This is a genomic window from Methylomonas albis, from assembly GCF_014850955.1.
GTDB lineage: Bacteria > Pseudomonadota > Gammaproteobacteria > Methylococcales > Methylomonadaceae > Methylomonas > Methylomonas albis.
In genome coordinates this window covers 1,152,313-1,209,983 of the sequence record NZ_JACXSS010000001.1, presented here as the reverse complement: position 1 = coordinate 1,209,983, position 57,671 = coordinate 1,152,313, and the positions used below count along the sequence as shown (strand labels likewise).

At 50.5% G+C, this 57,671-nt stretch carries 55 protein-coding genes and 3 tRNA genes (2 of these 58 only partly in view); 28 read left to right on the top strand and 30 right to left on the bottom strand.

Annotation, left to right across the window (positions count from 1 at the left end):
• The 12 genes from EBA_RS05720 to EBA_RS05665 form a co-directional block, all read right to left on the bottom strand.
• Nucleotides 1–1,018, bottom strand: the 5' portion of a protein-coding gene (locus tag EBA_RS05720) for an ABC transporter permease (RefSeq protein WP_192373755.1). Its footprint begins 59 nt before the window's first position; only the first 1,018 of its 1,077 coding nucleotides appear in the window; it begins with the start codon at nucleotides 1,016–1,018; its stop codon lies beyond the left edge, outside the window.
• Between the two features lie 15 nt (nucleotides 1,019–1,033).
• Nucleotides 1,034–2,887, bottom strand: a complete 1,854-nt coding sequence (locus EBA_RS05715) for a peptide-binding protein (protein ID WP_192373754.1) — start codon at nucleotides 2,885–2,887, stop codon at nucleotides 1,034–1,036.
• A 343-nt stretch (nucleotides 2,888–3,230) separates the two neighbouring features.
• Complete coding sequence (gene fabV, locus EBA_RS05710; protein WP_192373753.1) at nucleotides 3,231–4,421, bottom strand: enoyl-ACP reductase FabV; 1,191 nt, start codon at nucleotides 4,419–4,421, stop codon at nucleotides 3,231–3,233.
• A gap of 343 nt (nucleotides 4,422–4,764) precedes the next feature.
• Complete coding sequence (locus EBA_RS05705) at nucleotides 4,765–6,633, bottom strand: SurA N-terminal domain-containing protein (protein WP_192373752.1); 1,869 nt, start codon at nucleotides 6,631–6,633, stop codon at nucleotides 4,765–4,767.
• A 98-nt stretch (nucleotides 6,634–6,731) separates the two neighbouring features.
• Nucleotides 6,732–6,808: transfer RNA gene (locus EBA_RS05700), tRNA-Asp, on the bottom strand.
• A gap of 6 nt (nucleotides 6,809–6,814) precedes the next feature.
• A tRNA-Val gene (locus tag EBA_RS05695) sits at nucleotides 6,815–6,890 on the bottom strand.
• Between the two features lie 13 nt (nucleotides 6,891–6,903).
• On the bottom strand, nucleotides 6,904–7,176 hold the full coding sequence (locus tag EBA_RS05690; protein ID WP_020482925.1) for an HU family DNA-binding protein: 273 nt from the start codon (nucleotides 7,174–7,176) through the stop codon (nucleotides 6,904–6,906).
• A 207-nt stretch (nucleotides 7,177–7,383) separates the two neighbouring features.
• Entirely contained in the window at nucleotides 7,384–9,801 is a 2,418-nt protein-coding gene (gene lon, locus EBA_RS05685) for an endopeptidase La (RefSeq protein WP_192373751.1), read from the bottom strand.
• A 176-nt stretch (nucleotides 9,802–9,977) separates the two neighbouring features.
• The gene (gene clpX, locus EBA_RS05680; RefSeq protein ID WP_192373750.1) at nucleotides 9,978–11,252 is read right to left on the bottom strand and encodes an ATP-dependent Clp protease ATP-binding subunit ClpX; all 1,275 of its coding nucleotides are present in this window, start codon (nucleotides 11,250–11,252) and stop codon (nucleotides 9,978–9,980) included.
• Between the two features lie 103 nt (nucleotides 11,253–11,355).
• On the bottom strand, nucleotides 11,356–11,973 hold the full coding sequence (clpP, locus tag EBA_RS05675; RefSeq protein ID WP_324615336.1) for an ATP-dependent Clp endopeptidase proteolytic subunit ClpP: 618 nt from the start codon (nucleotides 11,971–11,973) through the stop codon (nucleotides 11,356–11,358).
• A gap of 34 nt (nucleotides 11,974–12,007) precedes the next feature.
• On the bottom strand, nucleotides 12,008–13,303 hold the full coding sequence (gene tig, locus EBA_RS05670; RefSeq protein ID WP_192373749.1) for a trigger factor: 1,296 nt from the start codon (nucleotides 13,301–13,303) through the stop codon (nucleotides 12,008–12,010).
• A 108-nt stretch (nucleotides 13,304–13,411) separates the two neighbouring features.
• Nucleotides 13,412–13,495, bottom strand: a tRNA-Leu gene (locus EBA_RS05665).
• Nucleotides 13,496–13,563: 68 nt separating this feature from the next.
• On the opposite strand from EBA_RS05665, the gene EBA_RS05660 reads away from it, so the two are divergent.
• A complete protein-coding gene (locus EBA_RS05660) occupies nucleotides 13,564–14,022 on the top strand; it encodes a DUF192 domain-containing protein (RefSeq protein WP_192373748.1) in 459 nt (152 codons plus the stop codon).
• Nucleotides 14,023–14,026: 4 nt separating this feature from the next.
• On the opposite strand, the gene topA is transcribed toward EBA_RS05660, so the two are convergent.
• The 4 genes from topA to EBA_RS05640 all read right to left on the bottom strand — a co-directional run bounded on the left by topA (nucleotide 14,027) and on the right by EBA_RS05640 (nucleotide 19,038).
• On the bottom strand, nucleotides 14,027–16,348 hold the full coding sequence (topA, locus tag EBA_RS05655) for a type I DNA topoisomerase (protein ID WP_192373747.1): 2,322 nt from the start codon (nucleotides 16,346–16,348) through the stop codon (nucleotides 14,027–14,029).
• Nucleotides 16,349–16,364: 16 nt separating this feature from the next.
• Entirely contained in the window at nucleotides 16,365–16,832 is a 468-nt protein-coding gene (locus EBA_RS05650) for a DUF494 family protein (protein ID WP_192373746.1), read from the bottom strand.
• An 8-nt stretch (nucleotides 16,833–16,840) separates the two neighbouring features.
• Nucleotides 16,841–17,938: a DNA-processing protein DprA gene (gene dprA / locus EBA_RS05645; RefSeq protein WP_225615945.1), complete on the bottom strand. Its 1,098-nt coding sequence runs from the start codon at nucleotides 17,936–17,938 to the stop codon at nucleotides 16,841–16,843.
• A 68-nt stretch (nucleotides 17,939–18,006) separates the two neighbouring features.
• Complete coding sequence (locus tag EBA_RS05640) at nucleotides 18,007–19,038, bottom strand: LysM peptidoglycan-binding domain-containing protein (protein ID WP_192373745.1); 1,032 nt, start codon at nucleotides 19,036–19,038, stop codon at nucleotides 18,007–18,009.
• Nucleotides 19,039–19,362: 324 nt separating this feature from the next.
• On the opposite strand from EBA_RS05640, the gene def reads away from it, so the two are divergent.
• The 8 genes from def (at nucleotide 19,363) to rpsI (ending at nucleotide 27,041) form a co-directional block, all read left to right on the top strand.
• The gene (def, locus tag EBA_RS05635) at nucleotides 19,363–19,869 is read left to right on the top strand and encodes a peptide deformylase (protein WP_192373744.1); all 507 of its coding nucleotides are present in this window, start codon (nucleotides 19,363–19,365) and stop codon (nucleotides 19,867–19,869) included.
• Nucleotides 19,870–19,878: 9 nt separating this feature from the next.
• Nucleotides 19,879–20,805: a methionyl-tRNA formyltransferase gene (fmt, locus tag EBA_RS05630; RefSeq protein ID WP_192373743.1), complete on the top strand. Its 927-nt coding sequence runs from the start codon at nucleotides 19,879–19,881 to the stop codon at nucleotides 20,803–20,805.
• Nucleotides 20,802–22,097, top strand: a complete 1,296-nt coding sequence (gene rsmB / locus EBA_RS05625) for a 16S rRNA (cytosine(967)-C(5))-methyltransferase RsmB (protein WP_192373742.1) — start codon at nucleotides 20,802–20,804, stop codon at nucleotides 22,095–22,097. Before fmt ends, rsmB begins: the two co-directional genes overlap by 4 nt.
• Before the next feature lie 10 nt (nucleotides 22,098–22,107).
• The gene (locus EBA_RS05620; RefSeq protein ID WP_225615943.1) at nucleotides 22,108–22,638 is read left to right on the top strand and encodes a DUF4390 domain-containing protein; all 531 of its coding nucleotides are present in this window, start codon (nucleotides 22,108–22,110) and stop codon (nucleotides 22,636–22,638) included.
• Complete coding sequence (locus EBA_RS05615; RefSeq protein ID WP_192373740.1) at nucleotides 22,620–24,776, top strand: sensor histidine kinase; 2,157 nt, start codon at nucleotides 22,620–22,622, stop codon at nucleotides 24,774–24,776. The genes EBA_RS05620 and EBA_RS05615 overlap by 19 nt, the downstream gene beginning before the upstream one ends.
• Nucleotides 24,773–26,134 (top strand): sigma-54-dependent transcriptional regulator, encoded by a 1,362-nt coding sequence (locus EBA_RS05610; protein ID WP_192373739.1) that lies wholly within the window; start codon nucleotides 24,773–24,775, stop codon nucleotides 26,132–26,134. Before EBA_RS05615 ends, EBA_RS05610 begins: the two co-directional genes overlap by 4 nt.
• A 73-nt stretch (nucleotides 26,135–26,207) precedes the next feature.
• On the top strand, nucleotides 26,208–26,636 hold the full coding sequence (rplM, locus tag EBA_RS05605) for a 50S ribosomal protein L13 (RefSeq protein ID WP_192373738.1): 429 nt from the start codon (nucleotides 26,208–26,210) through the stop codon (nucleotides 26,634–26,636).
• 15 nt (nucleotides 26,637–26,651) lie between these two features.
• A complete protein-coding gene (gene rpsI, locus EBA_RS05600) occupies nucleotides 26,652–27,041 on the top strand; it encodes a 30S ribosomal protein S9 (protein ID WP_192373737.1) in 390 nt (129 codons plus the stop codon).
• A gap of 76 nt (nucleotides 27,042–27,117) precedes the next feature.
• Here rpsI and ltrA read toward each other — a convergent pair whose 3' ends face one another.
• The 3 genes from ltrA to EBA_RS05585 form a co-directional block, all read right to left on the bottom strand.
• On the bottom strand, nucleotides 27,118–28,407 hold the full coding sequence (ltrA, locus tag EBA_RS05595) for a group II intron reverse transcriptase/maturase (protein ID WP_192373736.1): 1,290 nt from the start codon (nucleotides 28,405–28,407) through the stop codon (nucleotides 27,118–27,120).
• A 532-nt stretch (nucleotides 28,408–28,939) separates the two neighbouring features.
• Entirely contained in the window at nucleotides 28,940–29,449 is a 510-nt protein-coding gene (locus EBA_RS05590; RefSeq protein WP_192373735.1) for a DUF2380 domain-containing protein, read from the bottom strand.
• A complete protein-coding gene (locus tag EBA_RS05585; protein ID WP_192373734.1) occupies nucleotides 29,446–29,877 on the bottom strand; it encodes an SRPBCC family protein in 432 nt (143 codons plus the stop codon). Before EBA_RS05585 ends, EBA_RS05590 begins: the two co-directional genes overlap by 4 nt.
• Nucleotides 29,878–30,071: 194 nt before the next feature.
• Here EBA_RS05585 and EBA_RS05580 point away from each other — a divergent pair, with 194 nt between their 5' ends.
• Both EBA_RS05580 and EBA_RS05575 read left to right on the top strand, forming a co-directional pair.
• Nucleotides 30,072–31,424 carry a sensor histidine kinase gene (locus tag EBA_RS05580; RefSeq protein WP_192373733.1) on the top strand — a complete coding sequence of 451 codons (1,353 nt, stop codon included), beginning with the start codon at nucleotides 30,072–30,074 and terminating at the stop codon, nucleotides 31,422–31,424.
• Nucleotides 31,421–32,089, top strand: coding sequence for a response regulator (locus EBA_RS05575; protein WP_192373732.1), 669 nt, complete (start codon nucleotides 31,421–31,423; stop codon nucleotides 32,087–32,089). The genes EBA_RS05580 and EBA_RS05575 overlap by 4 nt, the downstream gene beginning before the upstream one ends.
• Before the next feature lie 103 nt (nucleotides 32,090–32,192).
• Here EBA_RS05575 and EBA_RS05570 read toward each other — a convergent pair whose 3' ends face one another.
• Together EBA_RS05570 and EBA_RS05565 are read right to left on the bottom strand one after the other, a co-directional pair.
• Nucleotides 32,193–32,609 carry a hypothetical protein gene (locus tag EBA_RS05570; RefSeq protein WP_225615940.1) on the bottom strand — a complete coding sequence of 139 codons (417 nt, stop codon included), beginning with the start codon at nucleotides 32,607–32,609 and terminating at the stop codon, nucleotides 32,193–32,195.
• 293 nt (nucleotides 32,610–32,902) lie between these two features.
• A complete protein-coding gene (locus EBA_RS05565; RefSeq protein WP_192373731.1) occupies nucleotides 32,903–33,592 on the bottom strand; it encodes a 4'-phosphopantetheinyl transferase family protein in 690 nt (229 codons plus the stop codon).
• A gap of 153 nt (nucleotides 33,593–33,745) precedes the next feature.
• On the opposite strand from EBA_RS05565, the gene EBA_RS05560 reads away from it, so the two are divergent.
• From EBA_RS05560 to rimI, 10 genes are all read left to right on the top strand, one after another.
• Nucleotides 33,746–35,482 (top strand): acetolactate synthase 3 large subunit, encoded by a 1,737-nt coding sequence (locus EBA_RS05560; RefSeq protein ID WP_192373730.1) that lies wholly within the window; start codon nucleotides 33,746–33,748, stop codon nucleotides 35,480–35,482.
• Nucleotides 35,482–35,973, top strand: coding sequence for an acetolactate synthase small subunit (gene ilvN / locus EBA_RS05555; protein WP_192373729.1), 492 nt, complete (start codon nucleotides 35,482–35,484; stop codon nucleotides 35,971–35,973). Before EBA_RS05560 ends, ilvN begins: the two co-directional genes overlap by 1 nt.
• Before the next feature lie 32 nt (nucleotides 35,974–36,005).
• Nucleotides 36,006–37,022, top strand: coding sequence for a ketol-acid reductoisomerase (gene ilvC, locus EBA_RS05550; protein WP_192373728.1), 1,017 nt, complete (start codon nucleotides 36,006–36,008; stop codon nucleotides 37,020–37,022).
• 57 nt (nucleotides 37,023–37,079) lie between these two features.
• The gene (locus EBA_RS05545; protein WP_192373727.1) at nucleotides 37,080–37,877 is read left to right on the top strand and encodes an outer membrane protein OmpK; all 798 of its coding nucleotides are present in this window, start codon (nucleotides 37,080–37,082) and stop codon (nucleotides 37,875–37,877) included.
• Between the two features lie 181 nt (nucleotides 37,878–38,058).
• Nucleotides 38,059–38,472 carry a hypothetical protein gene (locus tag EBA_RS05540; protein ID WP_192373726.1) on the top strand — a complete coding sequence of 138 codons (414 nt, stop codon included), beginning with the start codon at nucleotides 38,059–38,061 and terminating at the stop codon, nucleotides 38,470–38,472.
• 275 nt (nucleotides 38,473–38,747) lie between these two features.
• Nucleotides 38,748–39,488, top strand: a complete 741-nt coding sequence (gene pssA, locus EBA_RS05535) for a CDP-diacylglycerol--serine O-phosphatidyltransferase (protein ID WP_192373725.1) — start codon at nucleotides 38,748–38,750, stop codon at nucleotides 39,486–39,488.
• A gap of 3 nt (nucleotides 39,489–39,491) precedes the next feature.
• Nucleotides 39,492–40,412 (top strand): CHAD domain-containing protein, encoded by a 921-nt coding sequence (locus EBA_RS05530; protein WP_192373724.1) that lies wholly within the window; start codon nucleotides 39,492–39,494, stop codon nucleotides 40,410–40,412.
• A gap of 207 nt (nucleotides 40,413–40,619) precedes the next feature.
• A complete protein-coding gene (locus EBA_RS05525; RefSeq protein ID WP_192373723.1) occupies nucleotides 40,620–42,164 on the top strand; it encodes a 2-isopropylmalate synthase in 1,545 nt (514 codons plus the stop codon).
• Nucleotides 42,165–42,177: 13 nt separating this feature from the next.
• A complete protein-coding gene (locus EBA_RS05520) occupies nucleotides 42,178–42,969 on the top strand; it encodes a uracil-DNA glycosylase (RefSeq protein ID WP_192373722.1) in 792 nt (263 codons plus the stop codon).
• 4 nt (nucleotides 42,970–42,973) lie between these two features.
• Nucleotides 42,974–43,528: a ribosomal protein S18-alanine N-acetyltransferase gene (gene rimI, locus EBA_RS05515; RefSeq protein ID WP_192373721.1), complete on the top strand. Its 555-nt coding sequence runs from the start codon at nucleotides 42,974–42,976 to the stop codon at nucleotides 43,526–43,528.
• 77 nt (nucleotides 43,529–43,605) lie between these two features.
• On the opposite strand, the gene EBA_RS05510 is transcribed toward rimI, so the two are convergent.
• The 4 genes from EBA_RS05510 to lnt form a co-directional block, all read right to left on the bottom strand.
• On the bottom strand, nucleotides 43,606–43,773 hold the full coding sequence (locus EBA_RS05510; protein ID WP_192373720.1) for a hypothetical protein: 168 nt from the start codon (nucleotides 43,771–43,773) through the stop codon (nucleotides 43,606–43,608).
• A 1,138-nt stretch (nucleotides 43,774–44,911) separates the two neighbouring features.
• A complete protein-coding gene (locus tag EBA_RS05505) occupies nucleotides 44,912–45,772 on the bottom strand; it encodes an HDOD domain-containing protein (RefSeq protein ID WP_225615937.1) in 861 nt (286 codons plus the stop codon).
• A 208-nt stretch (nucleotides 45,773–45,980) separates the two neighbouring features.
• Nucleotides 45,981–47,489 (bottom strand): alkaline phosphatase, encoded by a 1,509-nt coding sequence (locus EBA_RS05500; protein WP_192373719.1) that lies wholly within the window; start codon nucleotides 47,487–47,489, stop codon nucleotides 45,981–45,983.
• 58 nt (nucleotides 47,490–47,547) lie between these two features.
• On the bottom strand, nucleotides 47,548–49,071 hold the full coding sequence (lnt, locus tag EBA_RS05495; protein ID WP_225615934.1) for an apolipoprotein N-acyltransferase: 1,524 nt from the start codon (nucleotides 49,069–49,071) through the stop codon (nucleotides 47,548–47,550).
• Between the two features lie 135 nt (nucleotides 49,072–49,206).
• On the opposite strand from lnt, the gene EBA_RS05490 reads away from it, so the two are divergent.
• Nucleotides 49,207–50,712: a hypothetical protein gene (locus EBA_RS05490; protein ID WP_192373718.1), complete on the top strand. Its 1,506-nt coding sequence runs from the start codon at nucleotides 49,207–49,209 to the stop codon at nucleotides 50,710–50,712.
• On the opposite strand, the gene EBA_RS05485 is transcribed toward EBA_RS05490, so the two are convergent.
• The 4 genes from EBA_RS05485 to EBA_RS05470 form a co-directional block, all read right to left on the bottom strand.
• Nucleotides 50,690–51,589, bottom strand: coding sequence for a 5'-nucleotidase (locus tag EBA_RS05485; RefSeq protein WP_192373717.1), 900 nt, complete (start codon nucleotides 51,587–51,589; stop codon nucleotides 50,690–50,692). The genes EBA_RS05490 and EBA_RS05485 overlap by 23 nt on opposite strands.
• A 2-nt stretch (nucleotides 51,590–51,591) precedes the next feature.
• Nucleotides 51,592–53,298, bottom strand: a complete 1,707-nt coding sequence (locus tag EBA_RS05480; protein ID WP_192373716.1) for an SPOR domain-containing protein — start codon at nucleotides 53,296–53,298, stop codon at nucleotides 51,592–51,594.
• A 63-nt stretch (nucleotides 53,299–53,361) separates the two neighbouring features.
• Nucleotides 53,362–54,093: a class I SAM-dependent methyltransferase gene (locus tag EBA_RS05475; RefSeq protein ID WP_192373715.1), complete on the bottom strand. Its 732-nt coding sequence runs from the start codon at nucleotides 54,091–54,093 to the stop codon at nucleotides 53,362–53,364.
• On the bottom strand, nucleotides 54,090–54,395 hold the full coding sequence (locus EBA_RS05470) for a DUF1244 domain-containing protein (protein WP_192373714.1): 306 nt from the start codon (nucleotides 54,393–54,395) through the stop codon (nucleotides 54,090–54,092). The genes EBA_RS05475 and EBA_RS05470 overlap by 4 nt, the downstream gene beginning before the upstream one ends.
• Before the next feature lie 113 nt (nucleotides 54,396–54,508).
• Here EBA_RS05470 and EBA_RS05465 point away from each other — a divergent pair, with 113 nt between their 5' ends.
• Genes EBA_RS05465 through EBA_RS05445 form a run of 5 tightly spaced genes read left to right on the top strand, consistent with a single transcriptional unit; the run spans nucleotide 54,509 to nucleotide 56,965 of the window.
• Nucleotides 54,509–54,838 (top strand): hypothetical protein, encoded by a 330-nt coding sequence (locus EBA_RS05465; protein ID WP_192373713.1) that lies wholly within the window; start codon nucleotides 54,509–54,511, stop codon nucleotides 54,836–54,838.
• Between the two features lie 27 nt (nucleotides 54,839–54,865).
• Nucleotides 54,866–55,408: a septation protein A gene (locus tag EBA_RS05460; protein WP_192373712.1), complete on the top strand. Its 543-nt coding sequence runs from the start codon at nucleotides 54,866–54,868 to the stop codon at nucleotides 55,406–55,408.
• On the top strand, nucleotides 55,408–55,710 hold the full coding sequence (locus EBA_RS05455) for a YciI family protein (protein WP_192373711.1): 303 nt from the start codon (nucleotides 55,408–55,410) through the stop codon (nucleotides 55,708–55,710). Before EBA_RS05460 ends, EBA_RS05455 begins: the two co-directional genes overlap by 1 nt.
• Complete coding sequence (locus EBA_RS05450) at nucleotides 55,707–55,970, top strand: BolA family protein (RefSeq protein ID WP_192373710.1); 264 nt, start codon at nucleotides 55,707–55,709, stop codon at nucleotides 55,968–55,970. Before EBA_RS05455 ends, EBA_RS05450 begins: the two co-directional genes overlap by 4 nt.
• 14 nt (nucleotides 55,971–55,984) lie before the next feature.
• On the top strand, nucleotides 55,985–56,965 hold the full coding sequence (locus EBA_RS05445; RefSeq protein WP_192373709.1) for a peptidylprolyl isomerase: 981 nt from the start codon (nucleotides 55,985–55,987) through the stop codon (nucleotides 56,963–56,965).
• Between the two features lie 84 nt (nucleotides 56,966–57,049).
• Here EBA_RS05445 and EBA_RS05440 read toward each other — a convergent pair whose 3' ends face one another.
• Nucleotides 57,050–57,241, bottom strand: a complete 192-nt coding sequence (locus tag EBA_RS05440; protein WP_192373708.1) for a (2Fe-2S)-binding protein — start codon at nucleotides 57,239–57,241, stop codon at nucleotides 57,050–57,052.
• Between the two features lie 237 nt (nucleotides 57,242–57,478).
• Between EBA_RS05440 and EBA_RS05435 the strand changes: the two genes are divergently transcribed.
• Nucleotides 57,479–57,671: the 5' end (the start) of a formate dehydrogenase subunit gamma gene (locus tag EBA_RS05435; protein WP_192373707.1), read on the top strand. 287 nt of this gene lie beyond the right edge of the window; 193 of the gene's 480 nt are visible here — the first part of the coding sequence; the start codon lies at nucleotides 57,479–57,481; its stop codon lies beyond the right edge, outside the window.

Here is a 57,671-nt window from a genome sequence, read left to right as displayed (position 1 = left end):
CGATCAGCGTCAGAAAGCCGCTGATCCAGGTGATCGACAGCACCAACTCGCGGTCGCGGCCTTTCACCGCTTCCACCGCCAACTGGCCCATGCCGTTGATGCTGAAAATATTTTCCACGATCAATGAGCCGGCCAGCAAACTGGGCAATAAACCGGCCGAGACGGTAATCAAGGGTAGCAAGCTATTGCGGAACACATGCTTCCACAACACGTCGTTTTCGGCCAAGCCCTTGGCACGCGCGGTGCGGGCGTAATCGGCGTGCAGGTTTTCCAGAATCGAGGTACGCGTCAACTTGGTTAGCGCCGCAAAGCCGCCGTAGGACAAACAAAATACCGGTAGAACTAAATGCCAGGCTCGATCCAATAAAAATCCGCGCACGAATCCGCCTTGATCCCAATGCGGCAGAAACGACATGTCCTGCGCCTCCCGGCTACTGATGCCGGCGGTGGGGAACCATTGAAAATGTTGGATATTGGCGAAAAACCCCAGTAGCAATACGCCGGCCAACATGGTCGGAATCGACCATAAGGCCAGCATCGACATCCCGGCCCCAATATCAAAAGCCCCGCCGCGCTGGGTGGCGGCTTTCATGCCCACCATGATGGCGATGATGTAGGTAAACGGCAGCGTGACCAGATTGAGTAGCAAGGTAATCGGGATGCGTTCGGCCAGAATGTCCGACACCGGCCGGCCGTATTGAAAGCTGGTGCCCAGATCCATGCCTTTGCTAAAGGAAAATTCGCCGCGCTGACCTTGAGCGTCGGTGACAAAGCCAATGGGCGAGACGTTATTCAGCCAACGCAGATACTGCACCGGTGCCGGCTGGTCCAGGCCGTAGCGTTTGTTGTAATAGTCCAGCAAGGCCTGTTTTTCCTGCGGCTTCATGTCCATGCCGCCGATCAAAGTTTGCGCGCTAATGCCGCCCGGCGACATGGCCATGACGCTGAATACCAGAATGGTGATACCCAACAAGGTGGGAATCATCAGCAGCAAACGCCGCAGTAGATAGGTCAACATCGGCTAATCCTTGGCCTATTGCGTGTATTTTTGCTGTGCCAGCGGCACGTAGGTTTCCAGCGGCAAGGAGCCGAAGTTCAAACCCAGTTTGGTCATTTGCAAGTTATGAATGCGCTTGTCCACGAACAACAGACTTTTGCGGCGCATCAAAAAGGTATAGGGTTGGTCTTCGTAAAGAATGCGCTCGGCCTGCTGCCAGAGCGGCATGCGTTTGGATTCATCGACGGTGCGGCGGGCATCGTCGATTAATTTATCCAAGGCCGAATTTTTGTAACTGACGTAGTTATCGCCCTTGCTGACGGCTTGCGAGCTATGGAAGATTTGGTACAAATCGGTTTCGATACCGCTGGTCCAACCGAGGGTGATGGCATCAAAGTCTTTTTTATCCAGATTTTCCAACATCACCGGCCACTCTTGCGGGGTGGGGGTCAGCTTGACACCGGCTCTGGCGTACAAGTCTTTCAACAGCAACACCATGCGTTTGGTGTCTTCGTTGGCTTGGAAATAAGTCAGTTTAAATTCAAAGGGCGCACCGGCCTTGTCTTCCAATACACCATCGCCATTTTTATCCTGGTAACCGGCTTCTTTCAGCAAGGCTTTGGCTTTATCCAGATCGGTTTGATATGGCTGTAACGCGGCATCGTGCTGTTTACTGGCCTTGCTGAACGGGCTCACAGCAGGCTCGGCGTAATCCAACATAACGTCCTTGATCACCCGGCTGACGTCGGTTAGATAGGTCATGGCCTGGCGCACGCGTTTGTCGGCAAAGCGCGTTGGTTTACCGCCGCGTTCCTGGTTCCAACCGATGTAGCTGTAACCGACCACTGGCGGCATGTATTCGAAGTTTTGGCTCTTGGCCTGGATTTGCGGGTCTTTCTTCAATTCCTGATATTCGACGGGTCTAGCTGAGTAGGAATCGATGTCGCCATTGCGAAACGTGGTCAAGCGCGCGCTATCGTTTTGGATGATTTTCCAGAGAATCCGATGGTAAGAAGGCTGCACGTCGCCCCAGTAGCGCTCGTTACGTACCAGCTCGATGTTGCCTTTGTCCGGCGTCCAGTTTTTCGGATCGTTTAATCGATAAGGACCGCTACCCAATAACAAGCCTTTAGATTCGTTGAATTTTTGTGGCTCTTTTAAGTAGGGTTCGTAAAAATGCTTGGGCAGGATGCCGATGCCACCAGCCAAGGACAGCGCTTCGAAGTACGGCTCTTTGAAGGTAAATACCACTTCGAATTTACCGTTGGCTTTGACGCTTTTGATCTTTTCAAGGTAAGCCCGCTCACGGGGTGCCTGGATGGCGTCGGTCATGATGAAATCAAAACTGAACACCACATCATCGGCGGTCAAGGGCTGACCATCGGAAAAACTGACATCCTCGCGCATTCGGAAACTGATCACCAAGCCGTCTGCGCTGATGCTCCAATCTTTGGCGACCAGGCCCTCCCATTCCAAGGTATCGGGGTTACGAGTGATCAGACTCTCCAGCACATAGCTTTGTACATTGGAGGCATAGGCATCGCTGGATACCAGCGGCGTAATGGTTTTCAGGTTGGTACCAAACGCTTCCACACTCCAATCGCCTTGCGCGTAATCCGGCTGGCGACTGGCTGCATGGGCGCGTTGAAAAGCTTGGGCCACTTCGCCGCTTGTAGTCAAATTTGCTGGGGCGTTTGCGGCAAGCGCACCGGAGGCAATCGCCCCGCGCAATTCGCGCATGTCTTTGGCCTGCTCCGACAGCGCGGCTTGCATCTCACTGAGTTTCAGCCATTGCCGGTCGATCTGAAACATCGCCAACACGATCAGCAAAATGCTCAAACTCAATAGCGAATAGAGAATCCAGTCTCGGGTAGTAGATTGTGTTTGCATGTTTCCAGTGTTTCGTAGAAATTAAACAGAAACTTGAGCAGCGCTTTTGCTTGGTGCCAGAACCATGCGAGTCAGTTCTGGCGCTTATCGATAACGCCGCCTTTTCAAAAATCGCCAGTCGTCCTTACTTCTAACTTGTCAGATTACTCGAACTACATCTCTAAGTCCGTCGTTTCGGCAGGGATTGCCGAAATCCAGACGCCATGGACGGATAGAAGCTTACCATCCATGGCACTGGATACCCGCTTCCCAGCGGGTATGACGAACCTTTTTTGTAATCTGACAAAGTAGAATTACTTTCATAAAGGTGGGTAGCCGCCGCGCTACCCACGCTGGTATGTCTTTAAAGCAAATTGGCGATCGGCGCCTCGGGGTTGACCTCGGTATCGTAATCCACACCGTCTACCTCGAAGCCAAACAGCTTGAGGAACTCATGTTTGTAACCGACAAAATCGCTCAGCTCGTTGATATTGTCGTTGTTGATTTGCTCCCACAAGGCGCTGACCTGTTCTTGCACGTGCGTTTGCAATTCTTTTAAGTCAGCGCGCAGACGACCCGTATCATCGAGATTGGGAGTAGCGCCATATAAGCTGTCGCGGAACAAACCATTGACCTGTTCGATACAACCTTCGTGGGTGCCCTCTGCCTTCATGGTTTTGAATAACAATGCCAGATACAAGGGCATGACCGGAATTGCCGCACTGGCTTGAGTAACCACGGCTTTGAGTACCGACACCCTGGCGTCGCCACCCAAAGGCGCTAACTTGCTGCGAATGTCGATCACGCGTTTATCCAAGTCTTTCTTGGCCGCGCCGATGGTGCCGTCCCAATAAATATCCCAGGTGATTTTTTCGCCTAGATAGGTATACGCGGTGGTTTTCGCACCTTCCGCCAGCACACCGGCATCGGCCAGCGCATCGATCCACATTTGCCAGTCTTCACCGCCCATCACCGCGACGGTGTTGTCGATTTCTTCCGGCGTAGCGGCCGGCAAGGTGAAGGATTTGATGACTTCTTTGTCGGTGTCGATTCCGTTTTGTACCAAATCCTTGCCGATTGGTTTCAAGGTAGAGTTGTGAATGACGCCGGTTTTAGGATGAGTGCGGCGCGGCGCGGCCAAGCTGTAAATCACCAGATCGACTTTGCCCAAATCCTGTTTGATGGCGTCTATGGCTTTTTGTTTGATCTCGTCGGAAAACGCATCGCCGTTAATGCTTTTGGCGTACAGCCCTTCCGCTTCGGCAAATTTATGAAACGCCGCTGAATTGTACCAACCTGGCGTACCGGTTTTGTCGGCTGTGCCTTCGCGTTCAAAAAACACACCCAGGGTTTTCGCGCCGGCACCGAAGGCCGAGACGATGCGCGAGGCCAAACCGTAACCGGTGGAAGCACCCAAAATCAGCACGTTTTTCGGGCCATTAGCGATAGCGCCGAAGCTTTTGACGTATTCGATTTGTTGTTTAACATTGGCTTCGCAGCCGACCGGGTGAGTAGTGACGCACATAAAACCGCGTACGCGAGGTTTGATAATCATGTTGATCCTTAAATCAAGCTATTAAAAATTAAGACGAGTGTCGCTTCGGCAGCGATGTTTGGTGCAAATTTTAAAGTTTATCCCATGACATGGCTGAACAGGAAAATAATATCGATTCTTTTCCGGTCGATAAACCAACTTATTCGGGTATGCGGTGGCTAATGTCAATAAACGTCAACTTAAAAGCCAACACGGTAGTATTAGCAGGGCTTTCAATGCAGCGATCCGGTGTCACAGCCAACGATAATTGACTAAAACGTGTCGGTTTCGCAAGCAGGAACCGGGTAAGCAAGCCATAAAAAAGGGAGCTTAAAGCTCCCTTTTTCTCGGTCAGCGTTAAGGCTTACTGTTTTTGTGTATTGATAACAATATCAGCCTTGGCTTGCAGCGCATTCAATACTGCTTCCATCTGCGCTTTACCGAAGGCCGTTGCGATATTTTTGGCAATCAAGGCTTGTTTGCCCTTGTCGCTATCCGATATGACACCCTCGTTTACGCTGTTGATGCTAACCACCAATTTACCGCCCTTAGCTTCATCAATTACTGCAACGCTAGGCTGACCGGCCTTCGGCTTCGCCGTTCTAAAAATCTCCTGAGTAACTGCTGCCGGCAAATCGCTGGCGTTACGAGTCAGACCTTTGATTTTTTTGATTTGCAAATGCTGCGCGTCGGCAATCTGAGCCAGGGGTTTACCACCAGCCAATTCTTGTTTAATTTTATCGGCCGTGGCGATTGCTTGTTGTCTTGCCTTATCCTGCTGTATCGCAGCAATGACCTGCGGCTTAACGTCTTTAAGTTCTCTGCTGGCAGCCGGTTGATGCGATAGCATGCGCAACACCACCACCTTGTCGCCGCCAACTTCAAGTGGCTCGCTGTTGGTGCCTTTTAATACCTCTTCAGAAAATGCAGCCGCCCGAACTTTTTCATCTGAAGCGATGCCTTCACCCGCCGCGCGCGTAAATGCCTCCGTCTTGCTGGTTGTGCCACCCAATAATTGCGCTACAGCCGCCAGGCTATCCGGATTCTCGTAACTGACTTCGGCAACTTTCTCGGCCAAGGTATTGAATTTGGCTTCAGCCTGCGCTTTTTGATAAGCCTTGCTTACTTCGGCCTTTACCGCTTCAAAAGGCTTCACATCGCCCGGTATCAACTCGGTGACCTTAATTAAGTGATAACCAAAAGCCGATTTAACGGGTTCGGAGACTTCACCCAGTTTCAAGCTGCCAGCAGCATCTTCAAAGGCTTTTTCCATGACGCCGACATTAAATAAACCCAGGTCGCCGCCATTTTTTGCGCTTAGTTTATCGTCGGACACTTCCGAAGCCAAGGCTGCGAAATCTTTGTTTTTTAGGTCTTCTTTAGCCTTCAAAGCTTTTTGCAAAGCAAGCTCGTCGGCGGTTTTATCTTTATTAAAAGCGAACAGAATATGGCTGATTTTTCTGCGCTCTTTAGTGGTGAATTGGGCTTTCTGTTCTTCGTAATAGGCTTTTAACTGTTCTTCGCTGGGATTAATCTCAGCCGCCAACTTATCCAACGCTAATTCCACGTACTCGACAGCCACCTGTTCGGCAGTCTGATAGGCATCCTGATGCTGCTGATAATAAGATGTGATTTCTTCTTCGCTAGGCGGTTGACTGACCGGCGTTAACGGCACGGTCAAATATTCGACATCGCGGGTTTGGTTCTGTATTTTAAAGAAATTATTGATTTCCGCTGGTGTAACGAAGCTGCTATCGACCACAGCACGTTGAAACTGCTCCATTACCAAGGCTTTTTTGATGCGATTGACGAACTCCGCAGAAGACATGCTTTGCGAACCGAGCATGGTCTGATATTGCGTCTTATCAAACTTGCCGTCTTTTTGAAAATACTCTAGGGTCTGAATGAAATCCCTGGCAGTATCGTCGCTAACCAACAGGTTTTGATCCTGAACGTACTGCAACATCACTTCGTCACGAACTAATTTTTCCAGCGCCTGTTTTTTTACGGTCTCTTCGTCGAATTTCATGCCGGCTAAATTCTGCGCATATTGCTGGTAGGCCTGATTGACATCCCGCTGATAAAACTCCTTGTCCCCTACCGACACCACAGGCGCTTCTTTACCACCGCCAATATAGTTTTGGATGCCCCACAATCCGAAAAGCACACAAATCAAAATTAATATGATTGATGCAAACAGACCGTGCACCTTTTCTCTAATCTCTAAAAGCATAAACGCTGTCCTTAAACAGAATTAAACCCGATCACTTCAGGCCATAAAATTAACAGGCAAAAAAAAACCTCGAACCATACGGCCCGAGGTTTCTGTTTTGGCGGAGCGGACGGGACTCGAACCCGCGACCCCCGGCGTGACAGGCCGGTATTCTAACCAACTGAACTACCGCTCCAAAGTCTGGTGGGTGCTGAGGGGTTCGAACCCCCGACCCTCGCCTTGTAAGGGCGATGCTCTCCCAGCTGAGCTAAGCACCCGACTAAAGAACGGCTAGTTTACAGCATCTTTTAAAGATTTGCCAGCTTTAAATGAAGGAATTTTCGCAGCTTTGATAGTTATCTCTTCACCGGTTTGCGGATTACGGCCTTTACGCTCTGCTCTTTCTTTAACATCGAACGTGCCGAAGCCAACCAAGGCAACAGAATCGCCTTGTTTCAAAGCATCTTCTACAGCTTTGATAAAGCCATCTAAAGCGCGACCCGCATCCGCTTTAGTTAACTGGGACGCACTGGCGATTGCATCGATAAGTTCCGATTTATTCATTTATTTCCCCTTAGGATGTCGTTGTATTAATTATGCTCAGCAAACAAATGCTTGGATTTGCCCACTAACCGGTTTTCCACCAACCCGATTTTCAGCCTCTCCTGGTGCGAGAGGCCGACATTTATATCAATCGGCTGCAAGCGATGTCAAGCACTGAAGTCGGCGGAAGCCACGATTTGGATGGTTTCCGCCGATTCGACCCAACATTTAGTGCGCAACAACACCCGGTTTTTTTACCTCTGCCTTGGTGGAGGCAGTCTCACTTATTTCAGCCACCGGAATAGCTACAATCGGGGTGGGGATATGCTGTAGCGCCAACTCCAAAACTTCATCTATCCAACGGACACACTTAATCGCCAAATTGCGTTTGATGTTTTCGGGGATTTCCGCGAGATCCTTCTCGTTTTCCGCAGGAATCACTACAGTCGTAATGCCGCCGCGATGCGCCGCCAACAGCTTTTCTTTTAATCCGCCGATAGGCAGCACTTCCCCCCTCAGCGTGATCTCGCCGGTCATCGCTACATCCGCACGCACCGGAATTTTGGTCAGCGCGGAAATGATGGCAGTACACATCCCAATACCAGCGCTCGGTCCGTCTTTTGGCGTAGCACCTTCCGGAACATGGACATGAATATCGTTTTTCTGGAACACATCACTGTCGATACCCAAAATATTGGCTCGACTCCTGACAACCGTAACCGCCGCCTCAATCGACTCCTTCATCACATCGCCGAGCTTACCGGTCGCCAACTGTTTGCCCTTACCTGGCATCACTGCGGTTTCGATCGTCAGCAATTCGCCACCGACCTCGGTCCATGCCAAACCGGTAACCTGACCAATTTGGTCGTTATCTTCAGCCATACCGTAGCTAAACCGCCGCACACCAAGATATTTATCCAGCGTTTTTTCGGTAACCGAGATACGGCCTTTTCTGGATTTCAATAACAGGTCTTTGACGACTTTCCGACAAATTTTAGAAATTTCCCGCTCCAGTCCGCGAACACCGGCTTCCCGCGTGTAGTAGCGAACAATGTCCTTAACCGCTGATTCCGAGATATGAATTTCCGATTCGGCCAGACCATTATTTTTGATCTGCTTCGGAATTAAAAAGCGCATGGCTATGTTGACTTTTTCATCTTCGGTATAACCGGCCAGGCGGATAATTTCCATCCTGTCCATTAAGGCTGGCGGGATATTCATGGTATTCGCAGTAGCCACGAACATGACGTCGGATAAATCGAAATCGACTTCCAGATAATGATCCGAGAAAGTATGGTTCTGCTCGGGATCAAGGACTTCCAGCAACGCAGAAGCCGGATCACCGCGAAAATCCGCCGCCATTTTGTCGATCTCATCCAACAAGAACATCGGGTTGCGGGTTTTGATTTTCGACAAATTTTGCAGAATTTTGCCCGGCATCGAACCGATATAGGTACGTCTGTGCCCGCGTATTTCCGCTTCGTCTCTAACCCCGCCCAACGCCATCCGCACATACTTGCGATTGGTGGCCCGCGCAATCGACTGGCCAAGAGAGGTTTTACCAACCCCAGGAGGGCCGACCAAACACAGAATAGGCCCCTTCAACGCCTTCACTCGCTGCTGCACGGCAAGATACTCGAGTATCCGCTCTTTCACCTTATCCAGACCGTAATGTTCAGCTTCCAACACCTCTTCGGCGACTTTTAAATCATGCCGAACCTTGGTTTTCTTCTTCCAAGGCACGTTTACCATCCAATCGATGTAGTTGCGTACTACTGTCGCTTCTGCCGACATCGGCGACATCATTTTCAGCTTATTCAACTCGGCCGTCGCCTTGGTTTTGGCTTCGGCAGACATGCCGGCCGCAGCAATTTTCCTTTCCAGCTCTTCGATCTCGTTACTGGCTTCATCCATCTCGCCCAGCTCTTTTTGAATGGCTTTCATTTGTTCATTCAAATAGTATTCGCGCTGATTTTTTTCCATCTGCTTTTTAACGCGACCACGAATTTTCTTTTCCATTTCCAGAATATCGACTTCGCCTTCCATCAACGTCATCAAGTTTTCCAGACGTTTGGCGACATCCACCATTTCCAGCATCAGCTGTTTTTCTTCAACCTTTAACGCCATGTGGGCAGCCATGGTATCGGCTAAACGGCTAAGGTCGTCGATTCCGGCAAGCGAGTTCAAAACCTCAGGCGGAATTTTATTATTCAATTTCACATACTGATCGAACGAGTTAATCGCGGTACGCTGCAAAACGTCCGCTTCCTGCTCGGAAATGGATAACTCGTCACTCAACTCCACTACGCTGGCAGCGCAATAATTATCAACTTCTTGATATTTCGCCACGGAGCAGCGCTGACTACCCTCAACCAACACTTTCACAGTGCCGTCCGGCAATTTCAATAACTGTAAAATATTGGCCAGGGTGCCCACCTTGTACAAGTCATCAAACCCGGGCTCATCCACATCGGCCTGCTTCTGGGCAATCAATAACACTTGCTTATCTTGTTTAATCGCGGCATCAAGAGCATCGATTGACATGCCTCTACCAACAAACAATGGAATCACCATATGCGGATAGACCACCACGTCCCGTAAAGGCAAGACTGGAATTAATTCATCTTTGGTATTTGACTCGGTCATTTCATTTGCTCCCTTGAGCAGCTCAAAACAGTAGTTGTCATCCTATATGAGGATGAACTCCTAGAAAACAAGTATCTTTAATTTCGGGCAAAAAAAAAGGGGGCTTTACCAAAAAAGCCCCCTTTTTAATTTTACTATTTCGCCGGAATAACAAGCGGACGATCAAAACCCCAAACTTAAGCGTCCGAAGCCACCAGTTTTTGTTCAGCCTCGTACACCAAAATTGGCTCCGAATTACCCAGAATAACGTTCTCATCAATCACGACTTTCGATATTTTGTCGTTGGAAGGTAGTTCGTACATCGTATCCAACAACACGTTCTCGACTATCGTGCGCAATCCTCTGGCACCGGTTTTTCTTTCCATCGACTTACGCGCGATTGCCGACAAAGAATCATCTCTAAATTCCAGCTCCGCGCCTTCCATTTCAAACAAATGTTTATATTGTTTGATCAAAGCATTTTTAGGCTGAGTCAAAATCTGGATCAGCGCCGCTTCATCCAGCTCATCCAGAGTTGCAATAACCGGCAAACGACCGACAAACTCGGGAATCAAACCGTATTTGATTAAATCCTCGGAACGGACATCGGCAAAAATCTCACCGACGTTTCGCTTGTCATCTTTGGTTTTAACTTCAGCGGAGAAACCGATACCGCCTTTCTCAGTACGATGCTTAATAACCTTATCCAAACCGGCAAACGCACCGCCGACGATGAACAGAATATTTGCTGTGTTAACCTGCAAAAAGTCCTGCTGCGGATGTTTCCGACCACCTTGCGGCGGTACAGACGCAACAGTACCCTCAATCAGTTTCAACAAAGCCTGCTGCACACCTTCGCCGGATACGTCGCGAGTGATGGATGGATTATCGGATTTGCGGGAGATTTTATCGATCTCGTCGATATAAACGATACCGGTCTCCGCCTTTTCCACATCGTAATCGCATTTTTGCAGAATCTTCAAAATGATGTTTTCAACATCTTCACCGACATAACCCGCTTCAGTCAGCGTCGTGGCATCTGCTATGGTGAAAGGCACATCCAGCAATCTAGCCAAGGTTTCGGCCAACAAAGTTTTACCGGAACCGGTCGGCCCGATCAGCAAGATATTACTTTTCGCCAACTCGACTTCGTTCTTTTTACTGTTGCTGCGCAAGCGTTTGTAGTGATTGTAAACCGCTACCGCCAGGATTTTTTTTGCATTTTCCTGTCCGATTACATAACCATCCAACTCTTGCTTGATTTCCTTCGGTTTAGGCAGCGCACCGCCTGCCACCGACATCTCGTCTTCCAGCAACTCGTCTCGGATAATGTCATTGCACAATTCCACGCATTCGTCACAAACGTAAACGGATGGACCCGCAATCAGTTTCCTGACTTCATTTTGACTTTTACCGCAAAAAGAACAGTAAAGAAGCTTTTCATCGTCTTTACCTTTCTTGTCTCTACTCATAGACAGACTCCACCGTGATACATTGCCTCGTCATGGCGATAAAATATATCAAAAACTAACATTCAAATCACTCCGCACTCTTGACGAGGCTACGCGACACTTATCAAGCAGTACGACTAGTCAATACTTTGTCGATCAAACCGTAATCAACTGCTTGCTGAGAACTCAAAAAATTGTCTCGATCCGTATCCTGCTGAATTTTTTCCAGCGGTTGCCCGGTATGATGAGCCAGGATTTTATTCAATCGGTCACGGATAGCCAAAATCTCCCGTGCATGAATATCAAAATCCGACGCCTGGCCTTGAAAACCGCCCAAAGGTTGATGAATCATCACCCTGGAGTGCGGTAAGCAATAGCGTTTACCATTGGCACCACCCGCCAACAACAAAGCCCCCATGCTGGCGGCCTGACCGATACACATGGTGCTGACATCCGGTTTGATAAATTGCATGGTGTCATAAATCGACATCCCCGCTGTCACTGAGCCGCCGGGCGAATTGATATACAAATGAATATCTTTATCCGGATTTTCAGATTCCAAGAACAGCAATTGCGCTACCACCAAATTAGCCGAGTAATCTTCTACTTGGCCAACCAGAAAAATTACCCGTTCTTTCAGCAAACGGGAATAAATATCGTACGATCTTTCCCCACGGGCTGTTTGTTCAACCACTATAGGCACTAGACCGCCCGCCGCTTGCGGCGCCATCATTTCGCTCATCACATTTCGGTTAAACACGTTTAGCCCTCATTCGTTACTGTTTTTCCATGACATCATCAAAACCAACTGTTACGTCGGTGATTTTAGCCTGACTGACAATCCATGCAACAGCTTGATCCTCTAAAACCATCTGCTGCACATCATTCAGCCTGGCCTTGTCAGCATAATACCAGTTCACAACGTCTTCGGGGCGCTCATAACTCTTCGCCATATCATCAATGACCGCACGTACTTTATCGGCGTCCACCTTGATGTCATTCTTTTGAATGATTTCACCCAGAATCAAGCCCAAGGCTACTCGGCGCTTGGCCTGACCTTCAAACGCATCCCTGGGCAAATTCAGGTCTTCGAGCTTCAAACGCATGTTCTTCGCGCGCTCGGCGTAAGGCTTCATCAACTCTTGAATCTCTTGATCTATCAATGCATTAGGCATCGCGATAACGACGTTCTCGTACAAGGCATCCATCACTGCATTTTTTAACTTGTTTTTCAGGCCTTGGTTCAACTCTCTGTCCATGTTGGCGCGAACATCGGTACGGAAACTTGCCGCATCGCCGTCTTCAACACCATAAGCCTTGATAAATTCCGCATCGACGACTGGTAAAACCGGTTCTTCGATTTTAACCAACTCGATCTCAAACTCAGCAACCTTGCCGGCTAATTTTTCGCTGTTGTATTGCTCTGGGAAAGTAACTGAAAACGTTTTGGCGGCACCGACAACCAACCCTTTCAACTCATCTTCAAAGCCAGGAATCATTTGTTTGCCGCCGATTTCCACCTGGTAATTTTCGACCTTACCGTCGGTAAAATTCTCGCCATCGGCCACGCCCGAAAAATGAATGGTCACCCGATCCGCATCCTGAGACGCACGCTCGACGGCATTCCAAGTTTTCTTTTGCTGACGCAGTTTTTCTATCATGTTATCGACATCAGCCTCTTCCACAGTTGCGGAAGGACGATCGACCTTTAATTCACTGACACCGTCCAGAATGATCTCCGGATAGACTTCAAACTCTGCGATGTATTCAAAACCCTCAGCTTTCTCGGTCGGATGAATATGCGGATGACCGGCAGGATTCAAATCCTGTTGTTGCAGTGCTTCGAAATAAGTCGATTGAATTAAGTCGCCAGTTACTTCGTTTCTAACTCTATCGGCGTAAAGCTTTTTAACCATGCTCGCAGGGACTTTACCCGGACGGAAACCGTCCACTTTGACTTCGCGAGCGAGTTTTTTAAAGCGAGTTTCCATTTTTTCCTGAACCACGGCATCAGGAATACTAACAGTCATTTTTCGGCTTAACTCTGATGTCTTCTCGACAGAAACTTGCATTGCACTACCTCAAAAAATTAAAGATATGGTTTTATATTTTGGGAAGACCTGCCGGCGATGTTTAAATCTGGGGAACTTAAGGTCGTATCGTTATGAATAACGCAGAAATGGTGCGAGCGGGGAGACTCGAACTCCCACGGGGTTACCACTGGAACCTAAATCCAGCGCGTCTACCAATTTCGCCACGCTCGCTAAATAATTGAACGCGGCATTATAATCAGCCGCATCCTCAAAGACAACCTTATATTACTGACACCCGCATGCATCCTTATCTCTTTCGTTCTATTTTCGGCCTAGCCGTCCTTGCCACAATCAACAGCGCGGGCGCTTCGGCAAACGCGTTCACAGAGTTCAAACGCCAACTCACATTTATAGATCAACAACGTATCGTCTACGTGGCTATCGCCACCAACGAGAGCGAACGCGAACGCGGATTGATGTTTCGCCAGGAACTTGCCGCAGACCAAGGCATGTTATTTATCTATCCGGACCAAACACGCCGCGCACTGTGGATGAAAAACACCCTACTGGCATTGGATGTAGTGTTTTTATCGGGGGACGGCCGGATTACAGGGCTGTTAAAGGATATACAGCCCTGCACTAAAGACCCCTGTAGGATTTATGATTCTAAAGTGGCCGCCCGATACATGCTGGAACTACCTGCCGGCTTTATTGATAAGCACACCATCCAAGTCGGCCAAAAAGTGACGCTCCCTTAGAAACTCAAACCGGCCCGTTTACATCGTCCGGATCACCCTCGTATGGCGTTGCGTATTTGCACTCTTTCTGTGGGCAAACTTTTTCGGTCCCGCGCCGCTTGGTGGTTTTTAAGGTCAAAATCGGCCAATTGCAATCCGGGCAACTTTCCTTGATCGGCGCATCCCACAGAGCATAATCGCATTTCGGATATTCCGAGCATGAATAAAAAATCTTCCCGCTACGCGCTTTACGCTTCAGAATTGCGCCTTTTTTGCACTGCGGACATTCGACGCCGGTATCCGATGGCTTCTCCAACGGCTCGATGTGTTTGCATTTCGGATAGCCGCTACAACCGACAAACTTGCCGTAACGCCCGGTTTTGATCACCAGTGTTGACTCGCACTTTGGACATACCCGACCTTCGACAACTTCGGGCTCAGCCGACGCGGGCCCCGCATTGTCATCGCCCAAATTTCGGGTATAAGAACAAGTCGGATAATTGGTACAACCAATGAACCGGCCGTTGCGTCCCAAGCGAATCGACAGCGGACTGCCGCATTCCGGGCACTGCTCGTCAATGCTTTCCTGCGTCACGTCCTTGCGCTGCACACTCTCTTCTTTCTCGGTGATCAACTGCGTGAACGGTCGCCAGAAATCGTTCATCAACGGAATCCAGTCTTTCTCGCCGCGCGATACCGCATCCAGTTCGTCTTCGAGATTGGCAGTAAAGCTGTAATCAACGTATTTTGTAAAGTGCTCAGTCAAGAACTTGTTAACGATACGCCCCACATCGGTTGGATAAAACCGCTTGCTGTCTATCGTCACATATTCGCGGTTTTGCAAGGTCGAAATAATCGTCGCATAAGTGGACGGCCGGCCTATGCCGTGCTCTTCCAGCGCCTTAACTAAACTCGCCTCGCTATAACGCGGCGGCGGCTCGGTAAAATGTTGGGTTGCCGCAATCTCATTCAATACCACCGGCCGCCCCTCTTCCATTGGCGGCAACAGACTATCCTGATCATCGGCGGCTTCTTTACTGTCATCCACGCCTTCCAGATACACCTTCATGAAACCCGGATTAGTCACCGTGGAACCGGTGGCGCGGAACACGTTTTTATCACTGCCGCAATTTAGATCGACCGCCACCTGATTCAAAGTGGCGTGAATCATCTGGCAAGCGACTGTGCGCTTCCAGATCAAATCGTAGAGCTTGAACTGCTCGGCACTAAGCCGGTTTTTCACCTGCTCGGGCAAACGCCGCACCGAAGTGGGCCTGATGGCTTCATGCGCTTCCTGAGCGTTTTTAGATTTAGTCTTGAAACGGCGCGGCTCTTTTGGCACATCGTCAGCGCCGTATTTTTCCGCGATCAGCTCGCGAATATCGGCAAGCGCCTCTTCGGCCAGATTGACCGAATCGGTACGCATATAAGAGATCAAACCGACAGCTTCACCGCCCAGATCGATACCCTCGTACAACTGTTGCGCCACCATCATCGTCCGTTTGGTGGTAAAACCCAGCTTGCGGGCGGCTTCCTGCTGTAAGGTCGACGTGATAAACGGCGGCGCCGGATTTTTGCTGCGTTGCTTTTTCTCCAGCTTAGTGACGATCAATTGGCCGTCAGCTGCATCTAACAAGCTTTGTTTCACTTGATTGGCTTGCGCTTCGTCGGTAAAACTGAACTGATTCAGTTTTTCACCGCTGAAATGCGTTAGTCTGGCTTTGAACGGCAAGCCTTGCGCGCTGGCTTCTGCGGTATGCGACCAGTATTCACGGGTCTTGAAGGCTTCGATTTCCATTTCGCGTTCGACGATCATCCGCAAAGCAGGGCTTTGCACTCGACCAGCGGATAAACCTCGGCGGATTTTCTTCCACAGCAAAGGCGATAAATTGAAACCGACTAAATAGTCTAGCGCTCTACGTGCTTGTTGCGCATTGACCAGATTATTGGATAACTCAGTGGGGTGGGCGATCGCCTCGGTGACCGCCTTTTTGGTGATCTCATGAAATACCACTCGCAGTACTTCTTTGTTTTTTAAGAGCTTTTTTTCTTTAAGATGCTCAAAAACATGCCAGGAAATCGCCTCGCCTTCGCGATCAGGGTCAGTTGCCAGATATAGCGTATCGACGTTCTTAATGGCTTTGCCGATTTCTTGTAGATGTCGCTGATTGCGATCAATCACCTGGTATTTCATCGCAAAACCGTTTTCCGGGTCAACAGCCCCCTCTTTTGGAATCAAATCGCGGACGTGGCCGTATGAGGCTAGTACCTGAAAATCCTTACCCAGATACTTCTCTATGGTTTTGCATTTTGCCGGTGACTCTACAATGACTAAACTTTTGCTCATGCTGTCCGTAGAAAAATCAATGTAAAGAAGTAGGTATCAAATCGTAAACTATGTCTTCCATTCGGGAAAAAGCGGCACTATCGCCGGGTTGACTCAATAACACCATCAATACAATCCATTTCAACTTGTCCAGGGTAATGTTTTCGTCTTTCAAAGCCATGGCACGATCAATGGCGATTTCACGATTAATCGGCGTCAGGATGCCGCTGTGTTCGAGGTACATCAAAAAGTTGCGGCATTCCATATCGAATACGGCAATCTCCTGGCCGCTAAAAATGCGGAACGAAGAAGAAACCGCCGGTGTAATGCTCTCAATTTCGGCTAATGACTCCAGCCAATCGAACGCTTTATTGACATCAGGCTGCTGAAAACCCGCGTCCAGCAATTCGCTGGCAATCACGGCAGTATCCGGATAGTTATCGCTGTCGCCATCCAAATAATTTTCAAACAGATAAATGAGCACATCGAAAATATCTTCTTTCATTAGAACCTTTATTTGATTCGAAGGTAGCCACCACCGGCAAGCGCGGCAATGTAGCCCTGCAACTCCAGCACCAACAGCGTCGATGAAACTTCTTCCACCGACCAAGCGCTTTCCTGGACCAGAGTATCGACCGTTGTGGGGCTGTACGGAATCAATTTCAATAGATTTTGCTGCTCCAGGTCAAGCGAAGTCTGCGTTAAATCTGACTCAGCTCGCATATACTGTTGATTATAATGATCTAATTCTTCAAAAATATCTTGCGCGGTTTCCACCAATTTGGCGCCCTGGCGGATTAATGCATTGCAACCGCGCGCCAAAGGGTTATGAATCGAACCGGGAATCGCAAAAACTTCCCGATTCTGCTCCAGCGCCAAACGCGCAGTAATCAGCGATCCGCTTTGCTGGGCCGCCTCAACCACCAACAGCCCCACGCACAAACCACTGATGATTCGATTTCGCCTGGGAAAGTGATTGGCTTTGGCGTTGGTGCCGGGTGGAAACTCGGAGACCAGCGCGCCATGTTCAACGATTTGTGTGGCTAGCTGCTTATGGCAAGCCGGATAAACCCGATCCAAGCCGGTACCGGCCACGGCTATGGTCTGTCCGTTGACATTTAACGCGCCTTGGTGACTGGCGGCATCGATACCTAAAGCCAAACCACTGGTTACAGTAAAGCCCGCCGCAGCCAAAGCCTCTGCAAATTGAATCGCGGTGCTGACACCAACCGGCGAGGGATTGCGGCTACCGACCATCGCCATTTGCGGCTCAAGCAGCAATGCCGGATTGCCTTTGACAAATAATATGGGGGGAGGATTTGCGATTTCTCTCAGTTGCGCCGGATAGTCGGCATCGTCCAAGGTCAATGCATAATTTCCGGTTTGCTCCAACCAGCAAAGATCGTCTTCGACCTTTTGCCAATCCGGTTTTTGCAACGCGTCTATCAACTTTTCGCTGAAGCCCAAGCCACTTAACGTGGCACGCGACGCCGAGAATATCTGTTCAGGCTCAAGATGCGCCAGCAAGCGCTGAATAGCCTGGCTGCCGACGCCGGGACTACGCAGCATCGCCAGCCAGTATTTGATTTGCGGATTGAGTGTGGATTCCAAAACAGCTTAAAGGGTAAACCAGCTCGGTTTAAACCAACCCGATGGCAGGCCGCTTGCCCGGCACTCCATTAGGGCGTCTGCACCCTATCCAGAGTGTGCATCGCAGCCGTTGCCTTCATCACCAATGCATAGCTGACGCGCTCGAAGGGCCGAAACACCATCAACACACCGGCCAGTTCGTCCGGCATTTTCACCGGCACGGCCTGCTGAGATTGATACCTGTCCACGATGACATGCCCTCTACGGTACACATCCAAGGTATGCCCCACTTCCAAACCGTCCGCAGTACCTTTATCGATGACCACCACATCGTGTTGACCGATTTGTGACACCCCGCCCTTGACCTGAATAATGCTGCCCACCACCTGATGGTTGGGTGGCCTTGGAAAATAATTCAAGGCTAATTCACCCTCGGAAGTAGGCATCAAACGGTCGCCGCGTTGAATTTCCATGTCGGATTTATTAATCAGCAACGTAGCCGGGTCGCCCGGTTCTTGGAGTGTGGTATCGGCGATATATTGCGCCTCGTAGCCCAAAATCTCCCTGGTTACCGGACTGACATAAGCCTTACCCTGCCGGTAAATGGTGTAGCCCAGCCCCTCCGGGTTTTCGATTGCACGGACGTAAACGCCATCTCCAGCACCGGCGATCAAGTGCTCGCCGACAAAACCGATGACATAAGGCGCGCGCTGCAACTCTTCTGCGGTAACAACTTTCGGCGAATTCAAGAATTGCACGATCGCATCGCTAGGAATCATTTTAATAGCTTGATCAAGCTCCGACTCGCGTACTTGCGGCAGCAGTTTTTCTTCGTTGCCGTCCGGCGACAAACTCAGGCGGGGCTCGCCATTTACAAAAGAAAAGTACAGCGTGTCGCCCGGATAAATCCAATGCGGATCCTTGATTTGCTGGTTGTTATGCCATAGTTGCGGCCATTCCCAAGGATGCTGCAAAAATTTCCCGGAGATGTCCCACAGAGTATCGCCTTTTACCACCGTGTACTGCTCGGGGTGATTGGGGTTTATTTTCAGCTCATCGGCCCAAACCACTGCGGCAAAAACCAGTGGCATCAATATTCCCAGTATCGCGCGAAAAAACATAATTTATCCTGCCAGAGGCTATAAAACCGTTCAAAATCCACTAGACGAGCCGTCTAAACACAAGATCGGCAAGCCTCAACATCTTGTGTATCCTGCTTGGCCTTAAGTTGAAAAAATGCGTACAAATCTACAATCTATTTGCCGCACAGTTTAGATTAAATCGCACATTATGCCAGCACGCCCTGCTCTCGCCTAACCCAAGCCGGCACCATCTAGTGCTTCGTAACACTAGCACCATACACCGCGCGTATTTAGTCTTCACGTTCAAACTCGGGGCAATTTCGGATAAAATCGCACCATTACAGTTAGCAAGTGGAGTGTTGGGTGAGTATTCTTACAATTCTGGAGTTTCCCGATAAACGGCTGCGCACGGTCGCCGCCGAGGTGGACACAGTCGATGACCGCATCAAGACATTGGTCGATAACATGATCGAAACCATGTATGCCGCCAAGGGCGTAGGTTTGGCGGCAACCCAGGTCAACGTACATAAACGCGTGATCGTGATGGATGTCAGCGAAAACAAGGACGAACCGATCTGCCTGATCAATCCGCAAATCCTCGAACGCGACGGCGCCGAGGAATCCGAAGAAGGCTGTCTATCCGTACCCGGCTTTTTCGAAAAAGTCAGCCGTGCCGAACACATTAAAATCACGGCGCTAAACCGGGACGGCGAAAGCTTTGAAATGGAAGCGCGCGAACTGCTGGCGGTCTGCATTCAGCATGAAATGGATCATCTAGAAGGCAAACTATTTGTCGATTATCTATCGGCCTTCAAACGCAACCGCATCAAAGCCAAGCTGGATAAAATTCACAAGACGCAAGGCCTTTAAGGACATCCCATGAAAATCGTGTTCGCCGGTACGCCGGATTTTGCGGTTCCTACCTTGCAGACCTTGCTGGATTCCCCGCATCAAGTCTGCGCGGTGTATACTCAGCCCGACAGGCCAGCCGGCAGAGGCCGCAAGCTGGCCGCCAGCCCCATCAAGGCGTTGGCCTTGTCTGCCGACATTGCCGTCTATCAACCGGAAAACTTCAAAAGCGCCGAAGCTATTCAACAACTGGCAGCACTGGATGCCGACCTATTGGTGGTTGTCGCTTACGGCCTGATTCTGCCGCAAACGGTATTGGACATCCCCAAGCAAGGCTGTATCAATGTCCATGGCTCGCTGCTGCCACGCTGGCGCGGCGCGGCGCCGATTCACCGGGCAGTGATGGCTGGCGACACTAAAACCGGCATTACCATCATGCAAGTGGTAAAAAAACTCGATGCCGGCGACATGCTGTATAAAGCCGAATGCCCGATCGCCGCCGACGCCACCTCCAGCAGCCTACACGATCAATTGGCGCAAATGGGTGCCGAGGGCCTGCTTAAAGTGGTCGAACAAATCGCCAGCGGCTCGCTATATGCCGAACCGCAAGACGAAGCTCTGGTCACTTACGCTCACAAACTGGAAAAACAGGAATCGAACTTGGACTGGCAAAACTCCGCTGTAGAACTTGATCGTCAAGTGCGCGGCCTGAATGCCTGGCCGGTGGCGCAGACTCAGTACCAAGGCCAAGTGCTGCGCGTCTGGCGCAGCCAAGTGCTCGATAAAACCGCCGAGCAAGCCCCCGGCACCGTCAATTGCGCGGAACACGCGCTGGACGTCGCCACCGGCGACGGCGTATTACGCCTCTTGGAAGTACAACTCCCCGGCGGTAAACGCATAGCCGGCAAGGACTTTATGAATGCCCACCCCTCCGACCGCATTATCCTTGGCCTATGAATCTGCGCGGCTGCTCGGCACAGATACTCGCTCACGTCCTTAACGACGGCCAATCGCTGACCGCCGCACTGGAATATGGCCTACCCAAACTCAAGGACAGTAAAGACCGGGCTTTCGTCCAAGCCTTGTGTTACGGCGTGATCCGCCATTATTACGCATTGGATTTCATGCTGGGTCGCCTGCTCAGCAAGCCGCTAAAGCAAAAAGATGGCGACATTAAAGCCTTGCTGTTGGTCGGTCTGTATCAATTACAACATATGCGGGTTAAATCGCACGCCGCCGTCTCAGAAACGGTAGCCGCCACCAGCCACAAACCTTGGGCTAAATCCTTGGTTAACGCCATACTCAGACAATATTTGCGCGACACCGAAGCCTTACAACAAGCCTGTACTGCGGACAACCAAGCCCACTACAATCACCCGAACTGGATTGTGGATCTACTAAAGCGCGACTGGCCGGAGCATTACGAAAAAATTCTGCACGCCGACGATCAAGCACCGCCAATGGCCTTGCGCGTCAACCTGCTGCAAGGCAGCCGAATCGCGTATCTTGACGAACTAACTGCGCAAGGCATCGCCGCCCAGCCGGTAGACTGTTGCGAGACGGCAATACGGCTTGACCAAGCTTTGGCTGTCGAGCAATTGCCGGCGTTTACTCAGGGCCGCGTGTCGGTACAGGATACTGCCGCACAACTGGCGGCGGAACTACTCGATACGCAGCCCGGCCATCAGGTACTGGATTTATGCGCAGCACCAGGCGGCAAGACCGCCGCTATTTTGGAGCGCCAACCCGCCTTGGCCGGACTGTTGGCGATCGATGTCGATCAACACCGCCTGCAACGGGTGACAGACAATTTGCAGCGCTTAAACTTGCACGCCGAAACCTTGGCTGCCGACGCCAGTCAAGCTGCTCCATGGGCTGACGACCGCCGATTCGACCGGATACTGCTGGACGCACCCTGCTCCGGCTTCGGGGTGATTCGCCGCCATCCCGACATCAAGTTGCTACGCCGCCTCGATGATATTGCCGCCCTGCAAACCCTGCAAGCCAAGATTCTTGATAACGCCTGGCATTTACTAAAACCCGGCGGCATCTTGCTGTACGCCACTTGCTCAGTGTTGAAACAGGAAAACGAGGAGCAAATCGCCGCATTCCTTGCCCAACACACTGATGCCAGCGAAATCCATATCGACGCGCATTGGGGCATGTCCCGCCCGCACGGCCGACAAATCGTCACCGGCGACCGGCAAATGGACGGCTTTTATTATGCCAAGCTGTCTAAAGCCGCTTAGGTACGGACTGTTGCTACTCTGCCTGCAAATCGCGCCAGGCATTGCTGAAGGTGGCGATTACGCTGCCCGGATCGAGTATGCCGAGTTGCAATCCGCTGATCGCGGATATACCGTTCAGGCCCATATCGATTACCGGCTCAGCCCGACCGCCAAGGAAGCGTTGCATAAAGGCGTGCCGCTGGCCTGGGATGTCACCATCGAGCTGCGCGAACCCGGCGTGCTGTGGGACACGGTAATCCATAGCCGCAAGCTGACTTACAGTTTGCAATTCCATGCGCTGTTAAACCAATATGCGGTGCAAACCCCGTTCGACCGCAGCGAAATGTTTTTAACCTTGAGTGCCGCAACAAATTTCATGGCTGCCGTACATGACAGCACGCTAATCCCAGCCAAACTGTTGACGGCGGGCAAACCTTACTTACTGGCGGTAAAAACTCAGTTCAACCGCGAACGTCTGCCTATCCCATTGCGACCGCTCGCCTATCTCGATAATCGCTGGTTTCTCTCTAGCGCATGGTATACATGGCCTATTCAAAAATAAAATTACCGGCCAGCGCCACGATCATTATTCTGTTCGGCTTCGTATTACTGTCGCTGCAATTGATGAGCAGCGCCACTCAGGAATCGTCGGAACTCGGCGAAATGTATTCCTGGCTGTTGGTAATCAACACGCTGGGATCGGTGATTTTGCTCGGCTTGGTCGCGTTCAACACCTATTCGCTGGTGCGCGAGCTAAAGAAAAAAGAAGCCGGCTCCCGGCTTACCACGCGAATGGTCTCCTTGTTCGTATTGCTGGCCTTGGCGCCCGCGGCGATCGTGTTTTATTTCTCTGTACAATTCCTGCATCAAGGTATCGACAGCTGGTTTAACGTCGAAATCGACCGGGCCATGGACGATGCGCTGGAGTTGAGCCAATCCTCGCTAAATCAGCGCATGACCTGGCATATCAAACAAACCAAGCAAATGGCCGATCAACTCCGCGACAAGTCAGAAGCTTTGATCGCGATGGAAGTTGGCTCACTGTGGGGAGACTCCGGAGCGCTGGAGATAGCGGTATTTTCCAACCAAGGCCGGGTATTAGCCTCCAGCAGCATCAATCCCAGTGATATTTTGCCGCATTTGCCTGACGAACAAATCTGGCTGCTGCTACGACAGAATAAGGAGTATTTTGCGTTCGACCCCGGCGATAACGATGAAATGCTGGTACGTATCATCGTCGCTATCGAAGCCGATCAAAGCCGGTTTTTACAAGTCTTGTATCCGATTCCGGTGCGCGTAACTGACTTGGCCGACTCAATCGAATTTGCCTTCATCCGCTATCAGGAAATGAATTTCCTGCGCGATTCGCTGAAAACCAGCTTCTCGCTGATCCTATTGCTGGTCTTGCTGCTCAGCCTGCTAGCAGCCATTTGGGTAGCTTTCATCAGCATTCGCAACATCGTCGCACCTGTGAAAGAACTGGTAAAAGGCACTCAAGCGGTCGCCGACGGCGATTACCAGCAGCAACTACCGGTAATGAGCCAGGATGACTTGGGCTTTTTGGTGGAATCCTTCAACCAGATGACCCGGCGTATCGCCCGTTCTCGCGACGAAACCCGCGCCGCCGGCCTGGAAGTGGAAAACCAGCGTGCCTACCTGGAGACCATCCTGGCCAATTTGACCGCCGGCGTGATCAGCTTTGACGCAGCCTTTTACATCCGCACCGCCAATCAGGCCGCGTACCGGATTTTGCACATTCCGGTCAGCCATTTCGTCGGGGAGACTTTGTCGACCCTGGCAACAATGCACCGCGAACTGGCAGACGTGCTAAACGCGATCCAAGGACTACTGGAAAAAGCCGACGACATCTGGGAGCAACGCATCGTCTTTCTCGGCCCCAACGGCCGTCAGGAACTGTTGTGCCGGGGTACGCCGCTATTCTCGCAGCACGGAGCTCGTACCGGCGCAGTCGTGGTATTCGACGACGTCACCGACCTGATTCAGGCACAAAAAAACGCGGCCTGGGGCGAAGTCGCGCGGCGTCTGGCGCATGAAATTAAAAACCCGTTGACACCGATTCAGCTCTCCGCCGAACGCTTGCAGCACAAGCTCTCCAAGGAATTACAGGACGGTTCCGCCGAATTTCTACAACGCGGCACCCGCACCATCGTGCAGCAGGTGGAAGCGATGAAACGCATGGTGGACGACTTTTCCGAGTATGCCCGCCCTTCCAAAAAACAGGTGGAAAAAATCAATCTGGTCGATCTGATTCAGGAAGTCATGGCTTTGTACCTGCCGTCCGGCATCATTTTCAGCACGGCATTTGCCAGCGGCAGAGTACTGGTCGAGGCTGATCCGGTCAGCCTGCGTCAGGTGTTGCATAATCTGATCAAAAACGCACAGGAGGCAGCCACCGCACCCTGCCGCATCGAAATAAAAATCGCCAAGGTCAGCCGCAACAACACCGATTATGTCGAATTGGGCATCTACGATAACGGCAATGGCCTGAACGCGGAACAAATTGAAACCATTTTCGATCCCTACGTGACCAGCAAAGCCAAAGGCACCGGCTTGGGCTTGGCTATCGTCAAAAAGATCGTCGAGGAACACGGCGGGGTGATTTGGGTGGATACGTCTTATAATGGCGGCGCGGGGTTTTTACTCCAGCTGCCGGTTTTTGAATTTGGGAACTTTAAATGAATAAGCAAGCACCTTACATAATGGTGGTAGACGACGAGCAGGACATTCGTCAATTGGTGTCTGAAATTCTAGAGGATGAAGGTTACGATGTAGCCATGGCGGAAAACGCCACGGAAGCCAAAGCGCTTAAAAATCAGCGTCAGCCCAATCTAATTCTGCTAGACATCTGGATGCCTGACAGCGACGGCATCACCCTGCTGCGGGAATGGGTTAGCGAAGACGATGCGCTATGCCCGGTGATCATGATGTCCGGCCATGCCTCGGTGGAATCGGCGGTAGAAGCGACTCGGCTTGGCGCTTACGACTTTTTGGAAAAACCCCTATCCTTGGCCAAATTGCTGCTGATCGTCGAACGTGCGCTGGAAACCAGCTCATTACAACGCGAAAACGCCGGTTTGAAACAACAGCTGATGATAGGCGTGGATCCGGTCGGTAAAAGTGCAGTGGTGGAACGCACCAAAGACAAATTGAAACGGCTGGCACAACACGACGCCCGAGTATTGTTCGTGGGCGAAGCCGGTGTCGGTAAGGAAATGTTCGCCCGCTATTTGCACAACAATAGTTCACGGCGCGACGGCTCCTTTGTCGATGTGTCGGTCGGCAGTATCTCCCCGGAAAACTCTGCAGTGGAGTTTTTCGGCCGTGAAGACAACGGTCGGGTTTATCGAGGCCTACTGGAACAAGCCCATCGCGGCACACTGTTCCTCGGCGAAATCGGCGGCATGGACCCGGAAACCCAAACCCGCTTGCTTAGCGCGCTGGAATCCAGTTCGTTTCTGCGGGTTGGCGGCAGCCAGGCGGTGCGCGTCGATGTGCGTGTCGTCGCGTCCACCCGCATGTCTTTGGAAGAAGAAGTCAACAGCGGCCGCTTCCGCCAGGATCTTTATTACTTGTTGAATGTGGTCACGCTAGAGATTCCGCCGTTACGCGAACACAGCGAAGACGTACCCAGCTTGTTGAATTTTTACGTCGATCATTTCGTTACTCAAGAAAAGCTGCCGTTCCGGCGCTTCTCGATGGCAGCACAAAATTATTTGCGTAATTACAGCTGGCCAGGTAATGTGCGCGAATTGCGTAATCTGGTGCAACGTCTGATGATACTGGGTGCCGGCGACGATATTGAACTCGACGAAGTAAAAACCGCACTAGGATCGATAGCCGAACAACCTAAGCTAGGCCTGAATGTACCGGAGTTTTTCAATTTGCCGCTGAAGGAAGCTCGAGACCATTTTGAAAAATCCTACCTGGAATATCATTTCGAAAAAACCGGCGGCAGCGTCGCCAAACTGGCATCGGCTATCGGCATGGAACGTACGCATTTGTACCGAAAACTACATTCCCTGAAAATTAAGCTTTAATTGGACTTGATGTTACAAGCCCTATTAAGTACAATTCACGGTTTTTATAGCCCCAAAAGACTAAAAAGCAAAGATGAAAACATTTAGTGCAAAGCCCGCAGAAGTTAAGCGCGATTGGTACGTGATTGATGCAGAAGGAAAGACATTAGGTCGCCTTGCTACTGAAATTGCACGACGTCTTCGCGGAAAACACAAACCCGAATTCACACCACACGTTGACACCGGCGATTACATCATCGTCATTAACGCCGAAAAAGTTGGCGTTACCGGCAACAAAGAAAAAGACAAAATGTATTATCACCATACTGGTTATGTCGGTAACATGAAGTCAACTTCTTTAGGCAAGTTAAGACAAACTTTTCCGGACAGAATCATCACCACCGCCGTTCAAGGCATGCTGCCCAAAAATCCATTGGGCCGTGCAATGTTCAAAAAATTGAAAGTTTACGCAGGTTCTGAGCATAGTCATCAATCTCAGCAACCTAAAGTTTTAGAATTCTAAGTAGGTAGATAGTTTATGGCAGCTCAATACTACGGAACAGGTCGTCGCAAAAGCGCAATCGCTCGCGTCTACGCCACCATCGGTTCAGGACAATTCACTATCAACAAACTTCCTGTTGAGCAATATTTCGGCCGCAAAACCGACGAGATGATTGCCAGACAACCATTGGAATTGTTGGGCAAAACCAGTGATTTCGACGTCAACATCATCGTTTGCGGTGGCGGCCCTTCAGGCCAAGCTGGCGCGATTCGTCACGGCCTGACTCGTGCGTTGATGGTTTTCGACGAAGCATTGAGACCATCGCTGAGAAAAGCCGGTTATGTTACTCGCGACGCTCGCGAAGTCGAACGTAAAAAAGTCGGCTTGCATAAAGCCAGAAAACGTCCTCAATACTCAAAACGTTAAGCGTTTCTTATTGGGAATCGGGTAAGGGCGAGTTTCTCTCTCGCCCTCCCCACACCACCTAGCATGCGGGTCCGCACTAGGCGGTTGAAACAGGGTAATGAAAACGTACCCACTGGTCTTTGATCGACACCAAGCCCTGCGCTTTTAACCACTCGTTGTTCATCGCCATCTGCGTAATCGGTGTCCGCGACATGGCGTAAGGCCCTTTCGAGCTCACGCCGGTTTTAATCGCTTCCTTCAGGCTGACGCCCAAACTGACCAGATGGCTGATCTTGGTGCGCGGCCACCGCCACTGTTTCCAGTAGCAACAGCGCATGCGCCGCCGTAGCCATTCGTCCAGCTCGGGAACTGGCCGGTAATATTCCGATAACGCAAAGTAGTTCATCCAACCCACGATATAGCGTCGCAATTCGCGGTAGCGGTAAGCCAGGCTGACGCCCCACGAGCGCCCCGTGAGTTGTTTGATCCGATGTTTAAAGCGGTGTAACGCTTTGTCGCTCCAGACGATTTTGTTGCCTCGGAAGCAGAACCCGAGAAACTCCAGTTCGTTGCTGGTACAGATACGACTTTTGTTGAGATTGACGTGCAGTTTCAACCGCTGTTCCAGAAACCGTGTGACGTTGGCCTGCACCCGTTGCGCCGCCCGCAGGCTGCGCACGCAGATAACGAAGTCATCGGCGTAACGGGCAAAACGGTGGCCGCATTGATGCAGGTAGACGTCCAATTCGTGCAATACGACGTTAGCCAGCAACGGCGATAGCGGACCACCTTGGGGAACACCCTTCGGGGTCGCTTGCCATTGCTCGTTTTCGATGACGCCGGTGCGCAAATAACGACCGATCAGTTGCAACACCCGCTTGTCGCGGATGCGTTGGCTGAGCAGCCGCATCAACACATCGTGATTGACGTTGTCGAAGAAGGCAGCCAAATCGATGTCCACCACCATCCGGTATTTCGCTCGAATATAGTCGCGCACTTGCCGGATGGCTTGGTGAGCGTTACGTCCGGGACGGAAACCGTAGCTGTTGTGGCTGAACTCGCGCTCGAAGTGCGGCGCGAGCTGTTGCGCGATGGCTTGCTGGATGACGCGGTCGGCGATTGTGGGGATGCCCAACGGCCGTTTATCGCCGTTGGGTTTGGGTATCCACACCCGCCGGACCGCTTCCGGTTGGTAGTCGCCGCTCATCAATTGGGCCTTGATGGTCGGCCAATGTTGTTGCGCCCAAGCCGGAAAATCCGCCACGGCTATTGCATCAACTCCGGCCGCGCCCTTGTTCGCCTTCACGCGCTTCCAGGCGCGTTGCAGGTTGTCGCGGGCGACGATGGTCTCCAGTAAAGATTGTTCCAAGGCGTGCACGGTTGTCATACGCCAGCACTCACTTCCCGCGGGTCGCAGGCTCCGTCAATACCGAGTCTGACAAGGCGCTGCCCTGTCCTGTTTCTTTGGTCCTTCGCGCCGCCGGCAATCCCGCCGCCAAAGCTACTATGACCGCTGCTGACTTCTGAAACGTCACACACCGCATGGCTACGATGCGCGCTGCTCTTCAAGAGCCGCTGGCGTCTCAGATCTCCCCAGATAAGAACATGAACTGTCACGACACAACCGCCGGATTTACTGTACAGCGCGAATTCATGGCCTTCGTTGTCCTGTGCCAACTCGACCCTGCTGCTCAGCCTTATATCCGATTTCTGTTCGTCGGCTCGTCGTTTTGCACTTAGGCTTCCTTCAGACAATCCCTCGCGGGCTTGCCTTTGCCTTCGGCTAGTCGTTATGATCGCTAACATGATTAACGTTGAATTCTCCGACAGGGGACTTGCACCCCATAAGTTCATGCCCATGCTGGGCGTACACAAAGAAAAGCCGCTACACAGCGGCTTTTTTATGCCCGTCAATCCGCCTAATGCTTACTAATAGCAAGCGTAGCTTGAATCTTTCCCGCCAGCGTATCGATGCCATGCTGGGTGACTTTTTGATGATTACCCTTCATCTCAATATCGTAACGGGCCACCGCCGCCTGCTGCTTCACATCGATCAAATACACCCACAGATACGAAAACAAATAGCTGGGTTTGCTGTGTTGACTGACTAGAACCCAATCCGCACCCTGCTGCTGACCCAATCGCGCTGCCAAATCGTGGAATCGGAACAAATAACCGAAGCTTGCGTTAGCGGCTTTCTGGCTAGCAACATCGACAGCCACGATTTTATATTCACCTGACCGGCTTAGTGCCGCAATCAACAACGGCGCCATACTGGCAGTACGCGTTACTTCTAACGGAGTATTAGGCAGCGAAGTAATGTCATTCAATTCAAAATCCAAAACCGCTATCCGCGACGCGGCATTAGCCGCAGCCGAGAACACACCCACAGCCAACGACAAACATTTGATCAATCCAAGGTTATTCATAACGCTGCTGAATCCAGTAAATCCCACTCCAATCCAGCCACACCGTCCGTTATCGCCTGGCGTACAAATTCAAGCAAATCTAGGCTTTCCGCGTCTGCGTCAATATCCACGCTCCACTCCAGCACACTGCCGCCATCAAGCGCTTCGCCGACCTCCACCGTCCCCAGATTACTGCTCACCGGAAACGGCGATTCAATACGGTTGTATTGAAAGCGTCGGCGGCCGTGATCGATTAGCTCGATTCTATCCGTCATTTCCCCACCCGCCGCCAAGGTCAAAACCCGCATCGCACCGACGCCATTGCCTATCACACAACAAGCAGTAATAACCGGGAACCATCGCTCCAGACCGCCGATACCGGCTATCGCCGACCACACCGTTGCAGCCGGTATCGGCATAGTTTTGCTGACGTTCACTGTTTTAAGCATTTCCAGTCTCCATACTAAGCTGATTAAGAAGACCTCAGCTTAAGCGGCTAACAACCGCCGGTAAGCCGAAATTTGCCCGACAAACTCGGGCAAATTGCCCGCACTTTACCGACAAGCTATGCAGCTCAGTCACGACTACCTAAAATGCCATCCATGCCGGATCCGCCGAATTTTTAGCGCCATACAACCCGATCATGAACCTAAAACTGTATTTGTTATCTCGTATCACGGCGGTAGCCTTGCTGTGTTTACTCGCTACTGTCGCTTACGTATTGCATGGCAGCGCCGAACAATCTGCAACGCTAGCGCAAAACACCTTGGCCGCGCTGGGCAAACAACTGGAGTTTCAGTTATTCAAAGTGAGCGCCGGCGAAAAGCCGACCAGCCCGTTTCCCGATTTTGATTTATGGAAGCAGACCGGCAGCGAACCCGGCATTTGCGCCAGCTATCTCGCTAATGACGGCGAAACGATGCGCAACTATTGCAAGGGCATCGACCTATCGACTCATTACTATCCTCAGCATTTTGCTAAGCTATACCGACGACTTTTCGGGCCGAACTTCGACTGGCAGCGCCCAATAACTTACAACGGCCAGATTTACGGCGTATTAACGGTTTCGGTTAGCGCCGAAATGTCGATAGCCCACGCCTGGGAGGACGTGAGGCATTTACTGGCGCTATACACGATTACTATCGCGGCAGTCTGCCTGTTGGTTTATTTAGCCGTCAGCCGCGCTCTACGTCCAGCCCAGACCATTGTCCAAGGACTGAACCGACTCAGCCAGGGCGATTTGGGGTATCGACTGCCCAAATTTGGATTACTGGAATGGCGGCAAACCGCGACGGCTATCAATCAACTCGCCGACAATCAACAACAACTACTAACGGAACGGCAAAAATTGGTAGTGATGTTGATGAACTTACAGGAAGAGGAACGCCGCTATCTGGCGCGGGAGCTTCACGACGAACTGGGCCAATGCCTAACTGCGATCCACGCGGTCGCCGCCGGTATCGCCCAAACCGCTCAGCAAAGTTGCCCCGAACTAATCACGGAAGCCGAGCAAATCAGCCGTTTTACCCAAACCATGCAGCAGAGTGTGCGAGACTTATTGACGCGCTTACGACCGGCGGAACTGGAGGAGCTAGGCCTGGACGCTAGCTTGCGAAGCCTTTTGGCGCGTTGGAACAGTCTGAGTAAGACACGCTACAAACTGCATATCGCCGGCGATTGCAAAAAGCTGCCGGAGCCGCTGACTATCAGCCTGTTCCGCATCGTTCAAGAAGGCATTAGCAATATAGCCAAACATGCCTCGGCCAGCCAGGCCGATATTACGCTGACCATCGCCGATACCGAGCTTACGTTGACCATACAAGACGACGGCAGCGCCATCGATTTGCCGTTTGCCATCGACCAGGGGATAGGCTTACTGGGCATGCGCGAACGCGTATTGGCCTTAAACGGCCGCTTAGACTTGAGCATAGCCCAACCTCATGGATTGAAAATTCAAGCGCGCCTGCCACTAGCTCAGCCGGAAACCGCCCAATGAACAAACAGACCACAATCGGTATTTTGCTGATAGACGATCACGCGATAGTTCGAGAAGGTTATCGCTCGCTAATCAGCAAACAAGCAGATATGAAAGTAATAGCTGAAGCCGCGAACGGTGCCGATGCCTATCAGCTCTACAAAGAACAGCAACCCGACGTCGTGGTAACCGATTTAACCATGCCCGGCTTAAGTGGGCTGGAATTGATAGGCCGCATCAAACAGCGCGACAGCAAAGCCAGGATACTGGCATTCAGCATGCATCAAAACCCCAGCTTTGCCCGCCAAGCCTGCCGGGTTGGCGCCTTGGGTTACGTCACCAAAAGCAGCGCGCCGGACATGCTGCTGCAGGCGATACGAGAAGTCCATCTAGGTAGGCATATTCTCAGCGCCGACATCGCCCAAGCACTGGCATTGGAAAATCTCGGCAATGAAACCCTGGCACTGAATAGTTTAACTGCCAGGGAATTCGAAATCCTGCGCCTACTCGTCGAAGCCAATACCCCCGACACCATCGCCAAAACCCTCAACATCAGCCCGAAAACCGTCGGTAACTGCCATTACCTGATCAAAAACAAACTAGGGGTAAACAGCGACATTGAGTTAACGCGCTTGGCGATTAAGTTGAACCTGGTTAATCTGCTGGATTTGGCAGACCAAGCGTAGATAAAACTGCTTAATAAGCACGGCTATAAGCACAAGCTCACCCCGTCGCCAGGCTTTAACCAGGAGCCATCAAGCGCCTATCTATTATTCAAAAAACAGCCCTTCAATTTAGCGCATATTGTTCTTTTGCTGCCAGCGATTCCACCAAAGCCAAATGCCCGGCAGCATCGAACAATATGCGCTGTTCGGTGAAGAATTCGGCGGCGGCATCGATAGCATCCAGCATCACCGCGACCACAAAGCGCTCGGCATGAGTGGACGCGACCATTTTTTCCGGTACAGCAGATTCTATCCGCAAGATCTGCGCAGCTTTATCGAACGAATGCAAACGCAAACCTTCGAAATCGGCCTTTTCCTCGCGGCTGGGTAGTAAAAACACCAAATCCAGGATCGGCGCCCGTTTCTGTATAGGCTCTTCGCGCAATCTTGCCAAATCGATGGCGGTTTTGATGATGGCTTTGATGATTGCACTCTCGTCAAGCGCGCGATCCGGCATCATGGATGCAATGTGTATAGTCATATCAACCTCTTTAAGTAATCCGTTTTTAGAGTACGTAGCAAATCCCGTTCCAATATCCTGTTTTACCTGTAAGTAGCCAATCGGACACTGCAATCAAGGCATAGCGGAGAAGCCAGCGCAACGCACGGCTCAAACTTGGCATATACACGACAGTACAAGCGGACGTTATTACACGCGGGAACGAGTGATTGTTGTAAACCCAACAAGGGTGGCACATTCAACGATGATAGAATTAGCGACAGGCGCGTATTTTTTAGAAACGCAAGATTTTGCGTTTCTACGGCTCGAATATCTCACTTGACCGACAGAGCTAAGCACCGTAAATCGTAAGAACAAGCTGGCGTGGCAAGCGCCGCGCAGCTAGCACCATCGACATCCAATTCGTGAACCATCCAAGCGCTTGCCGGACCGTATGCAGGCGGAATAGCTAGCAACGGCCCTCTCTTCCCCAATTCGAATTCACATTGCTCAATCCCTAACGCAATCCCCCTACCAACCGCTTTGACGAACGCCTCTTTTTTGGTCCAGAGCCGATAAAAAGCATCAAGCCGCTCATCCGCCGACAAATTACACCAGACTTGATATTCTTGATCAGAAAAACAACGTTCCGCCAAGTTATCGAGATGCTGGCGCGGCCTGCTGGCCTCAATATCGACACCAATATCGGCGAAATCTGCAACGGCTATCAATAAGGTATCGGCGCTATGCGAAAGGTTAAAATGCAGCGCGCCGCCGACCAGGGCAGGCTTACCATACTGCCCAATCTCGAAAACCAAGGTGCCGGGCTCAACATCCAGATAATCAGCCAGGGTTTGTCGCAATAATCCGCGTACTACAAGGTAACGGTCGCGTAATAAAGTTGATTTGAACGACTCGGCCTTGGATCTTTCATCATCCGTCAACAGCCCAGTCAATTGCTGCAAAGCCGTTGCTGTAAGTCGCAGATTCCCATGCCAAACATCGACAAAATACTGATTCACCATTTCTCCGTTACTGTATAAAGCTAGTCGTTTACCTATAATCCCAAGCGAAATCCTTGGTTTTCCTTGACGAAAAGGGTCAAAAACAGTAGCTTATCCAACCTTTTTTGTAAAATCTGCATTTCCCCGATCGATTAGTTTTTTGAGGACGTAAAATTGGAACTCAGTGGCGGACATATTCTTGTCCAATGTCTTAAAGATGAAGGTGTCGAATTTGTATTTGGCTATCCGGGTGGCTCTGTCTTGCACATCTATGATGCCATTTTCCATCAAGACGAAGTGAAACATATCCTGGTCAGACACGAGCAAGCGGCTGCCCACGCGGCGGACGCCTATGCGCGCGCCACCGGCAAGCCGGGCGTGGTGCTGGTCACCTCAGGCCCCGGCGCAACCAATGCCGTCACCGGCATTGCTACAGCCTATATGGACTCCATCCCGATGGTGATCATCTCGGGACAAGTGCCATCGCCGGTGATAGGCAGCGATGCATTCCAGGAAGTCGATACGGTCGGCATCACCCGCCCCTGCGTGAAACACAATTTTCTGGTCAAAGACGTCAACGATCTGGCCGAAACCATGAAAAAAGCATTTTACGTGGCAACCACCGGCCGGCCTGGCCCGGTACTGGTCGACGTACCGAAGGACATCACCGATCCGAACATCAAAGTACCTTACAAGTATCCGAAAAAAGTCGTGATGCGCTCTTACAACCCGGTGGTCACCGGTCATAAGGGTCAGATCAAACGTGCGGTTGAAATGCTGCTGACCGCGCAACGGCCGATTATTTATTCGGGCGGCGGTGTGATTCTCGGTGAAGCCCACAAAGAACTGACCGAATTGACCCAATTGCTGGGTTATCCGATCACCAATACCTTGATGGGTTTGGGCGGCTATCCGGCCACCGACAAACAATTCGTCGGCATGCTGGGCATGCACGGTACTTACGAAGCCAATATGGCGATGCACGAGAGCGATGTTATCCTCGCCGTCGGTGCGCGCTTCGACGACCGAGTAACCGGCAAACTCACCGAGTTCTGCCCGTACGCAAAAATCATTCACATCGACGTCGATCCGGCCTCGATTTCCAAGACCGTTAAAGTTGACGTGCCTATCGTTGGCGAAGTGAAGCCGGTATTGGAACAAATGATAGAGCTGATTAAAGACAGCAAAATCAAGCCGTCCAAAACATCGCTGGAATCCTGGTGGCAATTGATTCAAAGCTGGCGCGACGTGCATTGCCTGGAATACGACCGCAATAGCAAAGTGATCAAGCCGCAATATGTGGTTGAACAGCTGTATCAGGTCACCCATGGCGACGCCTTGGTCACCTCGGACGTCGGTCAGCACCAAATGTACGCGGCGCAGTATTACCACTTCGACAAACCCCGGCGCTGGATTAACTCCGGCGGCCTGGGTACGATGGGTTTTGGCTTGCCAGCAGCGATCGGCGTGAAACTGGCGTTTCCGGAAGCCAATGTCGCCTGCATCACCGGCGAAGCCAGCATCCAGATGTGCATACAAGAGTTATCGACTGCGCTGCAGTACCGCACACCGGTCAAGATCATCAATCTTAACAACCGTTACATGGGCATGGTCAGGCAATGGCAGGAGTTTTCCTATCAATGCCGCTATTCAGAGTCGTACATGGATACCATCCCCGACTTCGTCAAATTGGCGGAAGCCTATGGTCATGTCGGCATGCGCATTGAAAACCCCGAAGACGTGCGCGGCGCCCTGGAAGAAGCCTTCGCGTTGAAAGATAGAACCGTGTTCATGGATTTCATGACCGACCGTACCGAAAACGTTTATCCCATGATAGAAGCAGGCAAAGGCCATCACGACATGAAATTGCGCGTCGCACCCGGCACCCCGGTAGACAGGGAGTTGTCATAATGAGACACATCATTTCCATCCTGATTGAAAACGAAGCCGGTGCTTTGTCGCGGGTGGCGGGATTATTCTCGGCACGCGGCTACAACATCGAATCCTTGACCGTTGCCCCGACTGAAGACCCCAGCCTGTCGCGGATGACGCTGGTCACCAGCGGCAGCGATGAGATCATCGAACAAATCACCAAGCAGCTGAATAAGTTGATAGACGTGGTGAAATTGATCGACTTGGCGGAATCCGCGCATATCGAGCGCGAGCTGATGCTGGTAAAAATCAAAACCAGCCACGATACCCGCGAAGAAGTAAAACGCATGGTCGACATTTTCCGCGGCAAGATTATCGACGTCACCGCCAACAGCTACGTGGTGGAAATGACCGGCCAATCCAGCAAACTGGACGCCTTTGTCCATGGCTTTGAAGAAGGCAGCATCATCGAAGTGGTGCGCTCCGGCCCGACCGGCATCTCCCGCGGCGAAAAAGGCTTACACCTGTAACATTTATTATTTACCCAGCAACGAGAAAACCTATGCAAGTTTATTACGATAAAGACGCCGACCTTTCTGTTATCAGAAGCAAAAAAGTAGCCATCATCGGCTACGGCTCACAAGGCCACGCGCACGCCAACAACCTGAAAGACTCAGGCGTTGACGTCGTCGTCGGCTTGCGCGCCAGCTCGGCGTCGGTCGCTAAAGCCCAAGCCAGCGGCTTGACCGTAAAAGACGTCCCGGAAGCAATCGCCGGCGCCGACGTGGTGATGATCCTGACCCCGGACGAATTTCAATCCAAGCTGTACAAAGAAGAAATCGAACCGAACATCAAACAAAGCGCGGCCCTGGCTTTCGCACACGGTTTTGCGATTCTATACAACCAAGTCGTACCACGCGCCGACCTGGACGTGATCATGATTGCGCCTAAAGCACCTGGTCATACCGTTCGCTCAGAATTCGTCAAAGGCGGCGGCATTCCTGATTTGATCGCGATTCACCAAGACGCGTCCGGCATGGCTAAAGCCATCTGTTTGTCATACGCTTCTGCGATCGGCGGCGGTCGTTCCGGCATCATCGAAACTACTTTCCGCGACGAAACCGAAACCGATTTGTTCGGCGAACAAGCGGTATTGTGCGGCGGCGCAGTGGAACTGGTGAAAGCGGGTTTCGAAACCCTGACCGAAGCGGGCTATCCACCTGAAATGGCTTACTTCGAGTGCTTGCACGAATTGAAATTGATCGTGGACCTGATGTACGAAGGCGGTATCGCCAACATGAACTACTCGATCTCTAACAACGCGGAATACGGCGAGTACGTCACCGGCCCGAAAGTGATCAACGAAGAAAGCCGCTGGGCGATGAAACAAGCCCTGGAAGACATTCAACAGGGTAAATACGCCAAGCAATTCATCCTGGAAGGCCAAACCGGCTACCCTGAAATGACTGCCAGACGCCGCCTGAATGCCGAGCACCCGATCGAAGTGGTCGGCGGCAAATTGCGGGCAATGATGCCTTGGATCAAAGCCAACCAAATCGTCGATAAAAGCAAAAACTAAGTTTATCGACTAGGATTAAAGCCCATCTTCACGATGGGCTTTTTTTTTGCCTGCTGGATGCTGCCTAAAGTGCCAAATACTGGTTTCCCAAGCCAACTGAACAGCGCCAGCCTCACGCTGCTGCTAACGGCATCCATGCCCTGCCCCGCCGATTTCATGCAATGGAGTAACAGCGAGATTCAATATCTGCACGGCGGCAACTACCAGGAACCGCTCAACCCCAACGAAGTCAGCCAGTCCATCATCACCGTCACCCACGCCCACGGCTGGGCTTACGGCCGCAACTTCTTCTTCATGGACACGCTGTTTACCGAATCCGGCCAAGCCGCGCAAACCAATCTCTACGGCGAGGCCTATAGCACCCTCAGCCTCGGTAAAATCACCGGCCTGGACTTATCTTACGGCATTTTCAAAGATTTCGGCGTGACCGGCGGCGTCAATCTGGGGGAAAACATGAACAGCTCGCGCAGCGGCTTTCGCGCCTGGCTATACGGCATCACCGTCGATTTCGATCTGCCAGGCTTCGCGTATTTCAACGTCGATTTTTTGCGACAGCGCGTCACCGAAACCGCCGACATCGGCACCTCCTGGCAGATTACCCCGGCGTGGAAACTGCCGTTCGAAATCGCCGGCACAAAATGGAGTTTCGAAGGCTTCGCCGACTTCATCGGCCATAACCACACCGCCGCCCGCCAAGCCCTGGCGCAGCCGCAACTTAGATTGGACATCGGCGACTTATGGGGCAACAGCAATCACCTGTATATCGGCATCGAATACCAGTATTGGCATAATAAATACGGGATTAGGGGCTTGCAGGACAGCGTGCCACAGGCGTTGGTGTTGTGGAAGTTTTGAGGGGTGGGCTATTGGACAATAGGGATCTACAATTCGATTTTGAGGTATTTTCCTAAGAACTACAGCAAAACCGAACAATAATTCATTGAAATAAATAGATTTTTTTATTTAAAATGCATTTTAACAACTGTTTGACGAAATATTTAGTGTCAATTAGGATGTCCAAATTTAGGTAGCCAATATGTCAAGCACATCTCTTATTCAACTAATTGCAGCTTGTGTTGGCATAATAGGCTCAGTATTTTTCGCGATCGGTGTAATGAGACAATCTATCGAGGCAATGGCACGCCTATCCGGAACCTATTGGGATTGGAACCCTCATATGCCGACAGCACTAGCGGCACAAAAAGCTGACTATTTGTTTGGCGGGGGGCTAATACTTCTTGCGTTCGTTCTTCAACTCGGTTCGTTTTTCGGATCGAGTACGCCCGTTATGACTCAGGAACAAGCCTGTTTTGCGCCTTGGCTGGCTGGCGCAGTGACTATTATGGGTTTCTTCTTTTTACGTATGATTTCTGGCCTCCTAGCCAGGCACTACGAATCGCAGATTTCCGCGTGGCTCAAACAAAGAGCCGAACAAAACGCCTCTACCTAAGATGACGCTAAATCTATACCGTTAGGCGCTTCACAATAAAGTCTGCGTAGCCTGGATGCAGCGCAGCGAAGTCCGGGTTTAAAATGCCAAGTTGCAAATCCGCTTTTAACGCCAAACCTATCCCCCTCGGCTAGACTCCACCACCGTATTTCGCTGCGCTGCATACGGGCTACAATCTCGACGATCTCAAGCCTTGGCTAACCCCATTTTAGTTAAGCAGCTGTCATATTCAGCATGTACAATGCCGCCAACTTTTCAACCTTTGTAGACACATTATGATCAAGAAGCAGCCGCTTACGCGTCATCGTGGCATTTACCTACTGCCTAATCTGTTCACCACGGGTGCCATGTTTGCCGGGTTTTATGCAATCACATCAGCGATTAACGGCCGGTTCGAAACAGCGGCGATTGCTATGTTCATCGCGATGGTGCTGGATGGCCTGGACGGCCGCGTTGCCCGACTGACCAACACGCAGAGCGAGTTTGGCGTGCAGTACGATAGCTTATCGGACATGGTCTCATTCGGCGTAGCCCCGGCTATTGTCATGTATTTATGGACCTTATCTTCCATGGGTCAGGCCGGCTTGTTCGCGGCTTTTGTCCACATGGCCGGTGGCGCCTTGCGGCTGGCGCGCTTCAATACCCAAGTGGAAGTGGCGGATAAACGTTATTTTCAAGGCTTGCCCAGCCCGGCCGCTGCGGCGATCCTGGCCGGTGGTTTGTGGTTCTGCGTGGAAAACGGTTATGACGTGGAGAACATCAAATATCTGGTATTGCTGACGACCATCACTACCGGTTTGCTGATGGTCAGCAACTTCCGTTATTCCAGCTTCAAGGAAATCGATTTTAAAAACAAGGTGCCATTTATCGTTGTCATCATCGCCATGCTAGTAATTAGTTTCATATTGGCCCAACCGCAACGCATGCTATTCCTGCTATCGGTCGGCTATGCCATATCCGGCCCCATCGTCACCTTGGTTTTGCGCAAACGTAAGCTGCAAAGCCGTAAAAGTTAGCACATGCAAAAAACCGGTGGCAAACCGTTGCTTGAGGCGTTGGAAAAACACTGGCGCCAATACCGCAAACGCTTGCATGCCTGTCGGCAAAGTGCCAACGAGGACAACGTCCACGAGTTACGCGTCAGTACCCGGCGCTTGTTGGCGCTGATCGAACTACTTCACGTCCTGGGACCACAACCCACGCTACTAAGTATTCGCAAAGCCCTGAAAAAGCAGCTCGACGGTTTCGATGAATTACGCGACACCCAGGTCATGCTGTTCGAAGCCGCCAAGACCCTGCCCATCCTGCCGGAATTGGAGCCTTTTTTGGCACACATGCATCGCTGCGAACAGCAATTGCTAAAGGAAAACCAATCATTTATTGCCAGCCTGTATCAACCGAAACTGCGACGTAAGCTGAAAAAAGCCGGCAAACGCTTCAAAATTCAAACCGCCGACATCGACCTTCAACTTGCCTTGCCAACGGCAATCGACCAAATTTACGCCGCTGCTCTCAGTCGCTACCAAGAATTAGACCCGGCCAATCTCGCCAGCATTCACCATCTGCGCATCGCCGTTAAGAAATGGCGCTACAGCCTTTTGGCGATACAATTCACCGATTCGGCCCTAGCAAAAATAGAGCTAAATCCACTGAAAAACTATTTGACTCGAATGGGCGATATTCAAAATTCGGTGGTAATGTTGCAAACGCTGGAGCTATTTTTTCAGCATCAGATACCAACGGAAATAGAGCGGCATTATCAGCGGCAACAACAAGTGTTGATCGACTCATTTATGAAATGCTGCTCGGAGATTTTGGAGTTTCGGCAAAAAACCGGAAACGAGCGAAACATCGCTTTTGAATCCGCCCCTGATAATGCAAAACAATCGGAATCGAACAAGCCATATCAACCCAACAATAATCGGACGCTTGAGCCATAGTCGGCAATCAAGTATAGTTTCCGGCCATGAACAGTCAGATAATCGTTTATCATAAAATCTTAGTTTTCATGCCAGCCATTGGCAGACGATTGTTCGCCCTACCTCTAAGATTGCTGCCCTGAGGGGCGCACTCTATCCTCATCTAAACAAGACAACCATTTTCTGTTTCTCGGCCTTAGCGCCGAACATTTCATGAACGGAGTTCTCATGAAAGATAAATTAATCATATTTGATACAACTTTGCGCGATGGCGAGCAAAGCCCCGGCGCTTCAATGACGCGCGATGAAAAAGTCCGGATCGCGCGCGCGCTGGAGCGGATGAAAGTCGACGTCATCGAAGCTGGTTTCCCGGCGGCTAGCCAAGGCGACTTCGAAGCCGTGCAGGCTGTTGCCGATGCGATTAAAGACAGCACAGTTTGCGGTTTGGCTAGAGCACTGGATAAAGACATTGATCGGGCCGGCGAAGCCTTAAAAGGCGCGAAAAGCTCCCGAATCCATACCTTTATCGCCACCTCGCCGATTCACATGCAAAAAAAGCTGAATATGCAGCCGGAGCAGGTGATCGAATACGCGGTGCGCGCCGTCAAACGCGCGAGGCAGTACACCGACAATGTCGAGTTTTCCCCGGAAGACGCCGGCCGCTCGGAAGAAGATTTCTTGTGTCGGATCCTGGAAGCGGTAATAGCCGCAGGCGCAACGACGCTTAACATCCCGGATACGGTCGGCTACAGCATGCCGCAGCAATTCGGCGCAACCATCGCCAATTTGATCAAACGCATCCCCAACTCCGACAAGGCTGTATTTTCTGTACATTGTCATAACGATTTGGGCTTGGCCGTTGCCAATTCTTTGTCGGCAGTAATGAATGGCGCCCGCCAGGTGGAATGCACCATCAACGGTTTGGGCGAACGCGCCGGCAATGCCTCTTTGGAAGAAGTGGTGATGGCGGTGCGCACCCGCCAGGATTTCTTCGCTTGCGATACTAGCTTGGATGCGCGCGAGATTGTAACTTGCTCAAAACTGGTGTCATCCATCACCGGTTTTCCGGTGCAACCCAATAAGGCCATCGTCGGTGCTAATGCCTTCGCCCACGAATCCGGCATCCACCAGGATGGCGTATTGAAAAATCGGGAAACCTACGAAATCATGCGCGCCGAAGATGTGGGCTGGACCACCAATCGAATGGTCTTGGGCAAACATTCCGGCCGCAACGCTTTCAAAACCCGGATGGCTGAGTTGGGCGTGGACTTTGCCGGCGAAGCGGATTTGAACGATGCGTTTTTTCGCTTCAAACAATTGGCCGACAAAAAACACGATATTTTCGATGAAGACTTGCAGGCTTTGATTTCCGAGCAAGGCTTCGAAGCAGAAGACGAGCATATCAAGTTAGTGGCCTTAAAAGTCTGCTCGGAAACCGGCGAAGTGCCCAATGCCACCGTCACCATTCGCGTCGACGGTAAGGAACTCACTGGCAGCGGACAAGGCGGTGGCGCGGTCGACGCCAGCCTGAAAGCCATCGAAAGCTTGGTACAAACCGGCGCGACCCTGGCGCTTTATTCGGTGAATAACATCACCACCGGTACCGATGCCCAGGGTGAAGTGACGGTAAGACTGGAAAACGCAGGCCGCATTGTTAATGGTTCCGGCGCAGATACCGACATTGTTATCGCCTCGGCCAAGGCTTACATCAACGCGGTCAACAAACTGCAAAGCCCCGACCAACGCCAGCATCCGCAAAAAGGCGATGTCTGACTTTTGAGCTGCAATGGATAACGCGACCCGCTTGCAGTATTTGGAGGCGATGGGCATTGATGTCTGGGTACCCCGGCACCAACCCATCGCTATTCCGCCAGCGGCCGTTCATCCTGAAAATTCGGTCGAAAATTCAGGGGAAACCCATCAAGGCAGATCTTCCAACCGAGAGGTGTCGAGCTTCATCGAAACCCTTAGCAGCGAATATCCGCAACATTGCGCTTCGTCGCCATCATCCCACGCCAACGATCAACTATGGAAAGACCTGCAATACGAGGTTTCTTTGTGCCGGGCTTGTTCACTATGCGAAACCCGCACCCAAACCGTATTCGGTGTCGGCAATAAACATGCGACCTGGATGCTAATCGGCGAAGCGCCCGGCCAGAACGAAGATTTGCAAGGCGAGCCTTTCGTCGGCAAGGCCGGCCAACTGCTAACCGAAATGTTGCGGGCGATGGGTTTGAAACGCGAGGAAGTCTATATCGCCAATATGCTGAAATGCCGACCGCCGAATAACCGAGACCCGCAAGCCGAAGAAGTCGCAGCGTGTAACGGTTTTCTGCAACAGCAAATCGAATTGATACAGCCGAAGATTATTTTGGCGGTAGGCCGGATTGCCGCACAAAACTTACTCGACACCCAGCAACCGCTGGCAAAATTGCGCGGCGTCCAACACCAGTTGCACAACATCCCCCTGATTGTCATTCACCACCCGGCTTACTTATTGCGCTCATTGCTGGAAAAGGCCAAAGCCTGGAGCGATTTGCAGTTTGCGCTGTCGGTCTATCAAAAACTAGAAAAATAAAACCATGTGGAAACTGTTACATAAATTAAAAGATGCGCTAATTTACGACGCGGACCGAGAATTTTACGCCAAGGTGTTTCCCGATTCGGTAGATAGCAAAGACTTAATGCGGATACGTAAAATGGATCATGCTGATTTAACCAGCGTCTTGAAGATAGAAGAGTTAAATTACGAATTCCCTTGGTCGGAAGGCATATTTAAAGATTGTTTCCGCACGATGACTTACACCTGCTGGGTCTGCGAGGCAGCAGACGACAGCATAGTCGGCTATTGCATCATCAATGTGGCGGCTGGCGAAGCTCATATTATGAATATCAGCGTCAACCCTCTCTTTCAACGTCAAGGTGCCGGCCGAAAAATGCTGGAACACCTAATCGAATACGCCCGGTCTCGCGCCGAGAAAATATTCCTGGAAGTACGCCCCAGTAATCCTGGCGCCATCAATTTATACCGAAAATCCGGCTTTCGCGAAATCGGCACCCGCAAAAATTATTATCCGGCCAAAAACGGTCGAGAGGACGCGATTATGTTTGAATTGGATCTGGTACCCATGCTATAGCCAGACTCTATTCGCTCGCTGCCGGCTCGGAACTCGTCTTCGATGGTAGCTTCCAATAGGCCTGTGCTACCAAGGCATTAAGCTACCGGATATTTTTTTGATCGATTCTGCAACTGCTGAATATCTTGCTTCAACCAATTTGCCGTTTGGCCCCTTAAATCTATCTCATAAAGATAAATAGGGTTTGCTTGAAAACCAGCGCTGCGGTTTTTAAACGAGCTGAATTTACCGAATATGCTTATCATCGTAATTCCCTAATGGCAGTTTATCTACAGTAAAGTAAGAGATTTGGTCAAATTGGATGATCCATTAAAATCGTTATCCCGTGAACACCGACTAAATAGAGTTTGCGTTGTACCGGAATGTAAATCGCTCATATTTGACAATAGATGTACCGCAAATAACGCGCCATTTTTTTGAAAATAGAATCACATTCGTCACCTCGATAAATATGACCGGAAAATCCATTTTGGTCGGCGTAGTGCTGCCACAAGTGACAGTCATCTGACATTTTTGGTCCGTAAACTGACATGATTCATCTATGCCAAACAGCACGATGGTGGTAGCTAGAGGTACTAAGCTGCGAACCAGGAAACCAAGCTCCAAAAATGCCCGTAATGTGATTACCTCCAAGTGGCTGGCTCAATAAGAACACCAGGCCGAATTAGCTGCCTGGCCAGTTCAACTAACCATATGTCCCATAAACCAAAGGCATGATCGTGATGTTCAGGCGTTTTGTTAAAATTTAATTAACTTTAACAAGGTCTAGCAAGGGTCTGTTTTGGATGATTTTGTTTGATTTTTTAAAAGCCCCCGCCAACGAAAGGATCCAAAGCACTATTGAGTTTTGCTAGAAAGGTGGCAGAATTTCGCAAGCTTGGTGCTTGTGGGAGGTCTTATGAAAATATTTGCAGTGTTGATGCTAGCCGGAATGGCTTATGGCTTCGCGTTATTCTTACGTGGAATAATCAAGGAACTGGCTCAGTTTGCCGTCGAAGCGTGGCGAGATGTTGAGATCGGACGATAGGCAGGTCTAATATTCAGCCAGAATGGGATGTTTAAAGCGTGGAAACGCCCTAAATTGCTAATCAGATAATCAGAAGCCGGGAATAATACCCGGCTTTTTTTTTGGACCGATATTTCTCTTGGGCACACCCCAAACTGTAAAAACAGGCAACCTTATCGCAACTCCGTTTTTGTCTATATCGCTATCCGCTGGGTTGCTGCTCTCGATACCAGACACTCACATGACATACAGACAAAACTCCGGGTAGGTGAGCCATATTTAAATGTTGTCGGCAATGTGCCTGATGATCTATTTTAGAAAACCTGGAGTACCCGTTACGCTGCCATTTTGAGGGATAGCTACACCTAGCGTGTGCATCAATGTATCTGCATATCTCGCACGCTTGCCTGAATGTCATCAAGATCGTAGTCGCTAAGCCCCAGATAAATCAGTAAGTCGTCTTTAATGCGATGAAACTCGTAATGTTCTGCCGCATGTCCCAAATGCTTATTGGAAAGACATGTGTTTTCCGCCAGTTTCAACAGAGCTAAAAGGTTTTTACTTTTGGGGTTAAAAGCAAATTGTTCGGAAAATATAGCTTCGGTTTTATGATGATCTGCTATCCCCTGACACAAATATTCAGGTAAGTGCCAAGCTTTGGCGACGTAGTAGCCCACTACGGAATGATTGGTCTCGAAAGAAGCGTTTTCAATATCCGTCACATTGCGCTTTGTTTCGGAATAGCCGGCTTTCAAAACCTGCGTGTAATTTTCGAATTTTTCCATCAGCAAAGCTATGCCGCTGTCATGAAACAAACCAAAGGTATAGGCTTCGTCGACAGACGCAATACCGGTAATCTTGGCGATTGCAGCACAGGCCATGGCAACATCGAAGGAGTTATCCCAAACCTCAGTCATTTCCACCAAGCTTTGGTAAGAAAAAGTATTGCGCAACGCCAGACCATTGACAATGTTAAGCGTGTTTTGTAAGCCCAAAAGATTTAAGGCATGCTTGATCGAAGTAACCTTGCCCCGCAAGCCAAAGAACGGCGAATTGATCACCTTAAGTGCGGCGCCGGATATGCCAATATCCCGGCTAATGATATCAGCAATCTGGTCTAGCGATACGCCAGGCATGGCGCTCTCTAACTGCAAATCAACCATGATTTGGGGCTGGGGAGGTATTTTTAAGCCCTTCAAAATACTGAGAGTAGTTTCCTCGGTCAAAGCCTCGACCATAGCGATTATTTTCCTGAATGTTTTACATGGTTTATCGATTAAAAGAATAGTCTGTTAGTTGTTTGCCTGTTTGTTTCGTCCGAAAAAAAATTAACATATGCTATTTTCTGACTACGCAAAAGGCTAAGCGGCCGTCCAACAACCTACCTATCCCGTATTTCTTCGTTAAAACTTGTGCTGACAATTTTTTTTCCAATTTGACTAATTTTTACCGACCGGCCTTAAATTTCAATGCATGCGCCATAACTTGATAGATATAACTTTGCTCTTGTACGCCATGAAACAGATATGCTTTGGGACCAAACGCAAAAATCGCCACATCTTCGGCGCCATGAGTTTCGCTGGTTAGTGGCACGACAGCTTCCTGCAAAAAATCGGGATTCGCGGTATCCACGGCAGTTAGATCCGGGCGGCCGTTTTGGCCTCGATAGCCCGGACCATTGGCATATCCTAGTGTAGCGTAAGGCAAACCGTTGCTATCCTTGGCAAACCCTGTGGCGCCGGACTGCTTCACCAATCCCATGATCGGATTTCCGCGTTGTGGGTAACCTGCGATAGTAAAAGTATGACTGTGATCGGCGGTAACCACGATTAAAGTATCTTTAGAATTGGTTCTTTCTAAAGCCTTGCGGACTGCATTGGATAGCTCCACCGTTTCCGTCAAAGCCCTATAAGCATTGCCGGCATGATGGGCATGATCGATACGACCAGCTTCCACCATCAGCACATAGCCTCTATTATTTTTCGACAGCATGTCGATGGCTTTTTCGGTCATCTCGGTCAAAGACGGTTCCCCGCCTTTATCGCTCGGCCTATCATGTTCATATTCCATGTGCGAACGTTCGAACAAGCCCAGCAAATGCTCGGTTTGCCTAGGGTCTATGGCATCGAAGCCGGCTTTGTTATAGACGTAGGCCGATTTCGGATATTGCGTCAGCCAACGCTGGGTCAAGTCCACACCATCCTTGCGGCCACCAAATTTGTCGCCATCTTCCGGGTCGGGCATGGTATCGGGCAAAAACATGCTACGCCCGCCGCCTAGCGCCACTTCCAAACCGTTACCGTAATTAAAGTCCAACAATTGCTTGGCAATATCGCTGACAGTGGCGCGAGCTGGAACTTGCGCATCGGACTCCCAATCGCGCTCGGAGGTGTGGGCATAACAAGCCGCCGGAGTAGCATGCGTGACTCTGGCAGTAGAGACCACGCCAGTCGATAGGCCTTTTTCCTCGGCTTGTTCCAGCAAGGTTTTCACCTTGTAGATATTGATAACATCCGCACTTTTTTCCTGGCGAGCCACCTGCATGCCTACCGACAATTCGCCATCGTTGGTTTTCACACCGGTAATAATGGCCGACATGGTCGGCGCGGAATCCGGGGTTTGTTGATTGGCGCTATAGGTTTTCGATAGGGCCACATAAGGCGCTGTTTCAAAACTCAATGAGTTCTCCTCGCCGCCACGATTACCCGGTTTGCGTTGCCCTTCCAATATACGCGCGGCAGTAATAGTAGAGATGCCCATACCGTCACCAACGAATAGAATCACGTTTTTGGCAAACGCTTTGTTAGCTTTAAGCCGCTCCGCAGCCTTGATGCTGTTTTGCCCTGATTCCAACCAGAACGCGGGCGTTTCTGAAATTTGTTCAGCCAGGGATCCCACCGAGACTAAGGTCAGCGCACCCGCTAGAACTGAAGATTTACCTTGCTTATAGCGCATAAATTATTCCGTTGACGTGGATACAGGACTTAATTTTTCAAGATTAATCGCCGTAATTCTAGGCAGCTTTAGCGTGCCGCTTGAAAGTGACTGCACTACACCAGCGACTCCAAGCATATACAAGCAGCAGCAATACCGCCAATAACCCGAAAAGACCTTTATCGCCCAACATAACATAAGGCGTAAGGCCGCTCATCGGCACGATATAATCTGTCAAAGTGGTGGTATTGAACAAGGGCGCTTGGCTACGTAATGCGCCGTCCGGGCCGACGAACCCTGTCACGCCGGTGTTGGTAACGCGCACCAAATATCGGCCGGTTTCCAGGGCTCGCATCCGCGCCATTTGCATGTGCTGGTGTGGCTGCGACGAATCGCCGAACCAGGCATCATTAGTCATATTAACGATATAGCCCGCATCGGCAACCTGTCTGGCAACCAACTCGCCGAAAGCATCTTCATAGCAAATAGTAGTGACAAACGCATGCCCCCCCGCCGTCAACAAGGTTTGCTGATCGCCACCGGCTGCAAAATCGCCAAGCGGAATTTGCAATTTATCCAATACCCAACCCGATAAAGGCTGAAGCGGCAAATATTCGCCAAACGGCAGCAGATGATTTTTATGATACAAGGCTTGCTTTTCGCCCAGAGTCATTACGCTATTGTAATAATCCTTGCCCTGCCCGCTGCTGGGCAACCCAACGACCAAATCAACTCCATGCGCTTGCGCGGCGGTTTGCAGAGGATCGATGTAGAACTCTTTGACTTGCGATAAAAAGGCGGGAATCGAGGTCTCCGGCCAGATGATCACATCGGAATCCCAATGCTGCTCGGTAAGCTCTTGATAAAGTCTGAGCGTGTTGAGTTTCTGATTTTTTTGCCATTTCTGATCCTGACCAATATTGCCTTGCACCAGCGTCACCTTAATCGGCGCGCCGGCGGCCTGAGTCCATGCCACGGATTGCAGATACCATCCTCCCACCCAAATCGAGACTAAAACCGGCAAGCATCGTAAGACGGTCAATTTACCGCGGAACATCTCCACGGCGGCGAAGGCCGACAGCGCCAATAAAAACCCAACACCGTAGACTCCGACCAGCGGCGCAAAACCGGCCAAGGGCGTAGAAAGTTGGCTGTAGGCGATTTGGAGCCAGGGGAAACCGTTCAACAACCAATAACCGCGAAAATACTCGACCGTTACCCAAACGATAGCTGCTGCGATTATTCGTAACCACGGCCCGGACCACAACAAGGTTTTGGCAATCATCCAGCCGGTTAAAGCCGGGAATAATGCCCAAACCGCCACCAGCAAAGCCGTCAGCGCTATCGCGCTATAAGGGTCGCCGCCACCAAAATCGTGAATACTGATGTACGTCCACCAAATACCGGTACTGAATAAGCCCAAACCAAACAAATATCCACTAAGAGCGGCTCTGTTCGGCGCTTGCTGCTGCCAAACCCAGTACATGAACATCAGTGCGGCGACCGCGGCGTAAGCATAATCGTAGGGTGCAAAGGCCATGGTCAGCAATGCACCAAAAACTGGTGCGGCAAGCTCCCATTTAAAATTCAATATTCGCTTCATTAATCCGGTGTGTTTATTCGATGGAAACGGCATTTTATGCAGCCGTCGAGGTTTCGCAAAATTGGCAACTGCCTTTAACCGCCAATCTGAACTAAACTTAAGATATGTTTTCAACACAACTTAACTCGCAAGTACATGACCGATAACGCATCCCTGCCTTTTGAGCTGTCAACAGAATCCCTCGTAGGATGGATTAATTCATTAAGCACGCTACCGGCGGCGAACGCCGCAAATCAGTTGAATCAAGTCCTTAAACAACTGAATCGTCACAACGCCGCAGCCGCGAACACCTTGCCACTACTGATCAATTTAACGCCGCTGACATTGCATTTATCCAATGGATTGACCAATGCCGCACGTTCCGAAACGGACATAGCCTCCAACAACAAAACACTTAAAATAGCCAAACTATCCATTCAGTTACTCAGACATTTGAGCCTGGCTTTTTGCCGCTGCGTGGAGACCAAACAACTCGAGTCAACGCAGAACCAACAAGCCATATTTTACGCCTTGCAATTAGTAGGGTACTGTCTGCGCAGCACTGCGCTGTTTTACGAAATGCCGTCCACCACTTTATGGAAAAAAAGCGGCCTGCTTTACACGATAGCCGACGAACTGCAACTGTTAAAAAAGCCAATCTCGTCCAAACAGCAGGAATTCAAGCTACAAAACACTATTGAAGAGGTCGTCAAACGCAACCTATTGTTTGCAATCAGCACACCGAATCGCTACCCAACAACGGAAATCGGCCAGTTATTTCAGCTGGCCAATCGACAGCAAAATCGGCTGGAAATCCACAAAAAAACCAGTCCGGATTGCGGTTTTTTTTGGAACCTCGGCAACGAACCAGGCCCCGTACCGCGTACAAACAGCACATTGCCGCGCGGCTCGGTATACATCAGCTGCCTGAGCTTGGGTCATGCATTGCAACTTGGCGAAATCGAGACCGAGCTGAATTCAAACATGCAGACCAAACTGGCCTTACACTTAAGCGGGTACAGCAATATTTTTGCGTCGGTGTCTATGGGGCCACCGATGCCGGCACACTTACTCGAAGGTTTCGTGGCCGTCAGCGCTCATCTGCAAGGCGAAGAGAAATTATCGAAGATTATGAACCTTAGCTCGCAGCTATCGCGTGGTAGATCTCTAGCCCGCGACATGTCTCTAGTGCCGCTGGAACATGAAAAAAGCTTTTACAAACCGCTCAATGCCTCGATCATCAGTTTTCCGGAACACGGCACTAGTCTGAGCCTGTTACGCAATGTCAGCAAACAATTCCTGGTAGCGGAAAGCCCTGCGCCCAATTGTTCAACCGGCGATATCGGCTTACTTTGCCGCGAGCAGCAACCCGCTAAACTGGTAATAGTTCGCCAGCAAACCCTGTACGACGATGTGACACTCATTTTGCTGGAACCTATTGTCGACAGCGTGACAATCCACGACATCGAAAATGCCAGCGACAGCAGCCAAAAAGCCATAGTCATCGGCATGGAAACCGATCACCCCGAGGTATTGTTAGCCAACGGCAAATACATGGTAGGCAGTAAGATAAGTTTACTGTACGGCAAGACCTTGTATTTGAAAGCTTGCGTGGAAAACACGCCGTGGTTAGCGCGCTTCAGGATCGGTTTTGATTTGTAATCCCATTGGGGACGTGGGCAGCGGCGATTTGATGCGACTCCGCGGAATCGCAATGACCTTTCTGGTCATCGAAGAAAATATCGGCCCCAAACGCTTTTAAAAACGCGCCCTTGGGCATGCCGCCTAAAAACAAGGCTTCGTCTATTCTAATCCCCCACGCCCGCAAGGTTCTCACGACCCGCTCGTGAGCAGGTGCAGCGCGCGCGGTAACCAGCGCGGTGCGAATCGGCGACAGCTCTTGATCAAAATGAGTCTGTATGCGGTGCAAAGCGCTTAAAAACTCTTTCAATGGGCCGTCGGACAAAGGCCTGTGCGCCTCGTTGCGCTCATTGGCCGCAAAAGCGGCCAAACCGTGTTGCTGATAAATCCGCTCGGACTCGTCGGAAAACAACACCGCATCGCCGTCGAAAGCAATCCGCAGCTGCGGCGACGGATTAGCGACAGTGCCGGAGACGATGGTGGCAGCGGCATAACCGGCAGCCAAGGCTTTTCTGACGTCCTCGCCATTGGCGGATAAAAACAAATGCGCACCGAATGCCGGAATGTATTCATAGGGTGAAACACCACTGGTAAATGCCGCCCGGCTAATCGCCAGTTCATAATGATTAATCGAGTTAAAAATGCGCAGGCCAGTATCGGCGCTATTCTGCGATAACAGGATAATCTCCACCAGCGGTGCGCCGGGAAAGGCTTTGTTGATATCCAGAAACTTCTTCACCAAGGAAAATCCGAAACCCGGCGGCAGAATTTCGTTTTCGTGCTCAATCTGATAACGACAAAACGCTTCCTTGCCATGGGTTTCGAAAATCGCATGCGATTCATCTAGATTGAACAAAGCCCTAGACGATACCGCTACGACTAGTTTCTGATTATCCATAGCTATTCTTTATTGCGGGTAACCCACACCGAATCGAGATTCAGGGTTTTCTTGATCTTTGCTGCATAAGACGCCGCTTCGTATTGGGTTTTAAATCCATCCACAAACAAGCGATACCAATTTTCGCCTTTGGATTCGGTTTTGACTACCTTGGCCGGCACACCCTTGCCCGCAAACTCCTGAGCTTTACTCTTGGCATACCAGTCCTGTTTAAAAGCAACCAGGTTGACCGCCCAATTTTCCTCAACCGGTTCCGGCTTTTTCTTTTCCGGTTTAGGCACCGACGCGACCGCCACAGCTCGGCCTTTTTCCAAAGCGCTTACCTTGTTTTGCAAAGCTTCTATCGCGGCACCGATTTGCATCATCTGGCTGCTGATTTCGGCAGAGGGCTTAGCCTGATCGCCAGCAGCTTTTGCGGCACCAGGATCAGCAGGCCCCACCTTGCTTAACTCTGCGATCTGAGTGGCCATCACTCCGTTGCTAACCGTCAACTCGTCCAACTGCTTGCGTAACATCTCTTTGTCGGCCGCATCGGAGGCCGGCGCTACATTCACCTGCTCCTGCAGTTTACCTATAATGGTGACCAATTCACCGACTTGCGATTTGGCAATCATGCCTTGAATACCTAATCCGCTGCCAATCAACAAAGCCGCAACTGCAATACCATTGGCAACATAAGCGCTTACCGGCTTTTTAGCGGCCAAGGCATCCACGGCTCGCTTGGTTTTTTTCTGTTCGGTCTGCAGGCTTTCCAGGCTATCCAGACAGCCGAGCAACTCATTCTTGCCCGCAGCCTCGGTCAAGTCGTGTCGAATCTGTTGTTGATGCTTTTTGATGTCGACGATATTCCGATTCAACGCTGCAATTTCGCTGCTGTGATCAATTACCTGTACCGGCGGCGCAGCTTGAACTCGCTCGACCGCTTCGGCAACTGGCGCGATTTCCGGCTCATGACTCTGTACGACGACTAATTCTTCGTCGTTATCCTGATAGCTCGCCTCTGCCGCAAATCCCGGATCCGGCTCCGACGTACTTGGTTGAACACTAGCATTTGGTTCCGCAGAATCGGCAAAATCATCGACATTTGGCGGCGCCGGTGGCGCGAGCTCGTCATCCGCGGAAATATCAAAATCTGCAATCAAAAAATCAGCATTGCTGCCAACTGATTCAGCATCATCGGAAAACTCGTCTATTTCCGCCATATTCTCCAGTTCGTCTCCGGCGGTTTCCGGCAAAATCAACGCGGCGATCGACGTATCCTCGACAAAATCGTCGATTTGACCTACGCGCTCTAACTCCGCAACTTCTTCGAACACATCGGTGTCCGCCAGTTCTATACGGTCTTGGCGGTTTTCGGCATCGACAATATCGGCAAACTCATCGTCGATAACTTGTTGCTCGCGACCAGGATTAATACCAATGTCGCTATCCAAATCGTCGCCAAACTCGTCAATATCGCTGGCCAAACTCGATGCTGCGCCGGGCTCATTCGCACTCAGCAATTCATCGATATCCGCAAACTCGTCGATTTCCTGCTGAGCATTACGCTCAAACGTTTCGTCGCCCACCAGTAAACGGTCGATAGCTTCGTCATCATCTATAGTGCCAACCTGTTGCTCGGAAGGATCGCCGATATTGAGCATGGCATCCAAATCGTCCGCGAATGCATCCAAGGTTTTTTTGTTTTTACTACCAGTCGATTCAGCCATGTTTTTTCTCGTTTAAACCGCACATTGCGCGGCAAATCCTGATTAGCGAAGCACCGAAAAACGTCATTTGATCGCAGTTACCAAGGCATTGACCTCCATGCGCTGCTGTAATTCGATTTCCCGAAAACCGACGTCAGCCATCTGCGCCAACGCGACCGATTCACGCATGACGTGATTTTCCGACTCGTCATTAAACAAATGGACAATCCAATGTTCGAGCAGATCAAGCCGGTTAATTTCAGTCAACACCTTAAAATAGCCGCCAACTTCTCGCTGGGTGCTACGGGTATGCACGGAAATATCGTCCAATGCGTAACGGTCACCGTTAACGAATTGTCCACCCGGCTTTAACACTCGATATATTTCGGCCAGCACCTGGCGGCGGTAATCGATATGGAAGTTATGCAAGGTATATGCCGACGCCAAAATATCGACACTGTCACTGGGTAACGCTTGCAATGCACTTAAGGCATCGTCGCTGGAAAAACTCAATCTGTCGGCAGCAACCCAGTCCCGCAAACTCTGCTGCGCCTGACTTTGCATGATGGGCTCGTTATCGACACTTAATACCTTCAAGTTATCCGCAGCGGACAGGATAGCCAATGTGGTAATGCCGGTGCCACCCCCGAGTTCAACCACCGTCTGCTGAGTATTTTGCCTCTCACAGTAAGCGCCAACGATCTCGCCGACCAAGCGACTCATTTCCGTCGCAAATGGGCATATCAGTTTCAGCATTTGATATTCCTGGCCGATCACACCGGAAAACATTGCATCGAAGGGTTTATCGGTCGTCATGACTGCGCTTTTAGTTTTTGTTTAGCATCGTACGCAGCCAACTGCTCAGCCGTGGCTTCGTGTTGATATTGATCCTTCCATTCGCTGTACGGCATACCGTAGACAATTTCCCGCGCTTGCTCGTAGCCTATATCCACACCACGCTCGGCTGCGGCAGCTGCATACCATTTCGCCAAGCAATTCCTGCAAAAATCGGCTAGCACCATCAGTTCGATATTTTGTACTTCGGTATGTTTTTGCAAATGGGCAAGCAGTTGCCTGAAAGCCGCGGCTTCCAACTCGACATTATTGGACTGAACCATGAAATCCTCCTTTAAAACCGGCATTTTAGCAGCAAAGCCGCCAGGTTCATGTACAATTGCTGCCAAAGATTCTACAATGAGGCAATTGATACTTGGGCTTTTAATCGCGCTTTGTGAACACTATACACAGTTCATCCCTGGCTTTTTATCCGGTCGGCTATAACCAGCCTAAAGCCGTAGGGCCGGATAATAATCTTGAACAAAAGCAAAAACCCAATAGCGACGATACTGGCGTAACGCGGCAGAATCCTGATTTACCTAAAACCTCGTCAACCGCGCAAATTCAGGCCGCTTTGGCAGACAACGGCTTGACGGTGAGCAATAACGATCAACCAAACAACTCACGTACGTTGAAAGCATTGAATGCGTATACAGAAAACCGCAACCAGCCTGCGCAACTCCGCGTTGCCGAAATCATTTCCGGCATCGACTATTACGTCTAATCATCCCACCATCTTTAACCATTAATCATGAAACCGCTTTTAGAGTTTTTCCCTATCGTTCTATTCTTTGTCACCTATAAACTGTACGACATTTATATTGCCACTGCCGTAGTCATCGCCTCCACAGTGGTACAGGTCATCGCCTATTGGCTGCTGTATCGCAAAGTGGAAACCATGCAGTGGATTACGCTAGGTTTAATTTTAGTAATGGGTGGTGCAACGCTGTATTTACAGGACGAGCAATTCATTAAATGGAAGCTCACCATCATTGAATGGCTATTCGGCGGTGCATTTTTAGTCAGCCAATACGTCGGCAAAAAAACCTTTATTGAACGCATGATGGGCGCAAATCTCGAATTGCCGGATCGCATATGGAAACGCCTTAATATCAGCTGGTCTATGTTTTTTATCGGGGTCGGCTGTTTAAATTTATATGTGATGGCGAACTACAGCACCGACGACTGGGTCAGCTTTAAAACTTTCGGCGTTCCAGGCCTGATGCTTATTTTTGTTGCCGTACAAATGGTGTTCTTGTATAAGTTTGTACCCGCACCAGAGGCTAAAGAATAATGTTGTACGCCATCATTGCCGAAGATGTCGCGAACAGCTTAAGCAAACGCCTGGCTGCCCGTCCGCAACATTTGCAACGATTGAACATATTGCAAGACCAAGGCCGACTCGTGTTGGCTGGCCCGCATCCGGCAATAGATAGCGATAATCCCGGCGATGCCGGTTTTAGCGGTAGCCTAATTGTTGCCGAGTTTGCCAGTCAGCAGGACGCCCAAAACTGGGCCGATGCCGACCCTTATATATCCGCCGGCGTATACGCTAGCGTTACCGTTAAACCTTTCAAACAAGTATTTCCCCAATGACAGCCGACAATATCAAACAGAAGCTGGAACAAGCTTTTAAGCCAGAATTAATCGAAATCATCGATCATAGCGCCGCACATGCCGGCCACGCCGGCAATACTGGTGGAGGCCATTTCCATGTCACTCTCGTCTCCACTCAATTTGAAGGTAAATCCCTGGTGCAAAGACATCAGCTGGTTTATCAGGCCTTGGGCGACATGATGAAGGATGAAATCCATGCCCTCGGCATTAACGCTTTAACCCCCTCTGAAAACAGCTAAAGGAAATTCTGAAGATGAAACTGAAACTTATTCCCCTGATACTAGCCAGTAGCGTACTGTTACCAGGTTGCTTCGAAGAAAAAGCCAAGGATACGGCCACACCAGCGGCGCCGACTGTCAGCAAAGAAGACGCAGTCGCCTCGGTTAATGGCACTTATATCAGCAAAAAAACCCTGGAAACCTTGGAAAAAGAAATTGCCGAACGCAGCCAAGGCCAAACATTCCCGAAAGAACAGTTATTGGAAGAACTGATTCAACGCGAATTACTAATTCAACAAGCAGTACAAAAACAACTGGATAAATCGCCAGAGGTGATCGAACGTATGGCTACCGTTAGAAATTCCTTGTTGTCCCAAGCTGCATTACAAGATTACCTGAAAGCTAATCCGGTCACCGACGAAGAAATCAAAGCCGAATACGACTCCAAAATGGCTAATATGGGTAGCGAATACAAAGCCCGCCATATTTTAGTTAAAACCGAAGACGAAGCGAAAAAACTGATCGCGGAACTGGAAAAAGGCGGCGACTTTACTGCACTGGCTAAAAAACATTCTATCGACCCGATGGGCTCGGAAGGTGGCGATTTAGGTTGGTTTACCGCTGACCGCATGGTCCCACCCTTTTCCGAAGCAGTTGTTGCACTGGAAAACGGCAAATTCAGTAAACAACCGGTACAAACCCAGTTTGGCTGGCATGTAATTTTGCGTGAAGAATCCAGAGCGCTAACACCGCCTCCGTTCGACTCGGTTAAGGAACAAATTCGCCCCATGTTGCAGCGCCAAAAAGCGCAAACCATGATCGAAAGTTTACGTAAAAACGCCAAAGTTGAAGTCTTGTTGCCGCCGACACCGCCAAAGCAAGAAGAAACTCAACCTGCCGCACCAGCTGATCAGGCGGCTCCAGCACCTACCGCTGAACCTACTACTGCGGAACCACCCAGCGCTGCACCAAACGCAGACCTAAAAGCCGCCGAATCAGCAACTACGGCTAAGTAATCTATCGACACAAAACAGGGCGAACATGTCGCCCTGTTTTGTGATTTAAACTATAAACTCACCAACCGCCAATTAACAAGCCATCTATGCCGCGTGAGCTTGTATCGCCCGATTCTGCGCATTTTCATCCAGCAACGCTTTAAAACTGGCGGTGCATTTTCCACACACCCCGCCCGCACCCGTGCATTGCATCAACTGCCTGCGATTGCACACACCTTGACTAATCGCTTGCGTAACCTGCCTATCGGTGACTGCTTTACACACACATACGTACATAATGGCCTCTCTTAAATCATATGCGCGCTAATGATAACAATTATCATTTAAATGTAAAGTATCCAGCATCACATTTTTCCGCTCGAACTTAGCAAACCAAACAGAGTCTGAAGATGCAATTACCAGGCTTTGCTGAGGAAATACGCGGGATTGGGGCACGAACCCGGATTGCAAATCCAGGTTTGTTCATGATTAAATAGGACGATAACCTTTTCGTCATTTATTACAGAGCCAATGATGCAAGACTATCAAACCCAAAAACCCACAGTGTTGGAAATACTGAACACTCATCAAGCGATGCCGGGTAATCTTCTGCCGATTCTGCATGGTATTCAGGACACCCTGGGCTATATCCCGCCGGCCGCCGTAGTAGACATTGCCAAGTCGCTCAATCTTTCCCAAGCGGAAGTTCACGGGGTTATTAGTTTTT

Bases quoted from the DNA above. Each gene is read 5' to 3' on its own strand.
- EBA_RS05715 (WP_192373754.1), bottom strand. From the start codon at position 2,887: ATGCAAACACAATCTACTACCCGAGACTGGATTCTCTATTCGCTATTG.
- fabV (WP_192373753.1), bottom strand. From the start codon at position 4,421: ATGATTATCAAACCTCGCGTACGCGGTTTTATGTGCGTCACTACTCAC.
- EBA_RS05705 (WP_192373752.1), bottom strand. From the start codon at position 6,633: ATGCTTTTAGAGATTAGAGAAAAGGTGCACGGTCTGTTTGCATCAATC.
- EBA_RS05690 (WP_020482925.1), bottom strand. From the start codon at position 7,176: ATGAATAAATCGGAACTTATCGATGCAATCGCCAGTGCGTCCCAGTTA.
- lon (WP_192373751.1), bottom strand. From the start codon at position 9,801: ATGACCGAGTCAAATACCAAAGATGAATTAATTCCAGTCTTGCCTTTA.
- clpX (WP_192373750.1), bottom strand. From the start codon at position 11,252: ATGAGTAGAGACAAGAAAGGTAAAGACGATGAAAAGCTTCTTTACTGT.
- clpP (WP_324615336.1), bottom strand. From the start codon at position 11,973: ATGAGCGAAATGATGGCGCCGCAAGCGGCGGGCGGTCTAGTGCCTATA.
- tig (WP_192373749.1), bottom strand. From the start codon at position 13,303: ATGCAAGTTTCTGTCGAGAAGACATCAGAGTTAAGCCGAAAAATGACT.
- EBA_RS05660 (WP_192373748.1), top strand. From the start codon at position 13,564: ATGCATCCTTATCTCTTTCGTTCTATTTTCGGCCTAGCCGTCCTTGCC.
- topA (WP_192373747.1), bottom strand. From the start codon at position 16,348: ATGAGCAAAAGTTTAGTCATTGTAGAGTCACCGGCAAAATGCAAAACC.
- EBA_RS05650 (WP_192373746.1), bottom strand. From the start codon at position 16,832: ATGAAAGAAGATATTTTCGATGTGCTCATTTATCTGTTTGAAAATTAT.
- EBA_RS05640 (WP_192373745.1), bottom strand. From the start codon at position 19,038: ATGTTTTTTCGCGCGATACTGGGAATATTGATGCCACTGGTTTTTGCC.
- fmt (WP_192373743.1), top strand. From the start codon at position 19,879: ATGAAAATCGTGTTCGCCGGTACGCCGGATTTTGCGGTTCCTACCTTG.
- rsmB (WP_192373742.1), top strand. From the start codon at position 20,802: ATGAATCTGCGCGGCTGCTCGGCACAGATACTCGCTCACGTCCTTAAC.
- EBA_RS05615 (WP_192373740.1), top strand. From the start codon at position 22,620: ATGGCCTATTCAAAAATAAAATTACCGGCCAGCGCCACGATCATTATT.
- EBA_RS05610 (WP_192373739.1), top strand. From the start codon at position 24,773: ATGAATAAGCAAGCACCTTACATAATGGTGGTAGACGACGAGCAGGAC.
- rplM (WP_192373738.1), top strand. From the start codon at position 26,208: ATGAAAACATTTAGTGCAAAGCCCGCAGAAGTTAAGCGCGATTGGTAC.
- rpsI (WP_192373737.1), top strand. From the start codon at position 26,652: ATGGCAGCTCAATACTACGGAACAGGTCGTCGCAAAAGCGCAATCGCT.
- ltrA (WP_192373736.1), bottom strand. From the start codon at position 28,407: ATGACAACCGTGCACGCCTTGGAACAATCTTTACTGGAGACCATCGTC.
- EBA_RS05590 (WP_192373735.1), bottom strand. From the start codon at position 29,449: ATGAATAACCTTGGATTGATCAAATGTTTGTCGTTGGCTGTGGGTGTG.
- EBA_RS05585 (WP_192373734.1), bottom strand. From the start codon at position 29,877: ATGCTTAAAACAGTGAACGTCAGCAAAACTATGCCGATACCGGCTGCA.
- EBA_RS05580 (WP_192373733.1), top strand. From the start codon at position 30,072: ATGAACCTAAAACTGTATTTGTTATCTCGTATCACGGCGGTAGCCTTG.
- EBA_RS05575 (WP_192373732.1), top strand. From the start codon at position 31,421: ATGAACAAACAGACCACAATCGGTATTTTGCTGATAGACGATCACGCG.
- EBA_RS05570 (WP_225615940.1), bottom strand. From the start codon at position 32,609: ATGACTATACACATTGCATCCATGATGCCGGATCGCGCGCTTGACGAG.
- EBA_RS05565 (WP_192373731.1), bottom strand. From the start codon at position 33,592: ATGGTGAATCAGTATTTTGTCGATGTTTGGCATGGGAATCTGCGACTT.
- ilvN (WP_192373729.1), top strand. From the start codon at position 35,482: ATGAGACACATCATTTCCATCCTGATTGAAAACGAAGCCGGTGCTTTG.
- ilvC (WP_192373728.1), top strand. From the start codon at position 36,006: ATGCAAGTTTATTACGATAAAGACGCCGACCTTTCTGTTATCAGAAGC.
- EBA_RS05545 (WP_192373727.1), top strand. From the start codon at position 37,080: ATGCTGCCTAAAGTGCCAAATACTGGTTTCCCAAGCCAACTGAACAGC.
- EBA_RS05540 (WP_192373726.1), top strand. From the start codon at position 38,059: ATGTCAAGCACATCTCTTATTCAACTAATTGCAGCTTGTGTTGGCATA.
- pssA (WP_192373725.1), top strand. From the start codon at position 38,748: ATGATCAAGAAGCAGCCGCTTACGCGTCATCGTGGCATTTACCTACTG.
- EBA_RS05530 (WP_192373724.1), top strand. From the start codon at position 39,492: ATGCAAAAAACCGGTGGCAAACCGTTGCTTGAGGCGTTGGAAAAACAC.
- EBA_RS05525 (WP_192373723.1), top strand. From the start codon at position 40,620: ATGAAAGATAAATTAATCATATTTGATACAACTTTGCGCGATGGCGAG.
- EBA_RS05520 (WP_192373722.1), top strand. From the start codon at position 42,178: ATGGATAACGCGACCCGCTTGCAGTATTTGGAGGCGATGGGCATTGAT.
- rimI (WP_192373721.1), top strand. From the start codon at position 42,974: ATGTGGAAACTGTTACATAAATTAAAAGATGCGCTAATTTACGACGCG.
- EBA_RS05510 (WP_192373720.1), bottom strand. From the start codon at position 43,773: ATGATAAGCATATTCGGTAAATTCAGCTCGTTTAAAAACCGCAGCGCT.
- EBA_RS05505 (WP_225615937.1), bottom strand. From the start codon at position 45,772: ATGGTCGAGGCTTTGACCGAGGAAACTACTCTCAGTATTTTGAAGGGC.
- EBA_RS05500 (WP_192373719.1), bottom strand. From the start codon at position 47,489: ATGCGCTATAAGCAAGGTAAATCTTCAGTTCTAGCGGGTGCGCTGACC.
- lnt (WP_225615934.1), bottom strand. From the start codon at position 49,071: ATGAAGCGAATATTGAATTTTAAATGGGAGCTTGCCGCACCAGTTTTT.
- EBA_RS05490 (WP_192373718.1), top strand. From the start codon at position 49,207: ATGACCGATAACGCATCCCTGCCTTTTGAGCTGTCAACAGAATCCCTC.
- EBA_RS05485 (WP_192373717.1), bottom strand. From the start codon at position 51,589: ATGGATAATCAGAAACTAGTCGTAGCGGTATCGTCTAGGGCTTTGTTC.
- EBA_RS05480 (WP_192373716.1), bottom strand. From the start codon at position 53,298: ATGGCTGAATCGACTGGTAGTAAAAACAAAAAAACCTTGGATGCATTC.
- EBA_RS05475 (WP_192373715.1), bottom strand. From the start codon at position 54,093: ATGACGACCGATAAACCCTTCGATGCAATGTTTTCCGGTGTGATCGGC.
- EBA_RS05470 (WP_192373714.1), bottom strand. From the start codon at position 54,395: ATGGTTCAGTCCAATAATGTCGAGTTGGAAGCCGCGGCTTTCAGGCAA.
- EBA_RS05460 (WP_192373712.1), top strand. From the start codon at position 54,866: ATGAAACCGCTTTTAGAGTTTTTCCCTATCGTTCTATTCTTTGTCACC.
- EBA_RS05455 (WP_192373711.1), top strand. From the start codon at position 55,408: ATGTTGTACGCCATCATTGCCGAAGATGTCGCGAACAGCTTAAGCAAA.
- EBA_RS05450 (WP_192373710.1), top strand. From the start codon at position 55,707: ATGACAGCCGACAATATCAAACAGAAGCTGGAACAAGCTTTTAAGCCA.
- EBA_RS05445 (WP_192373709.1), top strand. From the start codon at position 55,985: ATGAAACTGAAACTTATTCCCCTGATACTAGCCAGTAGCGTACTGTTA.
- EBA_RS05440 (WP_192373708.1), bottom strand. From the start codon at position 57,241: ATGTACGTATGTGTGTGTAAAGCAGTCACCGATAGGCAGGTTACGCAA.